Source organism: Cutibacterium equinum, assembly GCF_028021195.1.
Taxonomy (GTDB): Bacteria; Actinomycetota; Actinomycetes; order Propionibacteriales; family Propionibacteriaceae; genus Cutibacterium; species Cutibacterium equinum.
Window position 1 is genome coordinate 230,685 of the sequence record NZ_CP115668.1, and the last position, 56,658, is coordinate 287,342.

Consider the following 56,658-nt stretch of genomic DNA (forward strand, 5'->3'; position numbering starts at 1 on the left):
AAGGAGCTGGGATTCTCCGGCAAGCCTGACATCGAGAAGTACGGGGTCGAGCCGTTCAACGAGAAGTGCCGTGAGTCCGTCACCCGTCACGTCGACGCCTTCAGTGAACTCACCGAGCGGATGGGCTACTGGGTCAACATGGACGAGGCGTACTGGACGATGAATCCGTCCTACGTCGAGTCGGTGTGGTGGGGCCTCAAGCGAGTCTGGGACAAGGGTCTGCTCGGCGAGGACCACCGCGTCGCCCCGTACTGCCCGCGGTGTGGCACCACCCTGTCCGACCACGAGCTGGCCCAGGGCTACCAGGACGACCGCGACCCGTCGATCTTCGTCCGCTTCCCGGTGACCTCGGGCCCGTTGGCCGGACGGGCCAAGCTGCTGGTGTGGACGACCACCCCGTGGACCCTCGTCTCGAACACCGCCGTCGCCGTGCATCCCGAGGTGCGTTACGTCGTCGCTCACCAGGACCCGGTTCCGGAGGGTTCCGACGCCGTTGCGACCGCCTCTGGCGACGACCCGGTCTCGGAGGACCTCGTTATCGCCGAACCGCTGTTCGAGAAGGTGCTGGGGGAGGGCTGGAGCCTCACTGGCGAGTCCTTCATGGGTTCCGAGATGGAGTTCTGGACCTACCAGCGTCCCTACGACTTCCTGGAGTGGCCCGAGACCGAGCGCGTCACCGCTGATGGTCGTCCCACCCCTACTGACGCCAACTTCGTCATCCTCGCCGACTACGTCACCACTGAGGACGGCACAGGCTTGGTCCATCAGGCCCCAGCCTTCGGTGCCGACGACCTGCTGACCTGTCGGCGCTATGGTTTGCCGCTGGTCAACCCGATCCGCCCCGACGGCACCTTCGAGGAGTCGATCCCGCTGGTTGGTGGGCAGTTCTTCAAGACCGCCGACAAGCCGTTGTGTGAGGATCTCGACAAGCGTGGAATCCTGTTCCGTCTCGAGATGCACTGGCACTCCTACCCGCACTGCTGGCGCTGCGACACCCACCTCATCTATTACGCCCAGCCGTCGTGGTACATCCGCACCACCCGCGTCAAGGAGCAGCTGATCGAGCAGAACGAGGGCACCACCTGGTACCCCGAGACGATCAAGCACGGCCGCTTCGGTGACTGGCTGGAGAACAACATCGACTGGGCCGTCAGCCGCTCGCGGTACTGGGGCACCCCGCTGCCGCTGTGGCGCAATGACGATGATCCCTCCGACGTCATCTGCGTGGAGTCCCTGGCTGAACTGTCCCAGTACGCCGGACGTGACCTCACGGGAATGGATCCGCACCGTCCATTCATCGACGAGGTGACCTTCACCCGTGACGGCCACACCTACCATCGCGTCCCCGAGGTGGCCGACGCCTGGCTGGACTCGGGCTCGATGCCCTTCGCTCAGTGGGGTTACCCGCACGTGCCCGGCTCCAAGGAGAAGTTCGAGTCCCACTACCCGGGCGACTTCATCTGCGAGGCCATCGACCAGACTCGCGGCTGGTTCTACACCATGATGGCCGTGGGAACCCTCGTCTTCGACGAGTCCTCGTACCGTAACGTGTTGTGCCTGGGCCACATCCTCGCCGAGGACGGCCGCAAGATGAGCAAGCACTTGGGCAACATCCTGCTGCCCATTCCGCTCATGGACAAGCACGGTGCCGACGCGGTGCGCTGGTTCATGGCCGCTGACGGCTCCCCGTGGAGCGCTCGTCGCGTCGGTGACGAAACCATCCAGGAGGCGGTCCGCAAGGTCCTGCTGACCTACTGGAACACCGTCAGCTTCCATGCCCTCTACGCCCGCGCCAATGACTGGTCCCCGGCCACTGCCCCTGCGGCTCCGGCCGTCGCGGACCGTCACATCCTGGATCGCTGGCTCGTCAGCGCCACCAATGTTCTGGTCCGCGAGGTCACCGAGGCACTGAACAACTTCGACACCCAACGCACCGGAAATCTCATCGCCCAATTCGTCGACGAGTTGTCCAACTGGTACGTGCGTCGCTCCCGCCGTCGCTTCTGGGACGGCGACCAGAGCGCCCTGTGGTCCCTGCACGAGACCCTTGAGACGCTCACTCGTCTCATGGCCCCGATGGTGCCGTTCATCACCGAGCGTGTCTGGCAGGACCTCTTCGTGACGACGAACCCGGAGGGCCCAGAATCGGTGCACCTGTCGAGGTGGCCGGTTGCCGACGAGGCCGTCATCGACGAGCCCCTCACCGAGTCGATGGATCTGGCTCGACGCATCGTCGAGTTGGGGCGTGGCGCTCGCGCCGAGGCCAAGGCCAAGATCCGTCAGCCTCTGTCGCGTGCCCTCATCTCGGGTGCTGCACTGGCCAAGCTCGACGACGACCTGCAGGCCGAGATTCGTTCCGAGCTCAACGTCATGGCCTTGGAGTCGTTCACTGCGGCCGGGGACCTCGTTGACCACTCCGCGAAGGGTAACTTCCGTGCCCTCGGCAAGAAGTACGCCAAGGCCACCCCGAAGGTCGCCGCGGCCATCGCCGCTGCCGATCCAGGATGGCTGGCCAGCGAGTTGGCCGGGAACGGTTCGGTGACGTTGGAGGTGCCCGAGGTCGAGGGCGGCAAGGCCGTCGTGACCGCCGACGACGTCATCGTCTCCGAACGCCCGCGCGAGGGCTGGAGCGTCCTCAACGAGCAGGGAGAGACGGTGGCCCTGGATCTGGAGATCACCCCAGAGCTGGCTCGCGCCGGACAAGCCCGGGAGGTCATCCGGTTCATCCAGGACAGCCGCAAGAAGGCTGGTCTGGATGTCTCCGACCGCATCTGCTTGTCCTGGCAGGCCGATGGTGAGTTGGCACAGGCCGTGGAGGAACACCTCGACGAGATCGCTGGCGAGGTGCTGGCCACCTCGGTCACCCGTGGTCAGGCCGATGACCAGTGGTTCCGCGACGAGGAACTCGGCCTGGCTGTGAAGGTCGAGAAGGTCTGATCGACTCTCTGACGGACCCATGACGTCGGGCGGCCACCTGTCCAGGGTGACCGCCCGATGTGCGTTGTCGGGGGAGGATCGGTCTCACAGGGAGGTCAGGACGGCAGCTCCGTGTCGTCGTGATTTTTGACGCCGAGCTGGTCGAGAATGTTGGCCATCGTGCGAGCCACCGCGAGGGTGTCGTCCAGCGGCATCGTCTGGCTCTCGGTGCGTCCAGCCCGAAGGCACTCGCAGACCTCGATGAGCTCGTGGGCATAGCCGCGTCCCAGGGCAGGAGTGTTGTGGACTTCCGGGATGACCCCGCGGCGATGGATGAGGATGCGGCTGGGATGGTGGAACCTCGGCTCCACCTCGATCCAGCCGTCCGTGCCCTGGATCGTCATGCGTCCCGGCCCGTCGGATGTCAGGGAGATGGCCAGGGTGGCGACCTTGCCCTTCGGGAAGGTCAGCAGCATCGAGGCGTCGGAGTCGACACCGTTGGGGAAGCGTTTGCCGCGAGCGATGACCTCGGTGGGTTCGCCGAAGAGCCGGATGGCGAAATCGAGGACGTAGACACCCAGGTCGAGGGTCACCCCTCCTCCCAGCGCAGGGGAGAAGAGACGGTCCTCCGGGTCATAATTGCGCAGAGCGAACAAGTCGCCTTGAACACCTGTCGGCTCCCCGATCGCGCCCTTGTTGACGGCGTCGATCATCTCGCTGACGACGGGTAGGAAGCGGGTCCACATTCCTTCCATCGCGAACACCTTGTGGGTCCGTGCGGCCTCGGCCATCTCGGTTGCTGCCTGGGAGGTGGCGGCGAAGGACTTCTCGACCAGAACGGCCTTTCCCGCGTTGATGGCAGCCAAGGCGATCGGGCGGTGCTGAGCGTGTGGAGTTGCCACATAAACGACGTCAACAGCGGGGTTGGCGATCATTTCGGCATACGAGTCGTGGGCGTCGGGACGTGGTGTGCCCAGCTTCTGGGAGACCAGATCGGCGAAGGCATCGGCACGCGCGGGGGACCTCGACGCGATGGCGGAAATGCGTGCTCCAGGCACGTGCGCGAAGTCGTCGAGAACTGTGCGGGCGATGCGCCCGGTACCCGCGATCGCCCAACCAATGGTGGCCGTGGTGTCCATGACACAACTCTAGACGTCACATGGCGGCACCACCACGATGTGACCTACTGCGGGGTCGGTTCGCGGGTGCCTTGCCTTGTCAAAAAGCATCTTTACCGCGTACCGTGAGATTCGTGGGAAGCAATGAAGCTGACGATTGGACGCTCCTAGCGAATTGCCGCGGCATGGCGGATGCCCTCTTCCCGGACGGGAAGGAGCAGCGCCGCGCCAGGCGGATCTGCGCTGACTGCCGCGTGCGTCCGGAGTGCCTTGCCGAAGCCTTGGACAACCGCCTTGAGTGGGGAGTCTGGGGAGGAATGACTGAGCGCGAGAGGCGACGCCTGCTGCGCGAGCGCCCGGACGTGACGAGTTGGCGCGATGTGCTCCTTGCCGATCAGGGATCGCAACCGAAGACCGCTAGGGTGAAGTCATGACTCGATGGGAGTACTTCACGGCACCGATTCTGGTGCACGCCTCGCAGCAGATCCTCAACACCTTCGGAGCCGACGGCTGGGAACTCGTCCAGATCGTCGCTGGCCCCAATCCGGAATCATTGGTGGGCTACTTCAAGCGCCCGCTGCCTGACCAGGAACAGTCCCGATGAGTGCCACAGCGAAGTGCGCTGAACTGGGAATCACCCTGCCGCCGGTTGCGGTTCCGGTGGCTGACTATGTGCCGGCCATCCAGAGCGGGTCGCAAATCCTGACCTCTGGCCAGCTCCCTTTCGTCGACGGCGAACTGATCGCTGTCGGCAAGGTGGGTGACACCGTCTCTGCTGAGCAGGCCGCCGAAGCTGCACGCACTGCGGTCCTCAACGCGATCGCGGCTGCCGCTGACGTTGCCGGCGGGCTGGACGCCATCAAGCGTGTCGTGCGGGTTGTCGTCTTCGTCAATTCCGTCCCGGACTTCACCGGCCAGGCCGGGGTGGCCAACGGTGCCTCCCAGTTGCTCGGACAGATCTTCGGCGAGCAGGGACGCCACGCACGCAGCGCCGTCGGTGTGGCCAGCCTTCCGCTGGGATCACCCGTCGAGGTCGAGCTGACCGTCGAGGTCTGATCACACGCAGATTCGCACATGTCCGGGGCCAGGTCCACGTCCTGGCCCCGGACGTTGTGTGTTCTGGGGGGTGTCCGTACCGGACGTGGCCTCTCAGTTGGCCCGTGCTGCCAGCTTTTCGGGCTCCATGATGGTGACGGCCTTGGGGCGTGCAGCGATCCACCCACGAGAGGTGAAGTCGGTGAGAGCCTTGTTGACGGTCTCGCGGGAGGACCCGACGGCCTGGGCCAGCTCGTGCTGGGTGAGGTCATGACGGACGACGACGTGGCCTGTCGACGGGTTCGTGGTGCCGAACCGACGTGCCAGGTCGAGCAGGGTGTAGGCCAGACGGCTGGGGACGTCACCGCAGACGAAGTGGGCGGTGTTGTCGTCGGATCGACGCAACCGCTCTGACAATCGCCCCAGCATGGCCAGGGCGACGTCGTGGCGTGTTTCGACGAGTTCACGCATCTGCATGCCGGGGGCCTTGAGCAAACTGCAGCGGGTGAGCGTGGTGGCTGTCGTGGAGCGCATGCCGCCGTCAACCAGCGACAACTCCCCGAACATGTCTCCGGGGCCCATGAGCCACAGCAGGGAGTCTCGGGGAGTGAGGTCCTCGGCAGTGCTGGAACGGGTGAGCTTCACCTTGCCCTCGACAACGAGGTAAAGGTTGTCGGCTGAGTCGCCGGCCTCGAAGAGCACTGTGTTCCGTGGACAGACCAAGGCTTCACACATCGCCATGATCCGGGCGGCCGAGGCGGGGCCAAGAGCTGCGAAGAACGGTTGGGTCGCCGCTGCTGCCACCACATTTGCCATCCGAACATCTCCCCTCATGGGCACCTGCATCGTCCGACCGTCGTCGGTCGAGGCACCGCATGCAGGTGCTTATATTGTGGCAGGTGTCACATTTTGTGATGGCAGGGGGGTCGTTTTCTCCTTCTATGCTAGGAATCATGGAAGCTGCACCCACCACCTCAGTGCGTCGAGAGCAGTGCAAGAAACATGCTGACGAGGTGGCTGGGTTGTTGGCCGAGGCCTACCCGGATGCGCGCTGCGAGTTGGACCACGACGGCGCCTACCAGCTTCTCGTCGCCACCGTGCTGTCGGCTCAGACCACGGACCGACGGGTCAACACCGTCACCCCCACGCTGTTCTCCCGCTGGCCCGACCCACAGGCCTTGGCAAGCGCTGACGTCGGTGAGGTTGAGACGGTCGTGGCGCCCCTGGGGTTTGGGCCGACGCGGGCCGTGCGACTGGTGTCGATGGCCGCACAACTCGTCGACGACTTCGATGGAGTGGTCCCGCAGGATCTCGACTCCCTGGTGACTCTGCCAGGAGTGGGTCGCAAGACCGCCAATGTCGTTTTGGGAAATGCCTTCGGGGTGCCCGGGATCACCCCGGACACTCACGTCATGAGGGTGTCGCGACGACTCGGGTGGACTGACGCGACGACCCCGGCGAAGGTGGAGGCTGACCTTGCGAACCTCTTCGAGCCGGCGGACTGGGTCATGCTGTGTCATCGTCTCATCTGGCATGGGCGTCGTCGCTGCCATTCCCGACGGCCAGCATGCGGGGTCTGCCCGGTGGCTGGATGGTGCCCGTCCTATGGCCAGGGGCCGACTGACCCCGATGAGGCGGCCACCTTGGTGAGGGAGCCGCGCCGATGATGAAGATGCCGATGACGAGGATGAGGATCCTTGCCGCAGTGATGACCGTCGTCATGCTGGCCGGCTGCGGGTCAGACGCCAACATCGCCCATGAGCGCGAGGAGGCCGGCATCCCGGACTGCTCCCGTCTGTCGTCGGGGCCCGTGTCCAAGACCGAGGGGACGGCAGCCGAGGGCCAGCCGATGCCTGACGTCGGCCTGCAATGCCTCGGCGAGGGGCCGACGATCTCGATGGCCAGCACGACCTCCACAGGAGTGACCTTGGTGACGGTGTGGGCGTCATGGTGTCGGCCCTGCCACAGTGAGGCCCCCCTCATTGCCCACGCCTACCGCCGCTACCACGACCAGGTGACCTTCCTCGGGGTCGATTACGCCGAGCCCGACGCCTCTGAGGCCATCTCCTTCGCCAGCGAGGCCGGCCTGACCTTCCCGCACCTTCAAGACCCCGACAGCACCATCCGAGGCGCATGGCAGATCGTCGGGGTCCCCGTCACCTTCATCGTGAGGGACGGCACCATCATCACTCACCACAATGGCCAGTGGCGTTCGCAACAAGAACTGGACTCCGCCATCGAGAAAGCCATCGGAAGGACGTCATGAGTCATCTGAACACTCTCATCGCCAGCCTGGGGCGCGAGGACCCCAATTTCTCGGTGGGGCGTCGTCCCCGTGGCGGTCGGTCCTCAGCGGTACTCGCCCTGGTCAGCGAGACCGATCATGACATCGTCTTGACGCGGCGTCCGCTGTTCTTACGCCACCACGCCGGCCAGGTGGCCCTGCCGGGTGGACGCACGGAGGAGGCCGACAACACCATCGTCGACACCGCCCTACGGGAGGCTCAGGAGGAGGTGGGGCTGGACCGCGACCTCGTCACCGTCAGAGGAATCCTGCCTACTGCCCATGTGGCTGCCAGCCAATCCGACGTCACCACCGTCGTGGCGACATGGGAAGGAAAAGGGGCCGTTGGGGTCGTCGATCCCGGCGAGGTCGCCCTGGTACAGCGCGTCAGACTGGCAGACCTTGCCAACCCAGCCGCTCGTGCCATGACCCGGCATCCGTCGGGGTATCGCGGACCGGCTTTCGTGTTGCCCGACTTGTTCGTCTGGGGGTTTACGGCCCATGTCCTTGACTCCCTGCTCGAGCGCGGCGGATGGGCGCGCCCCTGGGACCGTGAGCGCATCGTGGAGATTCCGGAGGGATACCTGGGGGCGCGGCGCCTGCCGGAGGGCACGGCCCCGGATGACATCCCCTGATCCAGCGTAGAAAATGACGCTGGCCCTCCCCACGGTGTTGTGACGATGCAAGGCGCTGGTTCGAGTTAGTGGGGCTGGTGTTCGATGATGAACGAGTGTTGGTCATCCATGCGATGCGGTTGCGTCGATCGACGGTGGAGCAGGTGAAGAGGGCGCGATGAGTGAGTACGGGACTGTAGGTGGCGTTCCGGTCACGGATGCGGATGTTGCGGCGATGGTGGCAAATGCGGAAGCTGGGTTTCCGGGTGTGACGATGCGACGGGATCGTCCTGGGCGTCCGTTGTTGGGGACGGGGCCGTCTCGCACGGTCGCGGTGCGGTTGGACCCTGAACTGGCTGCTGCCTTGGCAACGCGGCAGCGTGAGAGTGGGCTGACGACCTCGGAGCTGATTCGTGAGGCTCTCAGTGCCTACCTTGCTGCCTAATCTTGCGGGGTCTGGAATCGGTTGCGGAGGGGCGAGATGCCGAAAGCAATGAGACGCGACACCAACTCGCGCTGAGATCGCAGGGAATACTCGCCAAGGTCGATCAGGAACGGGCCTGGGTCATCAACCAGAACCGGTAATCCATCACTCTCACAACTCCCAGCCGAACATCTCCTCGGCCACGACCCCGTGCGGGCTATCCTTGACTCCGCTACATGCGGGTAGCCCTCCCTCGATCAAGCTGAGGACGGGCCCGGACACTAGCAGCCCAATCCTTTCTTAAAACCCCTTGCGTGCTAGTATTTCACTGCCTTTAAGATCAACCAACAGGGAGGAAAATACTGGCGCGCATTTCGTGAAACGATTTCAAGTCCGGAGATTCCATCGCAGCCGATGCTGCTTTTGGCTGTCGTAGAATTGCAACAGTCAGTCCCAGGCGGAAGCCGCTACTATGCTGGTTCTGGTTAATTGCAACAAGCCTCACGACCTTTCATTACAGTTAATCGTACGCAGAACCGTTGAAGTCGCTACTGCTTCGAGGGGTTCGGCAGCACCTCGGTGAGTTCAGGGAAGCTGACGAATGTGTCTCCAGAAAGAATGGCCGCATGCAGGTATCTTGTACTTCACGCGACCGAAAGAAGCAGTCCCGCTACTAATAAGACCCGTATGATTATCGGTCCCTCGTTGGGCATCAGATCAATTTTCTCTCCATGGATAAGACTATGAGCAAACGAGAACTTCTCCGCAAGGAACAAGAACGCGAATCACTCAAGATGAAGCGTCGGAAGGTCGCTTACGTCGTCGTAGGCGTACTAGTCCTCTCTCTTATCGTTGTTGGCACGGCGCTTGGTATCAATAAGTCCCGCCAAGGTCCTGCTGTGGATACCTCCCAGGATGCGATCTCCAAGGCAATCGTCGCTATTCCTGAAGACGTCTATGACAAGGTTGGCCCTGGTTCTGCGGAGTTCCCGACCACCAAAACTGGGAACAAGCCTGACAAGGGCGGCAAGGTGCAGCTCTTCTATGTGGGGGGAGAGTTCTGTCCATTTTGCGCAATGGAGCGACTTCCTCTCGCGGCTGCGTTGTCGCGCTTTGGAACCTTCAGTGGGCTGAAAGATATCCTGTCGAGCTCGACAGAAAAGGAGCTTCCCAATATCCCGACGATTACTTTTAGGAACTACAAGTACAGCAGTAAGTATGTTGACTTGGACGCCTACGAGTTGTCCGATAGAGAAGGTCGACAGATAGCAAGCCTTCCGGAGGCTAAACAACAGATATTTGACACGTACAACCCAAAGAAAGGGATTCCTTTCACCTACTGGGGTGACATCACCACGTCGAGCCCTAGCTACACTCCTTGGCTGGCGGGGGGAGACCCGAAAAACGTGGCGAAAGCTCTTTCTGATCCACATTCAAAAGAGGCGCAGGCAATCGTAGGGGGTGCGAATCTCTTCACTGCCGAGATTTGCTCCCGGACTGGCAACGAACCTGCCAACGTCTGCACGTCTCCTGGTGTGAAGGCAGCAGCCAAAAAACTGAGGTGAAGTGCAGCCTTGGCCTGGGCGCACAGCAAAACAGAGGCCCCTCCTGGAACTGAGGCTGTTCAGGAGGGGCCTCTGTGCGCACCCGGATGACGTCCCCTGATCCACGAGGTCACGGTGGGCACAACGATGCTGGCCCTCCCCACAGTGCCGTGGGGAGGGCCAGCGTCACACGTAGGTTCAGTGGCGGGTGTCCGTAGCGCGGCGAGGAGCAGCAACGCCAGTAGCTGTCGGCGCGGGGTGCGAGGACACCTCGTTGGCGTCGATGCTGCTGCGAGCAGTGGCGTTGTACTTACCACGGGCGACAGCCGACTTGACGGCCTCGAGGGTGGACTTGGCCTCGTCAACGACGCCGGTCGGGGCCTTGATCTGGGAGATCTGGCTCTTACCGATCAGGGCAAGGATGCCGGCCAGAATGAACATGGCGACGGCCATCGTCGCGAAACCGACGACCAAGGACAACAGGATGCTCCAGTCGCCGATGTGCTGCCACATGAGGGAGAAGGCGAAGGCACCGCACAGCCACAGCAGCAGTGCGCCGACGATGCCGAAGTAACCAGCACCACCGAACATGCCGGCACCAATCCCGGCGTGTTTGGCGGCAGGCTTGATTTCCGCCGTCACCAAGGCCTTGGAGTCCTGGACGAACTTCTGGCCGTCCGTCTTGAGATTGTCGATCGTGTCGCCAACCGGGAGCTTGTCTGCCATGGGATGCCTCCGCGTCATGAATGTGGTGATCTCAGCCTAACGGGAATTGGTTCGATTTGCTGTATCCGGGTTGAGTTGTCGTCGAGGGAACAGGGTCAGTCGGTGTTGATGGAGCTGCCGGCAGCTACTGGAACCTCGTGAGGGTGCTTCTGTCGCCGCAAGGCGTGTTTCTTGCTGCGATGGTGCAGCAACCCGCCACCAAGGATGGCTGCCAGGAAGGAGGCGACGAGCACGGAGGCCTTGGCCTCGTCGGCGAAGGCGTGGCTCTTCGGGAAGGAGAGGTCAGTCATGAGCATCGAGACAGTGAACCCGATGCCGGCGAGTACCGACACCGCGATGACGTCGCGCCACGCGACACCTCGCCCCAACTCGGCCGAGGTGAATCGGGCCGTCAGCCAGGAGCCCAGCGTGATGCCGATGACCTTGCCGCCGATGAGGCCGCAGATGATGCCCAGGGAGATGGGGTGGGTCCACAGACCCAGGAAGGTGTCCTTGCTGACCTTCACCCCTGCGCTCATGAGGGCGAAGAAGGGGACGACGGCACCTGCCGACCACGGCTCGACCTTGTGCTGCCAACGGTCAGCGGGGTCGTCGAGCACGTCCTCCTCGCTGCGGGTGAGCAGACCGAAGGCGACACCAGCGATGGTGGCGTGGACGCCGGAGTGCAACATGCACCACCAACCCACGATGAACAGGGGTATGTACCACCAACCGTTGTCGACGTGGAAGTGCTGCATGACCCCCCACAGGCCGATACAGGCGATCGCGCCCACCAGCCACCAGATGTTGAGGCCGTTGGAGAAGAAGACCGCGATGACGATGATGGAACCCAGATCATCAGCGATGGCCAGGGTGAGGAGGAACGCTCGCACGGCCTGTGGCAGGTCAGATCCGACGATGGCCAGGACTGCCAGGGCAAAGGCGATGTCGGTGGCCATCGGGATGGCCCAACCTGCTGGATGCCCCTGAGAAGACAGCACGTTGAACACCGTGTAGATCCCGGCCGGGAACACCATTCCGCAGACGGCGGCGACGATGGGCACCAGTGCGTCGGCAGGTCGTGACAGTGAACCCTCGACGAATTCTCGTTTGAGTTCCAGACCTGCGATGAAGAAGAAGATCGTCAGCAGACCGTCAGCCGCCCACTGCTCGATCGTCATCGGTCCAACGGTCAACTCGCGGAAGAAGTGGTACGAATGCTGACCGAGATTGGCCCACAGGAGGGCTGCGACCGTGGCTGCCAGCATCAGCATGCCGCCGGTGGTCTCGTTTCGAAAGATGTCGGACAGGTGCAGGGCGTTGGGGCCCGACACCGGTCGCAGGATGCTCACGCGGGGTCGCTTGTTCTTGCGGGAATCGGTCATCAATACCTTTCGCGTATCCGCGGCACAGGCTCAGCGGGGATAGGGGACACGGCCACGCCGACCAGACTTCCCGGCACACCTCGTTGAAAAGCGTACCAAAGGGGTGTGACGTCGCATCGGTGTTCATGTCGTGGCCTGATGGCGCCGTGACGACATGGGTCGACGTCAGAGGGTTCTCGACGTCAGAGGATTGTTGACCTCAGAGAGTGATGGTGAGCCCGTTGTCGTCAGGGCGGATGGGGGTGGTCAGCTCGTCGTGATCGACCCAGGCTCGCCAACATTCGAGCTGGTAGGGCAGCCTCAGACCACTCGTGCCGGCAGAATCGTCAGCAAGGGCAGCGACCTTGGCCAGCAGCTCGCCGCGAGCGGTGGGGTCGAGGGCCTGAACGGCCGGACGATTGGCCGCCATCGCGATGAGAGAGTCGCGGTCCAGCGGAACCCAGATGCGTTTCGTGGTGTGTTCCGCGTCGGGGAAGTACGTGCTGGAGATGAGTTCCTGCACCGATTCAGAGCCGTAATCGCCACTCATGGCGTTCTGGTCAACAGTGCGCAGCAGGGCTGCCAACCTCTTGACCCACGGGACGGTGTCGTCGCGCACCAACCAGGAGACGCCCAGGACGCGACCGGTCCGCAGGACGCGCGCGACTTCGGGCAGCACGAGGCCGGGAGCGAGTTCGTGGAAGCCCTGGTGTACCAGGACGGCGTCAAAGCTGCAGGGGTTGAGTGGTAGCGATTCGGGCGATCCGCAGATGGCCATGACACCGGGAATGCGGTTGAGCTTGGCTGCCGTGTCCGGGTCGCGATGGACGGCCAGCACCTCGACCCCGTGGGCGGCCACAGTTCGGCAGTAAGTGACGGTCGGGCACAGCACGATGACGCGATGGCCTGGTTCCAGGCATCCGGCAGTCAGCCATTCGAGAGTGCCACTGGGGAAACGTGGGGTGGAGGAGACTGCCATGGGCTCGATTGTAGGGGGAAGTGCTGAGATCGGGGGGTTGTCCACAGGGGTCCCTGGGTGGTTCGTCACGTTTTCCACAGATTCAGGATTCGGTGACGGATTTCGCGTCCTGCGACGAGAACTGTAGGCATGAGGATTCTGGGAGAACAACGGGACGCGGCGGTGCGCCGGTCCGCCGAGGACACTGCCCCGGAGACCACCTCCGTGGCTTTGGTGAGCCGTGACATCCGACTGTCCGAAGTGGTCGGGTCGGTCGCAGCCAGTGGCGGGGTGGTCGTCGAGGTCGTGGCAGACAGGGACGCTGCAGTGCGAGCGTGGTCGCGTCACGGTCCGCTGCTCGTGGGTGCCGACATGGCCGGGACGGTGATGGCGTGGGGGCTGCCGTCGCGGACGGGAACCCATGTCGTGGGTTTCGACGCGGAGGAGGCCGCGCGATGGTCGGCAGGGCTGTCGGCCAGCGTCATCGTGGTGCCGCAGGCCAATCAGGTACTCACCGAGATCCTCCATGACGAACTGGCCGCGACCTCGAAGGCCACGGTGGTGCAGGTCGACTCAAGTGGTGGCGGTACCGGGGTGAGCACCTTGGCGGCTGGATTGGCCTGGGCGGCCGCGAGGTCCGGGATGAAGGTCGGACTGGTCGAACTTGATCCCCACGCCGGTGGGATCGATCTGTTGCTGGGCATTGAGAGGGCAGACGGGTGGCGGTGGCCTGAGTTGGCCTCGGCTCGCGGGGTGACGACCGATCTGGGGTCTCACCTGCCGTCCATCGACGGCGTCGCGGTGGTCAGCGCGGGCAGGGTGAGTGCCCAGGTGTCTCCAGCTGCGCGCCGGGCCGTGGTCGAGTCCCTGGCGGGGGACCACGATCTCGTCGTGGTGGATCCGGGAGGCATGGCGGCCCCGGAGGTGTCAGTTGACGTCAGGATCGGTGTGGTCGCCGCCGATCTCAGGTCCGTCATGACCGCGAGAGGCCGGGACCTGCCCAACCTGCTGGTGGTCAGGCGGGGTTCGGGGCGAGCGATGCCTGACGGTGACATCGAGTCGGTGCTGGGCCTGCGACCCGACGTCGTGGTGAGGGATGACCGGCGACTGGCTCGAGGAACGGGCTACGCCGAAGCGCCGTGGGTGGTGGCGTCTCGGCAATGGCGCCGCCGGTGTCGGGACCTGGCTGAGGCGGTGATGGACTCATGAGTGGCAACGAACCGGATCGTCAGTTGGTCGAGCAGGTGCGTCGTCGACTGGCAGGTCTTGGCCGCGACTGGACGCCGATGGACGTCGCGCACGCCATCCTCGACAGCGGCCAGGTGGCCTCCGACAAGACGGTGCTGGCGGTCGTCGAGGAGTTGCGTCGGACCAGTACCGGGGTGGGCCGGTTGGAGCCTCTCTTGGTGATGGAGGGAGTCACGGACATCCTCGTCAATGGCCCAGAACAGGTGTTCATCGATCGTGGCAAGGGGCTGGAACTGACTGACGTCACCTTCAGTGGGCCTCAGGAGGTGAGGGCGCTGGCGGTGCGGCTGGCAGCGGCCGTGGGGCGTCGTCTCGATGACGGCAACCCGTGGGTTGATGCCCGGCTGCCCGATGGTACTCGAGTCCATGCCGTCCTCGACGTCTTGGCTCGGCCGGGAACTTGCCTGAGCCTGCGCGTGCCGTCGCGGCGCCGTCTTTGCCTCGACGACTGGGTGTGTGGGGGATCGATGACCCCTGACTGTCGACGTATTATCGACCAGATCCTCACCCGTAAGTTGGCTTTCCTGGTAACTGGCGGCACTGGAACTGGCAAGACGACCCTGCTGTCGGCAATGCTGACGAGTCTGCCACCGGATCAACGGCTGGTCATCGTCGAGGATTCCCGCGAGATCTGGATAGATCACCCGCACTGGGTCTCGATGGAGGCCCGCGCTGCCAATTCCGAGGGCAAGGGTTCGGTGACCCTCACCGATCTGGTCCGTCAGTGCCTGCGTATGAGGCCCGATCGGATCGTCCTGGGAGAGGTCCGAGGGGCCGAATTGCGCGACCTCCTCATGGCCCTCAACACCGGGCATGAAGGAGGGTGTGGGACGGTGCACGCCAATGGTGTGGCCGAGGTGCCGGCTCGTCTGGAGGCGTTGGCGGCCCTGGGCGGTTTGTCCCGAGAGGCGGCTTCGGCCCAGATCACCGCGGCCCTGCACACCGTCATCCACCTGGAACGGGGGCCGTCAGGGCGGCGAGTGGCCGAGATCGGGGTTTTCACCGACGTCGATGGTCGAGCGGTGGTGATTCCAGCCGTGCGATGGGACGCCCACGGTGCCCGGACCCGTGGCGAGGGTGCTAGGGCGTTGTCGCAATTGCTGGGGATGGAGGTGGCCCCATGACCATCGTGACAGCCGCAGTACTTGTGGGCGTGGCGGTGTGGATCGTCATCCCGCCTCCCATGAGACGTCGAGAGGAGCGAGGCCTGCCGGTGTGGTCGGTGGTGCCGGCTGGAGTCGTGGTCGCCGGGTTGGTGTGTGGCATCAGCGGTGTGGTGTGGGCCGTCATGGCTGCCGCCGTGGGTGGGACGGTGTTCATCGTCGTGCGCCGGCAGCGGAGACGGGCCCAGGCCCTCAAGGGTGGACGGGAAGTGGCCCGAGCGACGAGGGCCCTGGCAGGCCGAGTGTCGGTCGGGGAGATCCCGTCGGTGGCCTTGGACCACGTTGCCGACGACGTTGAGGTGCTGGCTCGCGCCAGACGGGCACAAGCGGTGGGCGGAAGTGTGTCCGACGCTCTCATCGCGACCGCCCAGCAGCCGGGGATGGCGGGTTTGGTGCCACTGGCCCATGCCTGGAAGCTGGCCGCGATGACGGGCGCCCCGTTGGCCTCGGCGGCCACGTCGATAGCTGAGGGGACCGCCAGACGAGCTCGTCTGGAAGCCACCCTGGACTCCGAGCTGGCCGCAGCCAGGGCTTCTGGACGGATCATGGGTTTGTTGCCCTTCGTCGGATTGCTCATGGGCCATCTCGTCGGGGCACGTCCGACGGTCTTCCTGACGACCACCTGGTTGGGCAGAGCCTGTCTTGTGGGGGCGACCCTGCTGGCCTGCGCCGGGGTGTTGTGGAGTGAGTCCCTGGCCGATCGCGTGGCGAGGCAGGCCCTGCCGTGACCGGGATCGACGTGGGCACAATGGTGATTCCAGCGATGGTCATGGCTGCGGTGGCGGCCTGGCTGGTCGTCCCACCAGCAGGGACATGCCGAACGGAGCCTCACAAGCCTGCGCCATCCTGGCTTGCTCCTCGCAGCGGCGCCCCCACCCCTGAGGTTCGGGTCGTGGCGGGCCTGGTAGCCGGTTGCGGGGTCATGGCCGCAGTTCCCTGGCCGCTCCCGGTGGGGGTTGTCGTGGCTGTGGTCGCCGGAGCCGTGGTGTGGTGGGGATCTGGGCGGTTGGAGTCGTCAGCGCATCGCCGGGAGGAGGAGCGTCGGGCAGCCCAATTGCCCGAAACCCTCATCATGTTGTCCAGCGCGATGGAGGCGGGCCTGCCCTTGCGATCAGCCGTGACGACGGTGGCCGAATCCCTGGACGGACCCTGTGGGCGCGATTTGCGCAGGTTGGAGTCGTCCCTGACTGCTGGGGTCGCGGATTCCAAGGCTTGGGCCGGGCTCGCGACGGTGCCGGTGTGGCGAGATGCAGCTCAGGACGTCTCACGGGCTGTGGATTCGGGCGAGGGGATCAGCGAGTTGTTGTTGGCCCATGCCGCCCAGATGCAGATCGCTGCCGCCGAGCAGGCAGAGAAGAAGGCACGCAAGGCCGGTGTCGACGCCATCGGTCCGCTGGTCTGCTGCCACCTGCCAGCCTTCCTGTTGGTGGGGGTGGTGCCGATCATCGCCGGGATGGTGCTCGGGGCGTTGTGAGACCGGCGGTGGCCGCGCTTCAGGGCGTGGCCGTCGTCGCCATGTCCGTGGCAAAAACGGTTATCCACAAGGGGTTGAGCCGGTCATGCGGGGGTTGTCCACAGAAATGAAAAAGGTGACGGATTTCGAGGGTTCAGACGAGAACTGTAGGTGTGAGGCGCCGACCTCACGGCAGTCGGGACTGGCTCGGCTGCAAGGACGGACAGGAGACGACAGTGTCTGAGAAGAACCCAACGACCGAACCGGTCATTTCTGCCAGGTCCCTTGACCTGGTTGGCTCAACCGAAGCTGTGGTGGAATCACCATCTCGGCGACGATACCGAGCAGCACGCAACACCCTCATCGATCGCGGCATGGCCACCGCCGAGTACGCCGTCGGCATGCTTGCTGCCGTCGCCCTCGCCCTGGTGATGTTGAAGATCGTCACTCACCAGGAGGTCTTCACCAAACTGCTCAAGCTGGTCGTCGGCATCATCGGCAAGGCCGGAGGCATGCTGCCGTGACCGCGTTGGCTCGTCGTGGCGGGCACCGATGGGTGTCCGCCACGCCGGGTCGCTCCGCGCGGCGATCCGGTCAGCGCGCGTCGCGGGGAATGGTGACGGTCGAGATGGCCGTCAGTCTCATCACAGCGGCCCTGATCGTTGTCACGAGCTGCTGGGTTGTAGGGCTGGTGGTCGTCGAGGACTCCTGTCGCACGACGGCTGCTCAGATCGCCCGGCAGGTGGCTCGCGGAGACACCGCATCTGCCCGTCAGGCCGAGCAGCACGCCCCGACGGGGGCGCGGGTGTCAACCACGACCTCGGATGGCTGGGTTGAGGTGACAGTTCAGGTTGATCGGTCCCTGGGAAGGCTCGGGCCGGTTCATCTGCGTGGTCAGGCACGTTCCCCGATGGAACCGGGGGAGTCATGAGGAAAGGGGGTCGTCGTAGCCGCTCCGGTGTTGGTGCACGCCGGGAACGAGGTTCGGGAACCTTGCTGGTGGCCGCTGTCGGCGTGGGATTCATAGCCGCCGTCTGGTTGTCCATCCTGGTGACGGGGTGGTGGTCGGCCAGTCATCGCGGCGAGGAGGTGGCCGACATGGCTGCCTTGGCGGCTGGACGAGCCGAGGCCAGGGGAGAGTCGGCATGTCTGGTCGCCCAGCAAACCGTGCAGGCCAATGGCGCTCAGTTGGTGTCGTGTGACGTGCATGATGCGCCGACCGGTTTTGCCGTCACCGTCACAGTGGCGGTGACGATCCATCGCGGATGGGAGCTTCCCGGTATGCCCACCACGGTGGTGAAGTCTTCTCGGGCCGGCCCGGTCGAGTGAGCCAAGAACAGGGGGTTGACAAGGACGAATACAGGTGACGTCGGGGTTGTCACGGCTCAGCGAGGTGACCGCTCCCTCCGGGGTGGCGGGCAGGATCGGATGACATCAGGCCCGAGGATCCATCGCCGCTGTCAGCGCGGCCGCCGCGGCCTTGTCGAGCATCTGGTTGGCATTGCCGCACTTGGGAGAGACGACGCAGGCCGGACACCCCGACTCGCACTCACACTGGGCCAGTCGCACAGCGGTCGCATGCCACCACTGTTCGGCCTGGTCGAAACCCGCCTGAGCGAAACCAGCCCCACCGGCCTGGCCATCGTGGACGACGATCGTGCACGCCCCGGTGTCGGGCAGCATGACCGTCGACACCCCACCGACGTCCCACCGGTCGCACGGGGAGAACATCGGCAACAGCCCGATGGCGGTGTGTTCGGCGCCGTGGGCAGCCCCCGCCAGGTGGACGGCGTCCAAGCCGAGTTCAGCCACAACGGCATCGGGGATGACCCACCAGCATGCCTGGGTGATCATGGTGTGGGTGGGCATCTCCAGGGCTGCGGAGTCCCAGACGTCATTGGTGATCTCGTCGCGCCGCAGATATCCGACGACCTGTTCGGTCAGCTCCACCTGCCCGCACGCCACGTACCCCGGCCCGAACTCTCGGCGCCTCTCCTCTCGGATGATGCGCACCGTCGACGCCGACTGTGGCTGGGTCCAGTAGCCCGGCAGATCCTGATGGACCAGGGCGCGGTGCTCGGTGGGGTCGTACTCGTCGACCAGCCACTGGTCACCCTGATGCAGGTACACCGCACCGGGATGGACGGTGCGGTCCCCGGCGGCCTCATCGACGACCCCGATCACCCTGCCGGTGACCGCGTCGATGATGTCGATTCCGTGACCAGACGCCGATCGCAGGTCGATGGCGTCGACGGCCCGCTCCGGACGGGTCCAGAACAGCCGATCCCCGCGTCGTCTCAGCACCTTCTGGGCAGTCAACATCTCGCACATTGGCGCAAAGGCCGAGCCGTAGAACTCCTCGTCGGTCGGGCAGAGGTAGGCCTCCTGGGCGGCTGCCGCCAGATGCGGACCAAGGACATAGGGGTTGTCCGGGTGTAGAACCGTCGACTCCACCGCGGAGGAGAACAACAGTTCCGGGTGGCTGAACAGGTATTGGTCCAGGGGATTCTGCCTGGCCATGAGGATGACGAGGGCATCTCGTCCTGCTCGTCCAGCCCGACCGGCCTGCTGCCACAGGGCCGACAACCGTCCGGGGTAACCGGCGATGACCACAGCGTCCATCCCTGAGACGTCCACGCCCAGCTCCAGGGCATTGGTCGCCACCACGGCCCGCACGGACCCGTCCTGCAGCCCGGCCTCGATAGCCCGACGATCCTCGGGCAGGTAGCCGGCCCGGTAGGACGCGATCCGCGCGCCGCTGGTCACCCGGTCTTGCGCGCGGGCGGAGATGACCTCTGCCAGCGACCGGGATGCGACGAAACAGATCGTCTGCATCCCGGCGTCGGCCAGATCCGCCACCACCTCGGTGGCATCACTGGACAGAGACTCGGCTGGTTGCCACAGCACGACGTCACGACCCGGGTGAGGGGAGCAGTCCTCGTCGACCACCTCGATCTTGTCCACCCCGAGCAGTCGGGCCCCAGCCTCAGCCGCATTCGTCGACGTCGCACTAGACAGCAGGAAGACCGGATCGGCGCCATGCATCCGGCACAGCCGACGCAACCGGCGGATGACCTGGGCCACATGGGCCCCGAAGACCCCGCGATACCGATGCGCCTCGTCGATGACGACATACCTCAGGCTCCCCAGCAGCCCGGCCCACCGGGAGTGGGAGGGCAACACCGTGTGATGCAGCATGTCCGGGTTGGTGAGGACATATCGGGCCTGTTCACGGGCAAAGCGTCGTTCGGCGTCATCGGAGTCACCGTCAAGAGTGGACACGAACCAGTCACGCGGCCCGATCTCCCGACACACCCGAGCCTGGTCATGGGCGAGGGCCTTCGTCGGTGCCAGATACAACGCGCTGTTACGTCTCAAGGAATGACGCAGGGAGGCCGGCAGATTCGGGGTGGGTGGCTCGGGTAGAACGGGGGTCGCCGACGCCGTTGCAGCCATGATCGGTAACAGGTAGGCCAGTGTCTTGCCCGAGGCCGTCGCGGTGCAGATGGCGGCGTGGTGACCGGCTCTGGCCAACTCTGCCAACCGCGCCTGATGCTCCCACGGACGCGAAATGCCGGCCTTCTCCACGGCCTGACGGCAATCCTCGGGCAGCCATGACGGCCACGCGCAGGTGCGCCCAGCCGCAGCGTCACGATGATCGACGTGGACCACCTGGGGGCTGGCCAGCAGCCGAGACACAGCCCTCCCGTCGCGGGTCGATGGGACAGATGGAACGGCCACGCGCCAAGATTGCCACCATGGGCAGACACCTCACCGCACACGAGATCGAACAGGTGCGCAACACCTTCATCGACATCGGCTACCTCACTGACCCCGTCATGGCCGCCATCGGAGAGTCCGGTCAGCGTGGACTGGCCAGAAACGCCACCACCCCGGCATCCAGAACCCTCGCAGGTCGCACTGATCCGCTGGCTGGGGCCATCCGGCTGTGGCTGCTCCAACAGCCGGTCCCCGTCGAGCAGCTCGCTTCGCTGCCGCTGGCAACCCTTGCCGAGGCCGGACTCGTGAGCCTCGACGGGTCGACGGTCCGTGCCCTGGCCGACGTGCGTCCCTACGGTTCTCCCGACGACGGTGCCTCCGGGTGGACGGTTTCCGACCTCACCCCCGGTCTGGACAAGGTCATCACCAGGACCCGCTCTGACTACGTGCTGGGGGTGTCCCCGGCATCAATATCCTTGACCCAGATGACCATCCCCACCCATGTGGGAAGCGCCTTGGACATGGGCTGCGGCTGTGGCGTCCAGTCCCTCCACCTGTCTCGCCACGCCGACCGCGTCGTCGCCACGGACATCAACCCGAGAGCCCTCCAGATGGCCGAACTCACCTTCGGTCTCTCCCATGCCGACGTGGACATCCGGGAAGGGTCCCTCTACGAGCCCACCGGGGACGACACCTTCGACCTCATCGTCACCAATCCGCCATACGTCATGGCTCCTCCCAGCCCCAACGGTCAGCGTCTGGTCTACCGAGAGGGCGGATTCTCCGGGGACGGGCTGGTGGAGGCCGTCGTCCGTGGCGCCCCAGCCCACCTCAACGACGGCGGCACGCTCCAGGTCCTTGCCAACTGGGCCCACATGGGCGATCAGCCATGGTCCGAACGCCTGGCCACCTGGGTCGAGGGGACCGGCTGCGACCTGTGGGTCGTGGAACGGGAACACCTCGACGTCTACGAATACATCGAGACCTGGCTGACCGACGCCGGTCTGGACGGATCTGCCCAGTGGCGTCCCCGCTACGACGAATGGCTGTCCTACTTCGACACCCTGAATGTCACTGGCGTCTCCCTGGGCTGGATCACCCTGACCAAGGCTGGTCGCGACGAGCCGGACCTGTCCTTCGAGGAATGGCCCTGGCAGGTCGCCCAGCCGATTGGCGAAACGATGGCACAGCGCTCCCAGGCCGTCACCTGGGCGCGGCTGAGTGACGAGGACCTGCTGGCAGGGCGCTGGCGGATTGGCCCTGACGTCGACAACGAGACCACCGGACGGCCGGGAGCCGCCGACCCCGAGCACATCGTGTTGCGTCAACGCCGTGGACTGTGCCGGGCCGTCGAGATGACGACGGCTTCCGGTGGAGTGCTGGGAGCCTGCGACGGGGAACTCACCCTGGGCCAGATCACCAGCGCCGTCTCGGCGATCCTCGAGGTCGACCACGAGGACCTCCTCGCCGAGGTGCTCCCGTTGGTCCGTGAGTGCCTGCGCCACGGCATTCTGGAGGCTGTCTGAGTCTGCACGAATCGGTGAACGGTGACCATTGCGGGCCCCAGTGGCATCGGGTTCCCTCGTGCGATAATTTTAATGAGGAAATCATTAAAAAGGAGAACCGATGACCGATCACCACGAGATCCCACTTACCGAGACCCATCACTGCAGCGGCGGTGAGAGCGACGCCGGACTGCCCGAACTCGACGTGCGCACTATTCCGCACGCCATCCGCCACGGCGCGGTCATCGGTGCATTCGCCCAGCTGCAGCCAGGCGCCTCGATGGTCCTCATTGCTCCGCACAACCCGTTGCCCCTGCTGAGTCAGCTCGAGCAGATCAACGGAACGCTGGGCGTCGACTACCTCAGTGAGGGCCCGGGGGAATGGCATATCAAACTCACCAAGCAGGACTGAGGCGTTCTCGCATAACGTGAACGCGCCCTGCCCCCAATCGTCTGCCGGCCGGTCTGAAACAGGCTGTCCGAACGGGTTCGTCGGGGGCAGGGTGTTCTCGTCTCGAGTGATCCCAAGGTGCCGGATGCGACGCCTGTTGTTACGGTTGACCCGCGACCACCGGTGACGGTGTCGCTACATTGGGCCGCGGACCGTCCTGTTCGGGGCAGCCCGGCAGCTCACACCACGTCAACGGAGAAGGCAGGAATGTCACCGACCAAGAGCCTCGTCATCGTCGAGTCACCCCACAAGGCCACGATGATCGCTGGGTACCTGGGACCCAAGTACACCGTGCGTGCCAGTCAGGGGCATGTGCGTGACCTGCCTACCAGCGCCTCCGAAGTGCCCGCCAAGTGGAAGGGCGAGCCCTGGGCGCGCACCGGCGTCAATGTTGACGACGACTTCACCCCCATCTACGTCGTCTCCCCGGAGAAGAGATCGACGATCCGCGAGCTCAAGACCCTGCTCAAGGAGTCCGACGAACTCCTGCTCGCCACCGACGGTGACCGCGAGGGGGAGGCCATTGCCTGGCATCTGCTCGACGAGCTGAAACCCAAGGTTCCGGTGCGTCGAATGGTCTTCAACGAGATCACCGAGAAGGCCATCAATGAGGCCGTCGCCAACACCCGAGATCTCGACACCGACCTCGTCGATGCCCAGGAGACCCGACGCATTCTCGACCGTCTCTACGGCTACGAGGTCTCCCCGGTGCTGTGGAAGAAGGTGCTGCCGCGTCTGTCTGCCGGGCGTGTGCAGTCGGTGGCCACCCGTCTGGTCGTCGACCGTGAGCGCGAACGGATGGCCTTCACCAGCGCCAACTACTGGGACATGGAGGCCACCCTGGCCGCCAACTCCGACGAGTTTCAGGCCCGTCTGGTCGCCCTGGATGGCACGAAGGTTGCCGCCGGACGCGACTTCGACTCTCACGGCAACCTCACCTCGACGGTGCGTCGACTCGACGAGGCCGCCGCGACCAGTATCGCGAAAGCCCTCGAGACCGCCCCCTTCCGCGTCACCAAGGTCGAGTCCAAGCCGTACACCCGCCGCCCCTACGCCCCCTTCCGCACCACGACCCTGCAACAGGAGGCCGGCCGCAAGCTCGGCTTCACCTCCCAGCGCACCATGTCGGTGGCCCAGGAACTGTACGAGGGCGGATACATCACCTACATGCGTACCGACTCGGTGGCCCTGTCCCAGGAGGCCATTCACGCGGCCCGCAGCCAGGCTGCTGAGCTCTACGGGTCTGATCACGTCCCGGATGCACCGCGCATCTATGCCTCCAAGGTCAAGAACGCTCAGGAGGCCCACGAGGCCATTCGCCCGGCCGGTGAGCACTTCCGCACCCCGGCCGAAACCGGCCTGACCGGCGACAAGTTCAAGCTCTATGAGTTGGTCTGGACGCGCACCCTGGCCTCTCAGATGGCTGACGCCAAGGGAGAAACCCTCTCGGTGACGATCGATGCCACCCCATCCTCCCCGATCAGCGTGGCCGACGGTGACGTCACGACCGCCACCTTCACGGCCTCGGGTCGCACCATCACCTTCCACGGCTTCCTGCGTGCCTACGTGGAGTCCGTTGATGACGGAACCTCCGACGATGCCCAGAAGCGTCTTCCCCAGCTCTCACAGGGCCAGGACGTTGATCCGCGCGAGGTGACGGCCAACGGTCACGACACCCGCCCGCCGGCCCGCTACACCGAGCCCAGTCTGGTGGCGAAGCTCGAGGAGTTGGAGATCGGCCGCCCGTCGACCTACGCCTCGATCATCCGCACCATCACCAGCCGCGACTACGTCTTCAAGAAGGGATCGGCTCTTGTCCCGACCTGGTTGGCCTTCGCCGTCACCAGGCTGCTCGAGGAGCACTTCTCCAACCTCGTCGACTATCAGTTCACCGCCGACATGGAGGAGACCCTCGACCAGATTGCTCGGGGTAATGCTGATCGCGTCGCGGTGCTGTCGGCCTTCTACTTCGGCCAGGCCAAGCCCGATGACGGAGACGTCCCGACACCCACCGAGGGTCATGAGGGCCTGCATCAGCTCGTCACCGAGCTCGGTGACATCGATGCCAGGTCCATCTGCACCTTCCCGATCGGCGACTCCGACGTCGTCGTCCGGGTGGGTCGGTATGGCACTTACGTCGAGGACGCCGACGGTAACCGAGCCAACGTTGACGACGCCCTTCCCCCCGACGAGCTCACCGTGGAGGCCGCCAAGGAGCTGCTGGCCAGCCCGAACGGTCAGGATCGCGAGCTCGGACTGGACCCGCACAGCCACCGTCCGATCGTGGCCCGCAACGGCCGCTTCGGCCCCTACGTCACCGAGGTGCTGGACGACGACGAGGCCACCGAGATCGTCGAGACGACCACCAAGGACGGCAAGAAGCGTCGTACCAAACGCAAGGTGAAGCCGCGTACTGCCAGCCTGTTCAAGTCGATGAACCTGGAGACCGTCACCCTCGACGAAGCCCTCAAGCTGCTCTCCCTGCCGCGTGTGGTGGGCACCGCCGCTGACGGTACCGAGATCACTGCTCAGAACGGTCGCTACGGCCCGTACCTCAAGAAGGGCACGGACTCACGGTCTCTGGGCAGTGAGGACGAAATCTTCTCCATCACGGTGGAGCAGGCCGAGGCCATCTACGCCCAGCCCAAGCAGCGTGGGCGCGCTGCGGCCAAACCGCCGCTGCGTGAACTCGGGGAGGACCCGACCTCCGGGCGTCCGATCGTGGTCAAGGATGGCCGTTTTGGCCCTTACGTCACCGACGGCGAGACCAACGCGACCCTGCGTAAGGACGATTCGGTCGAGGAGATCACCCCGGAACGTGCCCAGGAATTGCTGGCCGAGAAGAGGGCCAAGGGCCCGGCCAAGAAGAGGACGACACGCAAGACGACCGCTCGCAAGACCTCCACGAAGAAGTCGACAACCACGTCCGCCTCGAAGTCAGCCTCGTCCAAGTCGACCACGACGAAGAAGACCGCTGCGAAGTCGTCGTCAGGAAGCTGAGATGACTGCGGCGTGGCGTTCGGAAAATACCGAAGCGTTGTACTTCGAGTTGGCGTGGACGGCTGCTCGACCGGTTCCGACCGACCTGCACACCACTGTCGCCTCCGTCGGGGCCCGTCGCACCATCGAGTGCGAGGTCACCCTGCTCGACTCCCCGGATCACCGATTGCTGAGGTCGGGAATCGTCATCGCCCACCGCGTCGTCGATGGGCTGGGGGAGTGGTACATGGACGCTCCCGAGTGGTCGCCGTGGCTTCCGGTGGACCGCTCGGTGGCCTTGGACGCTGCCGGCGAGTTACCCGAGGACTTTGCCTGTCTGGCTCGCCCCTTTCTGCGTGGGGCGACCCTGTCACCGGTTGCGGCCTTGTCGTGGGAGCGTCTTGAGACCATCCTGGAGGCCCCTGACTCCACCGCATTGGCCCTCATCCGCGATGACCGGATTGCCGTCGCCCAGTCCGGGGTGACGACATCGAGGGTCCGTGAGCTGACCATCAACCCGTATCGCGGGCTCACCGAGGGGCAGCGAGATTGGCTCACCAGCCGCGTCCTGGCCCTGGGTGGAGTGCCTGTCACCCGTCATCCCTCGGTGTTGCGACGCCTGGGTCCGGGGGCCGGAGCCCTGACCGATTATCCGCGTCCTCATCTGCATGAGGGTGCGGGGGCGCAGGCGTGGGTGTCGGCTCAGTTGGCCGGACGGCTGCGTGACGTCGTCGAGGCGGACCTGGCCTCGCGGTGTCAGGGAATGGATCTCGGGGCGACCGAGACGACGCGCACCGAACCGCGCGTCCTTCCCGAATCCCCGGACCGCACTGAACTGGTCGGCATGGGCTACGACCCGGTGACGACGCCAGCTCCCAGCATCCACGACGGGGTTCACGGATCCATCCGGCCTCTCCAGAAGGCCATAGGTGCCCTGTCAGAGACCCTCGACGCGATCTCGGGGCTGCTCGATCCGTCGTGGGTCGAGCGCGCCCAGGGGCTGTGTGGCCGGTTGATGGAGCTGGAGCCTGGCCGCATCAGCATCCACAGCCTTCCTCGTGAGTACTACCAGTTGCTCGAGGAGATGACGGTGGCGGCGCGGTCGCCTCGTGTCACTGTTGATCCCGACCAGCCTGCCCGCTCGATGATGAAGCGGATGCTCAAGGAGTCGGTTGCTGAAGCAGTGGCGGCCTGTGACGATCTCGAGGATTCTCAGGGATGGGTGGCGGCTGAGGCGTCTGCTCGTCATGGCCTCGCAGTGGCGGGCCTCCTCGACACTGGCCGAGCCGACAAGGTGGCCAAGCGCCTGCGCCCGGTCGTCACGGAATTGGCCCGTATCAAGGGTGGTGTGGACGAGGACGTCGATGTCTCCGAGATGTCTGCCGAGCAGGCTTTCGAGGCTGGGCGTCAGGTTGAACGAGCTCGGGCGGCCCTGTCTGCAGCTCGACAGTCGTTCCGAGATGACTGGCCACAGCATCGTCGCAAGATTCTCAAGGCTCTCCATGACTGATCAGCAGACTCGTACCGGACGCGACCTGGGCGGCCTCTTCATCGTCTTCGAGGGTGGTGATGGGGCCGGCAAGACGACCCAGTCCCGGCTGCTCGACCAGTGGCTGACCGGGAAGGGCATTTCACACCTCATGACCCGTGAACCTGGCGATTCCTGGCTCGGTCAGAGGATTCGAGGCCTGGTGCTGTCTCCTGAGTCGGGGGAGATCTGTCCGCGAGCCGAGGCCCTGCTGTACAACGCTGACAAGGCCCAACACGTCGAGGAGGTGGTCATACCGGCCTTGCGTGAGGGCAAGGTCGTCGTGTGTGACCGCTACATCGACTCGACGATCGCCTACCAGGGCGCCGGACGGATTCTCGACCCTGACGAGGTGGCCCAGATTGCCGGGTGGGCCACGGCTGGCCTCGTCCCCGATCTGACGGTGTTGCTCGACGTCGACCCTCGTGAGGGAGCCGGAAAGATCGCCGCCAAGGATCGCGTGGAGGCTGCCGGGGAGGAGTTCCACCATCGGGTGCGCCAACACTTCCTCGACCTGGCCGACGCCCATCCGGAGCGTTATCTCGTCCTCAACGCGCGGGCGAGTCGTGAGGAGATCAGTGGGGAGGTCGCGAGGCGGGTGCAGGAACTCCTCACTGATGAGCAATGGAACGGCGTCACTGCGGAGGTGTCGCCACGATCTGCAACGATAATCGTGTGAGCGATGTGTTGACCGGCGTGTGGGCCGATCTCGTGGGTCAGGAGAAGGCCGTCGAGGTGCTGCGTCGTGCCGCGCAGGCGCAACCAGGTCGCTCCTCCCACGCCATGAGCCACGCCTGGCTCATCACCGGACCGCCAGGGTCGGGCCGATCCAACGCTGCCAAGGCCTTCGCTGCTGCGCTGCAGTGCGCCGATCACGGTTGCGGGCGGTGCAATGCCTGCCGAACCACCTTGTCAGGGGCTCATCCGGATGTCACCCTGGTGCGCACTGAGGCGCTGTCCATCGGCGTCGACGAGGTGCGTGAGTTGGTGCGACGGGCGGCGATGAACCCGGTGCACGGTCGTCACCAGGTGGTCGTCGTCGAGGACGCGGACCGTATCACTGAACGGGGTGCGGACGCCCTGCTCAAGGCCATCGAGGAGCCTGCGCCGAAGACTGTTTGGCTGTTGTGCGCGCCGACCCCTGAGGACGTCATCGTGACGATCAGGTCCCGGTGTCGACGTCTCCACCTGGCCACCCCACGCGATGAAGCCGTGGCAGACCTGCTCACCCGACGCGACGGGATCCCCCCTGAGATGGCCGCTGAGGCGGCCCGAGCCGGCCAGGGTCACATTGGTCGAGCGCGCCGTCTGGCCCGCGACGAGGAGGCGCGATCTCGCCGCAATGCCATCGGTGAGCTTCCCACCCGGCTGCGCAGCCTCGGGGATTGTCTGCAAGCGGCTGAGGACCTGGTCAACCAGGCCAGCGAAGAAGCCGCCGCTGCCACTGCCGAGGTTGATGCCGCCGAGCGGGCCGAGTTGGAGAAGGCCCTGGGATTTGGTTCATCGGGGGCTCGTCCGCGCAATGCCCAGGCTGCCATCCGGGATCTGGAGAAGCAGCAGGCCGCGCGTGCGAAGCGTCTTCAGCGAGATGCCTTGGATCGCGTCTTGACGGAGTTGACGGCGTATCATCGCGATGTGCTGGCCATCCAGACCGAAGCAGTGCGTCCGGACGAGGAGAACGCCCTGCGGGGGGCTCGACTGGTCAATGCCGGCTGGTCGGCCTCCCTGCACCGGGTGGCGCAGTCCCAGAGTCCGGAACACACCGTCGCCACCATCGACGCCATCCTCGACGCAAGGAACTCCCTTGAGCACGGGGTCACACCGCTGCTCGTGATGGAAACTCTCCTCATCGCCATGACGGGAGCAGACCGCGCCCGGTGGTGAATCCTGCCCGCCACGACATGACGAAGTGGATGACACCGGTGTGTTGCGGGGCTGCCGAAGCCAGTTTCGTGGCACAGTGTGAATGTGCCGTGCCGTATCCTCGGTGCGGTCCCCAAGTTGTGAGGATTGAGCGTGAGCAAGGCGATCAAGAGGACTGCAGCGGACTCCACCGACGCCGAGACCACCCGTGTCATCCGGACGGGAGCCTCCCGCGTGGATGCTGATGCCAACCGCACTGAGGTCATCAACCCCGGTGATTCAGCGGACTCGGAGCGCACCAGCGTCATCGACGACGACGTCTTCCGTCCCGACACCGAGACGACCCGCGTCGTCGACGATCGTGAGTTCGAGGAGGAGCGTCGTCGCCGCGAGCTGGCTGAGCAGCGTGCCCGCGAGCGCGCTGATCGCCAGGCGATCGAGGCTGAGCGTCAGCGTCGTGCCGCCCATGCTGCCGAACCTGAGCCCGAGCCGGTTGCTGAGCCGGCCCCCAAGCGCACCACCGACAAGGTTCTGGCCTCCTTGGGCATGTTCCTGTTCCGCATCGTCGTCGGCGGCATCCTGGGCATTCACGGATTCCAGCACCTCACCCAGCGTGATCTGACCCTGCGCGCCGTGCAGACCCTTCCGCTGTCCAGTGGATACGCCCATGTCGGCGTGTGGGTGCTCGGCATCAGTGAGTGCATCGCTGCCGTGTGCATCATCCTTGGCCTGTTCACCCGTGTCGCCGGAGTCGGTGTCATCATCATGATGGTGTTGGCGCTGACCTTCATCTTCTGGGGCAATTTCGCCATCTTCAAGACCATGGGCTTCAAGGGAGAATTGGAGCTTCTGCTGGCCGGATGTGGCGTCCTGCTGCTGTCCCTGGGCAGTGGTGGTTGGTCGATTGACGCCGCCTACCGGCGCAGTCGCGCCGCTGCGAAGGCTGAGGAGGCGGGCTACTGAGCCGAGTTGTAGCGGTCGCCTTCCGCGAATACGGACAACTTTTCCACCTCGACGTCGGGACTCTCGACGTCGAGGTGGGTTCATGGTTGCTCTATCCGACCCCTGAGGGTCCACTGGTGTGCCGGTGCGTGTGGGGGCCAGAAGAGGTTGCCCTCGACGGGACCCTGCCGATGTGCGCAGGGATCGCCGACGACGAGGCCGTAGCAGCTGCGGCACGGGACCGACATCAGCGAGCCGAGATCTTGCAGACCGCTCGGCGCACCGTCGAGGACCTCGGCGTCGAGATGGAGATTCTGGCAATCGACCTGGTGGAGTCCGACGACGATCGCCTCATTGCGGTGTATTTCCGCGCTCCCCATCGCGTCGAGTTCGTCACCATCGTTGGGCCACTGGCGCGGCGCCTGCACGCACGTATTGACCTGCGTCAGTTGCGTGGCCGTGACACCGCTCGTGCCGTCGGCGGAGTGGGGGTGTGTGGCCGCCCGCTGTGTTGCCAGACCTTCCTGCCCGAGCCGTTGTCGGTACCGAATCGTCTCGTCACCCAGCAGGGGATGGCGTCCAACCCCCTGGCGGTGACCGGGGCGTGCGGCAAACTCATGTGCTGCCTGCGCTACGAGTCCCCCTATTACGCTGACTTTGAAGCTGCCTTGGGCGAAGCCAGCGGCCCGGATGGTCCAGGTTGTCCGCTGGTGTCGGCATGCTCGACGGCTGGCCGACGACGGCTGCATGAGGAACGCAAGAACGCCTGATCCAGGAGGATCCATGACCCGACGCGATCCGCGACGACGCACGATTGCCGCGGCCTTGGCCGCTTGCTCCCTGGTGACGGTGGCAGCGTGCACCACCGAGGAGCCCGCCTCGGGGCCGACGATCACTCAATCCGCGTCGACACCCCAACAGTCCGCCACCGCGAAACCCGCGCCCTCGCCGTCGGTGACGGCGTCAGTCAAGCCGGCTCAGGGTAAGGCTGACCCGAACCCTCCGGTGGCCTCATTCGACGCGAAGGCCCATGCCCTCATGGCAGGTCCGCAGAGCCCAGACCGTCAGACCGTGCCCCCGGCATTGAAGGACAACAAGCAGTTCAGCGCACCGCCGGCCGGTCAAGGGATGAACCGGTACCGGTCACGCACGATTTCGTGGCGTGCATGTGGCAAGTTCGAGTGCGCCAAGGTTCTCGTGCCGCTGGACTGGGACGATCCTGACGGTCCGGCGATCACCTTGGCTCTCAAGCGCAAACCGGCCTCCTCGTCGAAGGCGACCCTTTTCGTCAACCCCGGTGGCCCTGGCGGTTCGGGCCAGGAGATGATGGACAGCTTCAAGTCGTCGGCCTTTCCCAACCATGACGTCATCGGGTGGGACCCGCGTGGAACCGGCCAGTCGACCCACGTTGACTGTGGTCCTGCGAAGACGATGGACGCTTTGTTCAACCTTGACGCGTCCCCTGACGATGAGGTCGAGTGGCAGGCACTCGTGCGTGGCACGCAGGATTTTGCGCGCAGTTGCCGGACCCATTCCGGGGCTCTACTGGATCACATCTCGACGATCGACACCGCTCGTGACTTGGATTATCTACGGCATCTGGTCGGGGACAAGAAGCTTGATTATCTGGGTATTTCGTACGGCACCTTCTTGGGTGCCACCTATGCCGAGTTGTACCCCGGGCGGGTTGGACGGATGGTGCTGGACTCGACGGTCAACATCACCAACCATGACACGGTGAGCCAGATCGTCGGATTCGATCGGGCTTTCGGTGACTTTGCCTCGTGGTGTGCCAAGCAGGAGGGGCGTTGCGCGCTGGGCAAGACCGAGGCCGAGGTCCGCAAGGCCACCCTGGACTTCCTCGACCGTCTTGACTCCCATCCGATCAAGGTTGAGAACCGAACCTTGACGCAAAGCCTGGCGGCGACCGGTATCGCCTTTTTCCTGTATTCGGGCAAGGAGGCATATCCGCTTCTCGGGGGATCCTTGCAGAGTGCCATGAAGGATGGAAACGGAAGTTACCTGCTGGCGGCCTCCGATTTCTTGAACGGGCGTGGCAACAACGGTCAGTGGGAGAGGATCGCCTCTGCCTTCCCTGCGATTTCTTGCCTGGATCAAGCTGACTTCGGTCTGAACTATCTTCGCAAGGAATGGCCCAAAGAGGCAGCGAAGGGACCGACCCTCGGCAAGGCCTTGGGGATGACGCCGACCTGTGAGGTCTGGACCGCTCACCCGGCAGACCAGTTGTACCTGACAGCTCAGGGCGCGGCACCGATCTTGGTGCTGGGTGCCACTGGCGATCCCGCCACACCCTATGAGCAGGCCGAGTGGATGGCTGACCAGCTGGCATCGGGGGTGCTGCTGACCTGGCGGGGAGCCGGTCACTCGGCCTGGGAGTTGGGTAACCAGTGCGTCAAGAAGGCTGTTGAGGGGTACGTCAACAATGGGAAGGTCCCCAAGGACAAGACGGTTTGTTGACAACAGACCATGACGAACGGACATGGCGAGACGACGTCGAGGTGCGGCGGTATCGCTCGTCGGTGACGGCTGTTGCACAGACGTGCGTGCCTGTCTGGAGGTTTGGGAGAGGTCGTTACCCTTGTCGTCGTGAGGGGGGATCGCTCATGACCTTGGGTCAGCGTCATGTCATTGGCATCATATTGCGCGTCACGGGCTTGGCCCTGCTCGCCGCCGCACTTCTTGCCCTGGAGTGGGCATGGAGGTCCCATGCGTGGAACGACTTGGAATCCGTTGACGGACAGTGCGTCATGGTCGGGTCGCGGGTCGACGACGGACGTATCCCGAAAGTGGGGTGTGACGAGGACGGCGCCCGCTACGTCAAAGATGTCGTCAAGCCTGGTACGAGTTGCCCGCAAGGATTGACGCGGGTCTCAGTCCGCCATGAACTCAGCCACGACACCGGCTACGTCGGTGCCTTGTGCGTGCGAAATCCTTGATGTGAGAAGGCCTGCCCTGATCCCACCGATTCGTCGCCGATCGGCAGGATCAGGGGCATCAATCGTCAGGACAGCACCGCTCGACGCAGCACGTCCAACGGCAGAGCACCCATCCGCAGCACCTTGGTGTGGTAGGCCTTCATGTCGAAGTTCGGGTCCTTGGCCTTTGCGGCTTCCCGCAGCTCCAGCCAGGTACGCTCACCGAGCTTGTACGACGGGGCCTGACCGGGCCAGCCGAAGTAGCGGTTGACTTCGTAGCGTGCCGATCCCTCATCCATGGAGACGTGGTTGTTGAAGAAGGTCCAGGCCTTGTCCCAGTTCCACTCGCCGCCACCGACCTCCTCGGGGGCCTCGAACTGGCAGTGCAGGCCGATGTCAAGGACGACGCGGGCGGCGCGCATGGACTGCCCGTCGAGCAGACCCATGAAGTGACCGGGATCGTCCATGTAGCCCAGATCAGCCATCAACCACTCGGCGTAGAGGGCCCATCCCTCGCCGTAGCCAGAGGTCCAGTAGTTGCGCCGCCACGAGTTGAGCTCGTCACGAGCCGCGATGGCCGAGGAGGTTTGCAGGTGATGACCTGGGGCGCCCTCGTGGTAGACGGTGGTCAGCTCTCGCCAGGTCGTGAAGGTGTCGACGCCCTCGGGCACTGACCACCACATCCGGCCAGGACGGGAGAAGTCGTCAGAAGGAGACGTGTAGTAGACGCCGCCGTCGTGGGTCGGGGCGATCATGCCCTCGATGTGGCGAGCCTGCTCGGGGACCTCGAAGTGGGTGCCGTCCAAGGAGGAGATGGCCTCGTCGGCGCGCTCCTGCATCCATGCCTTGAGGGCTTCGGTGCCGTTGATGCGGTAGGCCGGATCGGCGTCGAGGACCGCCATGACCTCCTTGACGCTGGCACCCGGACGAATACGCTCGGCGGTCTCGCGCTGCAACTGTTCGATGCGGGCGAGCTCCTGCTTGCCCCACTCGTAGGTCTCGGCGAGGTCGACAGTGGTGCCGACGAACTGGCGGGAAGCCAGACGGTAACGGTCGATGCCGACGGCGTCGGTCTCGGTGGCCAGCGGGGCGATGTCGGTGGCAAGGGTTTCTGCGGTGCGACGGAAGTTGGCCTTGGCCGCGTCGATACCCTCGGCAAGGTCTGACTTGACCGAGCCGGGCAGGTCGTCAGAGGCGGTCCGTTTGAGGTAGTCGTCAAAGAACCCACCGTCTGAGGTCCAGGAGGTGATCTGCTCGACGAGGAGGTTCACCTGACGGATGGCGGGCGCGATACCGGCATCGATAGAGGCGCGCTGGGTCTCCAGCCAGCCGTCCAGGGCCGGGCCGGTGGCGTGCAGACGACGTGCGATCGTGGACACCTGTTCGGGAGTCTCGGTGGGCATGGCGTCGTAGACCTCGCGGATCTCATGCACGCCCGAGGCGATGCCGTTGAGGCTGAGAAGGTCGTATCCCTTGTCATGGCTTTCGGCCTCCAGCCCGAGGTTGGAGCGCATGGCGGCGACGGTGACCTTGTCGGTGTCGTCGGCAGGCATGGCCTGGTCGAGGCGGTCGAGGGTATCCATGACGCGCTGGTACTGGGCGTCGATGCCGGTGGGGGACATGTCGTCGTACTCGTCCTGGTTGAGGTCCAGGCCGAGGGCGGTGGCAAGCGTCGGGCTGGCCTGCACCAGGGCATCCCAGTGATGGTCGGCAACGTTGTCGACTTCTGATCCCATCTGGTGGGCGGTGTGTGTGTTGTCGTTGGTCACGTAGATGACGTTATCGAACCTCGCGGACAGGTGTGTGTCGTGTGGTGTTCCAGCAAGAAGGGCGTTGGTTTCGCGAAGAGGTCGTCATGCCGGTATAGTCGGGCGGGCCTGCCGTGGCAGGTGTGCCAACTTAGCTCAGTCGGTAGAGCGACGCTCTCGTAAAGCGTAGGTCACGGGTTCGATTCCCGTAGTTGGCTCCACTAAACCCCCCAGTTTCCGTGAGCCGGGCACGGAGGGCGATATGAGTATTGCCACGTATCACACGCCGCCGGGCTCAGGCTGAGGCCAGGTACTGATCGGGTGCGGCGCGGAGCACGTCGGAGCGACGGAGCCCTTGTCGGGCGGCCAGCGCGTCGACCTGACTGCTGACGTCTTCAGGCACGCGGAATGCGAGCCTCACCGACGGGCCTCCAGCGGGGTCGAGACTGGGGCGTCCGCCACGGCCTTCAAGTTCCTCGGCCCATTCGTCTACGAGCTCGTTGGTGACGCGGGTACCGCCTGGCAGGCGCACATCCTCGACGTCGAGGTCAATATCCCCGCCGTTGATGACCTCGACGGGCCCGTCTCCCAGATTGATGGTCACGGTCTTGTTCATGGTTCAGCCTTCCTTCGCAGTACTGTTGGCATAACGTGAAGGACCAGCAGAATTGGCATGCCGGTCTTGGTATCGAGGGCTTCGACGGCGACGATCTCCAGTTCAATGCCACGGTCATCGAGGCGACGCGGTTGCGCTCCGAGTCACCCAACTCATCAATGACGCCATCAGCCACCACGAGGGAGTTCGAGTGTTCGGCCTGCCTCTCATGAGACCCGTTAATTGCGCCGACTAAGTGCACCGACCTGAGTGAGTTGCGCACTGATCAACTCCCCAATTCCGTCCCCCAGGGCCTGGTCCCGAAGAGGGCCGACAAGTATCCATGATGGCCAGGCACGTCACCGGCCGGTGAGATTGGTGCAGATTGTCGTCATGAGGTCACTGTCCCCGCGCAAGCTCTCAATCGCCGCCAACGCAACGCGTCTGAGATCACGTGAGGAATCAGCGCGGGTGATCGTCACATGAGTTGAGATCAGCGGCAGAGTGCGCTGCCGGATCGTCAGCACGAGCTCGTCGAAGAATGGTGAGTCCGCGACGCCCAGTTCCCCGCCAATGACAAGAAGGTCGGGGTCGAGCAGGTTTGCCACATTTGCGAGTGCACGTCCCGCGATCATTCCCGCCTCCCTCAGTACATCGCTGATTTCGTGAGGCCAGGTGGGTGGGGCAGTAGCGAGGAGTTTTGGCAGATCTGGTGCTGGCCTACCGGATTGCCCATGCTCTGTGTCTGGCCACATACGACGAATCCTGTCCTGCAGGGCGGGGATGGAGGTGTACTGCATGAGACATCCCTGGTTACCGCACGAACACTGAGGACCAGACGCATCGACCACAGTGTGCCCCAGCTCTCCGCTGCCGCCGTGGGCTCCGGCGGCAATCTTGCCGTGGACGACGTGACTCAGCGTGACGCCCCGGCTGAACCGTGCGTAGCAGGTCACCGATGATGAGGCAGTGTTGACAGCGTTGTGTTCACACAGGCCTTCCATCCGGGCGGTGTTGTTGATGCGGATGGGGCATTGCAGCGCTGTCGAGACGGTTTCGCGGGCATTGATGCCGATCCATCGACGTGAGGCAGGTGAGGGATAAACCTCCCCGGTGACCGCGTCTGCCTGAGTGGGTACTGCGACCACACACTGCCGAATGCTGGGAGTGGGCTCAGATGGGTAGCGGTCGGCGACGAGGTCTTTCACCTGCTGGATGCCGGTTCTCACCCAGACTCGCGGCGAATCAGTGGGGTCGACAGTTGCGGCAGCGCTCGCCTGACGGGATCCATCGAGATGGGAGATCGCGACGCCGACCTCTTCGTCGGAGACGATGATCGCGGCAAGCAGGCCAGCCGTCGCACTCGTCGTGAGGGGGTAGCGAGATGCCGAAACGCCAGGTTTGGGCAGGTCCTCGATCAGGCCGGTGTCCTTGAGGGTGCGGGCCAGATTCGAGGCACTGGTTCGGGACACTCCAATATGGCGCGCAAGGTCCGCGCGCTGGGCTGGGCCGTTGATCGCCAGGGCTGACAGGAATAACGGTTCGTGTGAAGTAGGCATGTTCGATGTGGGGTTGTTGGAGGGACCGTTGCGCAGATTACGTCTCCACGTTCACCATGACACAAAACGTACCTCAAACACCGTCAATCGTTAATATACTTGACAAAGATTCCTAAGAGATGTCAGTGTGAAGCACGAGCGTTGGCTTCAGGCGGCTCCATGTCTCAACCCCGACGATGTGCAAAGGCCCACAACATGAACGACATGAAGCGTTCGGTCTCCCCAGAACTGGCGCTGGCTTCGCAGGCTGCAGTTCCCACCCTGCCCGCTGACGTCGGCGGCTCATCATCCTCTTGTGGCACCGCGGCGAAGGCTGAGGATGGAGGAGAGTCGGTACCAGTTCGGTCCATGTGCGATTCCATCTCGGACCAGGCGCAGGAGCACCCCGCGAGGGCCTTCGCTCGGAAGAATCCGGAAAAGAAGCTCACATACGACGTCATTGAGATGACAAGCCTGAGCCACAGGCTCGACGGCCTTGGGCCGTCTGTGGTGACGGGGCCGGAAGCTGCCGCGCGGCTGGGAATTGAAGATCATGCCGCCTATCCGTGGCGCGGGTATCTTCTGGATTCCTCGCGAACCTTCTGGCCGGTGGGCACCATCATCGACCTACTTGGTCTGCTCCACCGCTACCACTTCACGCGATTGCACTGGCACCTCACGGACAATTCCGGCTGGCGCGTACCGGTCAAGGGTTACCCGAGGGTCACCGAGATCTCGAGTGCGCGCCGGCGCATGGACTTTGACGACTACACGAATGTTGATCGCGCCCGGCTGGCGACCTATCAGCATGATTGGGCCGGCACGGACAATTCCGGCTACTACACCGCCGACGACATCCAGAAAGTGTTGGACGTCGCCGAGGCTTATGGAATTGAGGTCATGCCAGAGATTGACCTGCCCGGTCATGCTGAAGCCATCATCCTGGCTTACCCAGAGCTGGGAAACCCCGAAATCGCGGCTGGACCTACCCACGTCGGCGCCCTGATGGGCGGAAAACACCTCCGAAACAATTTGTTGTGGCCTTCAGGGGAGACCTTCGCCTTCGTTGAAGCTGCGGTGGACTCAATCTGTGACCTCTTCCCTTCCCGCATCGTCCACATTGGTGGAGACGAGTGCGACATGGAGTTCTGGGAGGGCTCCGAGAGCGCACGCGCCTGGATGACAGACCACGGCGTTGTCGACGGCACCGGGGTTCACAAAGCCTTCACAGACGTTGCCAGGCGACGCCTCGACGGGCACGGACGGACATGCGCGGTGTGGGACGAGGCCACTGTGACTGGGCTGCGAGACGACGACCTGGTGTGTGGCTGGCGGCCTCGTCGTGGGGTTGAAGCGGCACGTCAGAGTGGGAATCCGTGGGTGTTTTACGACGCCGACTATCTGTATCTCAACAGGGAGCCTTCTGAAGGATTTCCAGATGCTTTCGGCATGAAGCCTGCGGTGCCCGTCGACAAAATTCTTGAACTTCGCTTTCCGGAAGACTCACGCATGCTGGGGGTCAACGTCAGTTTGTGGTGTGAATTCATCCCGACCGTGGAGGACGCAATTCGTCTTCTCTTCCCCAGAATCGTGGCCGCGGCTGCCCGGGCCTACTGGGGCAATACGGTTCCTCCGGAAAAGCTGGAGCCGCTCCTCAGTGAGGAGTGGGGCCGACTGACGTCGAGACGCGACTGAACCAATGTAGGGTGATGTGCGTCCCCAGCGCGGGAAACATCGGTCTATCACCTGTCGCGGTTGCGTTGTTGTTGTCGACCAGCGCGATTTCCCCTTGCTGTGCGGAAGCGAGGAGTATTCATGCAGGTTCTGTACATGCGGTCCCGGCGGATTCTTGCGGGAATTCTGGCCGTCGCCCTTGGCGTGTGTGCGGTGATGACGCTGGCGAAGGATCCGCACGTCGTTGACGTCACAGTGGGCATCGTCGGCATCATCGTGGCGGTGCTGCTGGCAGTGGTAGCTGTCCTTCCGGGAACACGCCTTCGACTCGACATTTCCGCATTCCTCAGCGCAGCGATCTGCCTCGGTGCCTGCCAAGGAACCCTGGGAAGAAAACTCAGCGCTGCCGGGGCCATGGTGATTCCTGCCGGCGTCATCGCCGTGTGCTGCGCGACAGTCGCGGTCATGGTTCAAGCGGACATCGATTCTCAGAGAACCCGGGATCGCCTGTGACAGCACCGACCTTCCGGGCAGCCCACGACATCTGCGATGCTTCTTCCCTTGACGCCCTCGGGTGGGGATTCTCTCTCAAGGGCTATCGAGTGATGCGGATGCTCGTCGTCTTCCTGGCTTTCTCGCTGGCGTTCGCGGTGGCGATCGTCGGATTCGACTGGCTCGTCGGCCGGCTTGCCCACGGCGGTGCCATCGTTGCAGTGGCATTGCCGCTGGTCATCGGCGTGTACATCCTCATTCTTCACGCTTTTCGGGAGACGCTGACCTCTCGGCGAATCCGGCTGGCGAACCATCCATGCGCTGAGTTTTTCCGTGCCTTGGACATCTCGCGGTTCGATGTCGTTGTGGCAGAAATGCTGGAAAGGCTCATGATGACGACTGCGGTCGTCGCGGGACTCTCCTGGGGTACCGGATTGCGAGCGTCGTTGTCGGGGATACCGCCCGCCGCGGTAGGTGCTCTGGTGGTGATTCCGGTTACCACCGCCTCGGGCATGGTGGCCACTACGTCATGGGCTGCCGCAAAACTCAAAGACTCGCATCGCCCCAGTCAGATGGTGGCTGCCTGCAGCGGAGCTGCGAGCGGAATCGTCCTTGCCCTGATCGTCAGATGGGTGGCCGATGTCGGCCTTCAGCACCTTCCCGCCGTCCAACAGCCCACCTGGACATGGATCGCTGTCGGCGTCGCCGTGGTGACGATCGCAACCGGCGTCGCGGCAGCCACCGGACTCGTCTCCCTGACATCTGCTCCATTCTTGGTCGCAAACAGAGTGTCTGAGGACAAGGCCACAGTTCGCTTGCGTCGGCTGAAAGGGATCAGCCCGTGGCTGCGCGTGGCCATGAGCGATCTGACACCAGTCCCGGTCGCGGCCGCGCTCGCGCGCATGGTCTTCCTGGTGTGGGGCATCGGCGCATTCGCTGTCGCCATCTCCTCGATGGTGCCGGGCGCAACGAGTGTGAATCTGCCGACGCGGATCGTCAATCAACTCTCGGCCATCCTGCTACTGATCCTGGGGCTGGTGGTTTCGGACCTGCTGTCGGTACGCATCGGGCCTGCCGCACTGGCGCCGCGCTGGAGAGTGGCGTGGGAACTGGGCGCCAACCCGACAACTCTGGCGATCGCGCCCCTGGCCGTTGCCGTTCTCTGTGGTCTCTTCGTCGTCGCACCTGCCGCAGTGGCAACCCGTGCGCTGGGCGGAAACGCCTACATTCCGCTGCTCGTGGTCTGGGCGTCGATCGCATGCGCCTGGGTCGCTGCTGCCGTCGTGGCCAGTGACGCGGCTCTTCCAGACGGTACGGTTCCGGCCTCGACGTCCGTCGCCCTGCTCAGTGTTGTGGCGTCCACAGCGATGATGGCCGTCATCCTCATGGCGGCCTTGCACGGGGTCGGTTGGATCGGTTTCATGTCGACGCTCGTTCTCTTGGGAGGTGCAACATGGTTGACCAGACAACGCGTCCTCGCCCTGCCATCGAGGCCATTGGCCTGACCCTCGGCTATTCCCCGGATCGGCCAGTCGTCCAAGATCTGTCCTTCCGCCTCGACGGTCCGGCGACAGCGCGACTCGATGCACCAAACGGGGCCGGCAAGTCGACCCTCATTGAGGGGATTTCGGGCTATCTGCGGCCCACTCACGGCGACCTGCTCGTCTGTGGAACGAAGGCGTCAGATCCTGCACTACGGACGCGACGACGGGTCTGTCGCGCCAAACCGTCACTGCATCCCAACCTCAGCATGGTCGACCATCTGACTCTTGCCGCTCGGTTGGCAGGTTGCGACAGGGAGGAGCCGATATCGCGAGCCAAGGAATTCGGCCTCGACGAATGGTTCGACTACCGCACATCCACCTTGTCGACGGGAACCGCGAAACGGCTGTGGTATGTCATGTGCACGACGGGGGAGTTTGACGTCGTCGTCCTCGACGAACCGTTCAATGGGGTCGATGAGGAGTCCAGCCGTGTCATCGTCTCTGAGATCAACGCGTGGCGCCACAACAGCCTCGTCCTGCTGGTAGCCCACGCCTTGCCCGACGGTCTCAGGGTCGACGAGACCATGGGCCTGCCTCGGACCACAGGAACATCGCATCCCACGTCAGCCTCCTGACGCTGCCGTGACCAATGTGGCCACAGGTCGGTCCCCTACTTCTGCGGATCGTCGGGGGTGCCGTCTTGAGTCTCCTGGCGTGCTCGCATCTTCTCCGTACGTCGTGCCGCTCGTGCCCGCAACAGGCTCTGCACCTGTGAGGACGACAACTGCAGGGTCCATTCCGAATTCTGCGGCAAGACCCAACGACGTCGATGTGCCAATGCTGTGAACCCCAGACCGACGAGGGTTGCGATGACCATGCCGAAGGAGGGGAACCCACACTTTTGCGCCACGACCATGACGATGGCCGAGGCCAGCGCCGGTGTGGCATACAAGTGGTTGCCGCCGAAGACTTGCGGCACATTCCCCGCACAGACGTCCCGGATCATCCCGCCGCCGATGGCCGTCATGAGACCCAGCAACAGGGCGGGCATGATGCCGAATCCAGCCGCGAGAGTCTTGAGGGCTCCGGTGGCGGCCCAACATCCCAGCACCATGCCATCGGCGAGGATGAGGGCGATTCGCCAGGGTCGAGAATCCAGCTTCCACAACATCGCCACGCCAGCGCCGACGAGCGCGACCGTCAAGTAGCGCGGGTCAGTCAGGGCAACCGGGGGAGCGGCTCCCAGCAGGACGTCGCGGACCATACCGCCGCCCAGCGCACTCGTGATCGCCAAGACGCAGAAGCCCACGGCATCGAAGCGCTTGAGACGGGCCAACCTGCCACCCAGCACTCCGTTAAGGAGCACGCCAGTGAGGTCAATGGCGCGGAAGAGTTCAGGCAACAGGGAGTTGAACTGGGAGAGCATCGCGGACAACGTACCGCACGAGCTCGCTCAACTCAGAGTTGCGTTCACTAGCTCAGGAAGCGCGAACCACGAGACCAGACCGGGTCGACATCCAGTACCTCAGGGTGGCCCGGTACGATCGAGGCACCACGATTCATCAGTCGCGGCCTGGCTTTTTCGGTTCGGCCGTCCAGCGGAATTGCAAGGGGACGCATGTACGACAGCATCATTATCGGCGCAGGTCTTGCCGGATTGACGGCCGCCGAAGAACTCGCATCCGCAGGACACTCGGTGGCGGTTCTGGAGGCCCGCTCACGGGTTGGTGGGCGTCTCGAGAACGCCGAGTTGTCCAACGGCCAGGTCATTGATCTGGGTGGCCAATGGGTCGGTGAGGGCCATGAGGAACTTCGTTCCCTCATCGCCTCGCAGGGCCTCGAACTGGTCGACTCCACCGAGGGCGACGTCGTCGTCAAGGCTCGCGGGCGAGTCTCCCACGTCACCAATTCGTCCGAGCCTGCTGCCCACGCCCTCAGCCCCTTCGAGCTGTCTGATCTTGGCCAGGGCCTGCTGAGATTCCGTCGCCTGGCCGATCGCGTCGCCAACAACAAGGGTTGGACGACGGCGAACAGCACCTGGCTCAACCAGTCCTTGAGTCAGTGGGTGGTCTCGAATGTGCGTACCGACGCTGGCCGCGACTACATCATCGCCTTGTTCCGTCGTGCCTTCGGGGTCTCTCCCGACGACACCACTCTTTTTGACGGTCTGACGAAGGCCAACGCCGGGGTGGACCTGGAGTCCCTCGTCGCCGTCAACGGCGGGCTCAAGCAGCAGCGCGTCAAGGGTGGAATCGCCCAGGTGGCTCGCAACCTGGCGCGCCGTCTCGGCGACGACGTCAAGCTCTCCAGCCCGGTCCGCCGCGTCCACACTGACGGCCAGACCGTCACCGTTACGACGACCGACGGAACCGAGTATCAGGGGCGCAGTGTCATCGTCACCGTGCCGCCGCGTCTGCTCAAGGACATCGAGTTCGACCCAGCCCTTCCGGCAGAGCGTCTGGAGATGGCCGAGAAGGTGCCCGCAGGTAATGTCATCAAGGCCTACCTTGTCTACGACAGCCCATGGTGGCGCACCTCTGGAGCGTCCGGCCAGATGGGTGCCGACGAGGGCGCGGTTCGCGTCATCTTCGACACCTCCGACGACGAGACCGGCAAGGGGGTCCTGATGGGCTTCTTCGAGGGAACGGAGGCTTCTGGCTACGGCAAACTCTCGGTGAGCCTGCGCCAGCGCGCCTTCGAGGAGGTCGTCGAGTCCGCCTTCGGTGAGGCCCCCAGCTCCCCGATCGAATATCTGGACCGCGACTGGCTCTCCGAGGCCTACACCGGCGGCTGCCACGGAGCCCACTTCGCTCCCAGTCTCTGGACGACCACCGGTCCCATCCTCGCTCAACCACTGGGCCGGGTGCTCTTCGCCGGCGCCGAGTACGCATCCTCCTTCAACGGGTACATGGAGGGTGCGCTGCGAGCTGGCGCCCGCGCTGCCCAGGAGGCCGTCGACCTGCTCTGAGCCCCCCGACGGACAAGTACGCCGCGACGTCAGCGGCGGGGATCGTCGCGGCGTCGTCACCAGTATGGGCCGCGAACGAGGTCGCTGAGCCGTATCACTCTTTTGGGGGTCCCCCACTGTCGCTGTGGTAGTTCGGGTGGTGAGGGTGCCTGCTGCCACCTGGTTTGGCTGTTGGCCTGTTCAGCGCCCAGTTTTCCACCGCGGAGGGGATCAGGTTGTGGTGGGCGTCGTGTGGTAGTTCGGGTGGTGAGAGTGCGTGCTGCCACTTGCTCTGGTAGCGTCGGGGAACCGTTTGGTTGGCGTTACCAGCACGTGAAGACCGCGGCCTGTATGACGACGGTGCTACGCCGATGGCGGGAACCTGACGCGGAGGCCTTGAGAGCATGCCATATCCTTGACGCGCCACCCACGGACGGAGATGAGACTATGTTTTGTGCGCGCTGCGGCACCCAGGTGGGTGCGCACGACACCGCCTGTAGACAGTGCGCGCTGGACCTGCGCCTGCCTGGCGCTGTGCGCATGACAGATCCCGGCTCTTTCGATGAGACAGGTGAGCAGGACCCCGTGAGCCCCAGTCAGGCTCCGACGAGGGAGATTCCCCGGGTGCAGACTCCATCGGAGCCGCGAAATCGGCAGGACGTCTCGCCCTCCCAGCCGTGGCAGCATCAGAATCCCGCCTCGACTCAGCAATGGACCGCCAACCAGCAGTGGCCCAACCCTCAGACCTGGTCGGGTCAGCAGGATCCGCAAGGCCAGAATCAAGAAGCGCATGATTCCCGGCTCCCCAGTGAGTGGTTCCGCGACCCCGAGGCCGAGCGGACTCGTGCGATGGCGACGGTTCCGCAAAACCCAGTCTTCACCCCACCTCCGCCGCCGTCTTCCCCCGCCAAACCATCCCCGCAGCCCCTGCCGCCACAGGAATCGTCTCGACACCTCAGTGTGCTCATCGGCTTGGTGATCGGGCTGCTCGTGCTCGCCATCCTGGGAGCGGTTTTGCTGTTCGCGGGTGGAACGAAGGGACGCTCAAGCGGGCAGCCTGCTCCGGTGGTGACTCCGTCGGCCAGTTCCCAGCCCGAGCAGTCGGCATCTCAGGAGCCCCAGGAGGGCGTCACATCCATCGACTCCACCCCCAGCTTCCTCCAGTCGACACCTGCGACCGAGGCCAGTTCGGCTCCCTCGACCCCGAAGTTTACGCAGTCGAGGACTCGCCAGGTTGCCGACACTCTCCCCGCCGGCGACGAGATCTGCTCCTCGACGGTCGGTGCCGTGGGCACGACGTCATGCCTGTTCGCCCTTGAAGTCGCCGATGCGATTCCCAGCGACGCCCAGGGCGAATATGAGGTGAATGCCCATAGCCCGGTGACGGGCAAGGACTACACCATGACGTGCAAGACGGAGGAGACGTACACCACCTGCACCGGTGGTGTTGCTGCCGTGGTTCACATCCTGCGCTGAGTGTGGACGGTCCAGCCGTCACATCGGCCGCTGGACCCCGACCAGGCGCACCTTGTCGAAGTACTCATCGACCAGATCGGCCCAGCTGCCGTCGACCTCGACCTCGGTGAGGGTTGCGGGCGGATACCAGCAACCGACCTCCTCCTCGGCCCCGCTCATCGCGGCCAGCTGTGCTGCCAGGCCGGGGATCGTGGGGGCGTGGGCGATGACGAGCAGGTTGTCGACGTCGTCGTCGATCTCCCCGATGCGTTGGCGCATGGTTTCTGTGCCGCAGTAGTACAGGGTTCGCATGAACTCCACGGGGCAATCCAGTTGGAGGCAGTCCCAGGTTTGCCGGGTGCGTAGGGCGTCGGAGACCAGCGCATGGCCGACATTGCGTAGTCCGAGGCGCATTCCGACCTCGCGGGCCTGACGACGTCCCAGGTCGGTGAGCGGACGTTCCCGGTCCCCACCGGCGGCGTGGGATGCGGGCTGGGCATGTCTCATGAGGAACAGGGTGTGCATGGTTCCATCGTTGCATCCTCAGGTTGAAGTGGCCCTACGATGGGGGCATGGCGCTCACGGACATGGGTATTGACGAGGCGCGCAACTACCGTCCGGTCGTCCCTGAACCCGACGGTTTCGACTCCTTCTGGGCCGAAACCCTTGACGAGCACGCCGCTATTCCGCTGGATGTGACGGCAACCCCGTTTGACAATCGCCAGGCCCTCATCGACACCTGGGACCTGTCGTGGGCGGGATACCAAGGCTCTCGGGTGAGTGGTTGGTTGCACGCCCCAGCTGGAGCCAGAGGGCCGTTACCCCTTGTCATCGAGTATGTCGGCTATTCGGGGTCGCGTGGGGTCCCGATTGGTTCGCCCTTCGCCGCGGCCGGGTACGCGCACATCATCGTCGATCCGCGCGGCCAAGGATGGGGCCACCCCGCACTGACCGAGAACTGCCCGGATGTTCACGAGGGTTCCGGCGCTCCCGGGTTCATGACCCAGTCCCTGTCGGACCCTCACGGTCACTATTACCGGCGGTTGTTCACCGATGCCTTCCGGTGTTTGCAGGCTGCTCGGGAGATGGAGATCGTCGATCCGACCAGGATCGCCGTGCTCGGTCACTCCCAGGGTGGCGCCCAGACGATCGCGGTGTGCGGGTTGGCAGCAATGCGTGGCATAAAGCTGGCAGGCGCCTTCGTCGATGCCCCCTTCCTGTGCCATATGAGGCGCAGCTGCGAGATCGCCACGGCTGGCCCTTACCTCGAGGTCGTGACATACCTGGCGGCTCATCCGTCCCTGTGTGGCAAAGCCTTTCAGACGTTGGGCTATTTCGACGGCCTGCACTTCGCCCGTCGTGCCCGTACCGCCACGTGGTTCTCCGTGGCGATGATGGACCAGGTGGTGCCGCCGTCGTCGGTCTGGGCGGCCTACAACGCATGGGGAGACGGGATGGTCTCCGAGAAACAGATCGCCGTCTATCCTTTCGCAGGCCATTCGGCCGGGGAGAACGTGCAGCGCTGGAACCAGCTCGCCGTGTTGGCTCGGCTGTTCTCCTGAGCTTTCGGTCTGCTCAGCTCTTGACGGCGACGATGAGGTCGCGGTGGATCGACGAGTCGACGCGGTGGCTGAATTGACGCCACAGGTCGTCGTCGAGAGCAGTCAGGCCAGCCTCAGACAGGATCGCCACGAGGTCCTCGCGGGACAGGCCAAGGGTGTTCCACGACATTCCCAGCGCCCCGCCGTGGCGCAACTGTCCAGCCCAGACAGGAATGGCGTCCCCCAGCAGGTCAACGGGGGAGCGACGCCGTGACGACCCACTGTGGGACCCGTGCACGACGCCGTAGGGAGCGTCGGTGACGACGGCGTCGAAGGTCTTGCGTCCCCACAGGTTCGCTGAATCGAGCGTGTCCCCGGTGAACACACCCATCGTCAGCGGCTCAGCCCCTGGAAGTCTCACCTCGGCGTCAAACCGTTTGCCGATGGAGTGGCCGTTGCGGCGCACCGGATGGGTGCCGCAGGTGTGCTTGAGACGCTTGCGACGAAGCCAGGTGGTGACGTGGGCGGCCATCGCCTCGACGGCCTTGGTGTCCTGTTCCACCCCGAATCCGTCGTGACCGGCCATCCATGCACACTCCAGGGTGGTGCCGCGTCCGGCCAGCGGGTCGAGAATGGCCAGCCTCTGCCCCTCGTCGCGGCGGGTGGCGCAGCGGCCATCAAGGCTTGCCAGGGTCACATTGAGCAATAGCCGGGTGAACTGCTCATTGGTCTTGCCGCGATATTTGGGGATGGTGACGAGATCCTCGTCGACGACGTCAACCCTCGGCAGTTCCAGGGGAGCCAGCAGGCCGTCTCGACTCTCAAAACAGGCCAGGGCGGCCGAGGATCGCGCCACCGCAGCCAGATCCGCAGCGCTGAAGGGCTCATCGCTGCTGACGGTGAGGTACTCGACTCCCGCGATCGTCACCGGGGACACCGACGTGGCGTTCGGGCAGGTGAACGCCAATTCTGCCGCGCAGAGGCGTCCGGCTTGCCCGGCGTAGACGTGGTTGGCGGCGGGGGCGAGCAGGATGAGGGTCTGGGGCATGGCTGACATTGTGTCATGACCTGTCGGGCGTGCCGAGACACACAGCAATCGGCGACCACTGCCTTGTGGCCGCCGATTGCGGTGAGTTGACCGGAATTCGCCTCGCGATATCGGGGCGGTGTCGGGGTGCGAGGGCGGTCAGGCCAGGTTGACCTGCAGATGCTCGTAGGAGGTGCCCTTGGCACGCTCGATCGAGGCCTTGATCTCGGCCTCGGCCTCTTCACGGCCGGTCCAAGTAGCGCCTTCGACCGACTTTCCGGGCTCGAGGTCCTTGTAGACGGTGAAGAAGTGCTCGATCTCCATGAGGGTCATGCTGCTGACGTCGTCAAGGTCGAAGAGGTTGGCACGACGGGGGTCGTCAGCGGGGACGCACAGCACCTTGTCGTCGCCACCCATCTCGTCCTGCATCTGGAACATGGCCAGTGCGCGGCACCTGATGAGGCAGCCAGGGAAGGTGGGCTCGGGCAGAAGGACCAGGGCGTCCAGCGGATCGCCGTCCTCGCCGAGGGTTCTCTCGATGTATCCGTAGTCGTACGGGTACTGGGTAGAGGTGAACAACGTACGGTCAAGACGGATACGACCGGTCTCGTGGTCCATCTCGTACTTGTTCTTGTTGCCGCGCGGGATCTCGATCGTCACATCAAAGTGCAAGCTATCGGGCTGTTCTCCCTGGAACGGGTTGGTGAAATCGTCAGTCACGAGGGGCCCCTCTTGTTGTGTTGGACACGGTGATGATCGACACTGTATCCGTTTGCAGGAGGGATTATTCATGCCACACCCAGATCAACGTAAGCCGAAACGCGCTGTGCCTGAGTCGCGACGCCGTATGCCAGCATGGGTTCCAGTCGTTGCCGGTGTCGCCGTGACCATCATTGTCGTGCTTGCGGTAGTCGTCAGTTCCCTGCGGACTGGTTCACCGATGAGCCAGACCGGGCGCGGGTTGCTGCCTCATCGTCAGGAGACCACCGCACCTGCGGTACGGCCTGGACACGGGGTGGTTGCTGCGGTGGCTCCGAAAACTCCGTCAGCCAAGCCCGTGGCCGCAATCGTCACCAGTCGTGTGGAGGCTGCCGGTGCGGCTCCAGGCGTGCTCGGTGCCCACATCATGGATGCGGCAAGCGGTGAAACCCTCTACGAATCTGGTCAGAACTCCCTGTTGATTCCTGCCTCGAACCTCAAGGTGATGACCGCGATTGCGCTACTGGACAGCACGGATGCTGGGCACCGCTACACGACGAAGGTTGTTGCTGACGGGTTCGCGTTGACCTTGGTCGGCGGCGGTGATCCTTATCTGCGTTCCACATCCTCTGACAAGCATCCTGAGTATCCCTCGATGAACCAGCTGGCCCAGCGCACTGCGGCCGCACTCAAGAAGGCTGGCACGACGTCGGTGACCGTCAGGTTCGACGACACCCTGTTCACCGGCCCCACCTGGAACAGCGCGTGGCCGATCGACAATTACGAGCCCGAGGTCACCCCGATTTCCTCGCTGTGGGTCGATGAAGGAATGACGAACAACGATCCGTGGAAGCGCAGCAAGACCCCTGCACTTGCGGCGACCAACACCTTCGTCGGGCAGCTTCGCGGCGCCGGGATCAAGGTCACCGGATCGGTGGTCCGGCACAAGGTGGGCGAGTCCGACAAGCAGATTGCTGCGGTGCAGTCGATTCCGGTCGAGGACCTCGTCACCCGCACATTGGAGGAGTCCGACAACTCTGCGGCCGAGGTGCTGAGCCGTCAGATGGCCCTCGCGAGCGGGAAGCCGGGATCCTTCGCCGGTGGTGCCCAGGCCCTCGAGGAGCACCTCAGGAACATGGGAGCCTGGCAGGACGGCGCTGCCGTTCAGGACGGGTCGGGCCTGTCACGGGGCAACCGGATCACTGCGGAGATGCTGTCCCACGCATGGCAAAAGGTCATGACGACGCCGAAGTTGCAGCCGGTGGCCAATGCGGTTCCCGTGGGTCGAGTCTCGGGAACCCTGCACAGGCGTTTCTCCGATCCCAGCACGGCTCCAGCGCGAGGAGTGGTCCACGCCAAGACGGGCAGTCTGAACGGGGTTATTTCGATGTCGGGATGGTTGCGTGACGCCGACGGGCGCATCCTCATCACCTCCTTCCTGGTCAATCAGACTGACGGCTCCGCTCGAAGCTGGCTTGACGTCGTCTATGGCAATCTGGCCAGGTGCGGCTGCACCCGCTGATGGCACGGCGTGAACTCGGCCCGGCAGCCCTGACGGTTGCCCAGGCCATCGAGCGCGAGGTCCGCGGGATTGACCGGTTCGTCGTCGGATGTTCTGGCGGGCCGGACTCCCTCGCCCTGGCGTTGGGGGCGAAGTGGGCTGCGCGACGCAGTGGTGCCACGGCGTCGGTCGTCATCGTCGACCATCAGTTGCAAGACGGGTCGCACGAGGTGGCACAGCGCACCCGAGACCTGCTGGCCGATCGCGGCATGGATGCCTGCGTGCGTCGCGTCGAGGTCGATCCGAACGATCCGGACGGTCCCGAGGCGGCAGCTCGAACCGCGCGCCGGGTAGCGCTCGTTGATGTCGCCGGGGTCGCGCCGATCTTGCTCGGCCACACCCTCGACGACCAGGCTGAACAAGTCCTGCTGTCCTTGGCCCGCGGCTCCGGGGCGACGTCGCTGGCTGGAATCCGGCCGCGCGCAGGCCAGTTCTGGCACCCGCTGCTGGGGGTGCGCCGGGCCCAGACCGTGCAGGCATGCCAGGAATGGGGGGTCGAGCCGTGGCATGATCCCCACAACAGTGACCCGCGCTTCCTACGTTCCAGGGTGCGCACCGAGGTCATGCCGGTACTCGAGGACGTCTTGGGGCCGGGGGTGGCGGACTCCTTGGCTCGCAGCGCGACCCTGTTGGCCGGAGAGGACGCCATCGTCACGGCTGTGGCTGCCCAGTGGGCCCGAGATCACGAGGTCACCGACGACGTGTTGCCCGGGCTGCGGGGCGTGGAACCCGGGTTGGCTCGACGGGTCGTCAAGAATTGGCTTCCCGAGTCGGCGATGGTTCACGTCGACGCTGTCCTGGGTCTGCTGGACGGCCCTGGAGGAGCGGGCGTTGACATCCCGGGAGGCCGCGTCGAGGCCAGACGCGGGACTCTCTACCTCACCCGACGGGTGTGAGGGATTCGGAGTCGTTAGGCTAGGCCCGTGCGAGCTTCTGACATTCCTGAAGATTTTGACCACGTCCTGTACACCGAGGAGCAGGTGGCCTCTCGTATTCGCGAGGTTGCTGCCCAGATCGACGCTGATTATGCCGGGCGCGACCTCCTCATGGTTGGCGTGCTCAACGGTGCCGTCATGACCATGGCGGATCTGTGCCGGGCGATGAAGTCCCACATGTCCATGGACTGGATGGCTGTGTCGTCCTACGGGGCAGGCACGAAGTCCAGCGGCGTGGTGCGCATCCTCAAGGACCTCACCAAGGACATTGAGGGTCGCGACATCCTCATCGTTGAAGACATCGTCGACACCGGCCTGACGCTGAGCTACCTGGTGCAGAACCTGCGCAGTCGCAACCCCAAGTCCATCGAGATCATGGCGATGTTCCGCAAGCCGGAGGCCGTGACCTGTCCGCTGGACGTCAAGTACGTCGGCTTTGACATCCCCAATGAGTTTGTCGTCGGATACGGCTTGGATTACGCCGACAAGTACCGCAACCTCACGGATGTGGCGACGCTGGCGCCGCATGTCTACGCATCCTGACAGATCGACGTCGAGGAGGGAACCGCCACAGAGCTTGAGCGGTGGCGGTTCTCGTAGGATGAGTTGACATGATCGCGATGCGCCACATCGTTCGTCAACGTCGCGATGTTGTCATGCGCTGGTATGGTGACGCTTTGAGTCCGACCCACCCATGCCCCTAGGTAGTCCATGAAAAACGCGTCCCGCATCTTCAAAGGTCCTCTGATCTGGATCCTGTTGTGCATCGTTGTGATCATCGTGTTCATGCAGTTCGCCTCGTCGGGCAATGGGTACAAGGACATCCCGACCTCTGAGGCCGTCAGCATGATCAACAGCAACAAGAAGCTGGACAATGTCACGCTGACCGATGGCGATCAGGTCATCAAGATCACCGACAACGAGCAGAAGAAGTACCGCTCGTACTGGGTCGGCAATCAGTCCGATCAGCTCGTCAACAAGCTCAACGAGCGCGTCCAGGACAAGACGCTGAAGTCCTGGCAGGGCGAGAACCCCGGGCAGAGCATCTGGAAGGCCCTGCTCATCAACTTCCTGCCCTTCGTCATCATCCTGCTGTTCTTCCTGTGGGCCATGAATGCGGCTCAAGGCATGGGCGGGCGCGGCGGCGTCATGGGATTCGGCAAGTCCAAGGCCAAGGTGGGCTCCAAGGACACTCCCAAGACCACATTTGCCGACGTCGCCGGTTGTCAGGAGGCGATCGACGAGTTGCAGGAGATCCGCGAGTTCCTCGCCGAGCCGGCGAAGTTCCAGCGGGTGGGAGCGAAGATTCCCAAGGGCGTGTTGCTGTATGGCCCTCCCGGTACCGGTAAGACCCTGCTGGCCCGTGCAGTGGCTGGCGAGGCCGGGGTGCCGTTCTTCTCCATTTCCGGTTCCGACTTCGTCGAGATGTTCGTCGGCGTCGGCGCATCCCGTGTGCGTGACCTCTTCGAGCAGGCCAAGGAAGCTGCGCCTGCCATCATCTTCATTGACGAGATCGACGCCGTCGGTCGTCACCGTGGTGCTGGCATGGGCGGCGGCCATGACGAGCGCGAGCAAACCTTGAACCAGTTGCTCGTGGAGATGGACGGCTTCGACGTCCACGGTGGCGTCATCCTCATCGCCGCGACGAACCGTCCCGATGTCCTCGATCCGGCCTTGCTGCGTCCGGGCCGTTTTGACCGTCAGATCGCCGTGGAGGCCCCAGACCTCGACGGGCGTCTCAAGATCCTTAAGGTGCATGCGCACGGCAAGCCGATGGCCGACAACGTTGACCTGGCCTCGATCGCCCGTCGTACTCCTGGCATGACGGGTGCCGACCTGGCCAACGTCCTCAATGAGGCTGCCTTGCTGACGGCTCGTGCGAATCTGCCGGTGATCGGCAATGCTGAGCTCGACGAGGCCATTGACCGCGTCATTGCTGGTCCGCAGAAGAAGACCCGTCTCATGAACGAGCACGAGAGGCTCGTGACGGCCTACCACGAGGGTGGACACGCCCTCGTGGCCGCGGCCATGCCTGGTACTGATCCGGTGCAGAAGATCACGATCCTGCCGCGTGGTCGGGCGCTGGGCTACACGATGGTCATGCCCGACTCTGACAAGTACTCCCAGACGCGCAGCGAGTTGCTTGACTCGATGGCGTACATGCTGGGTGGGCGCGCGGCCGAGGAGCTCATCTTCCACGATCCGTCGACGGGTGCCTCCAACGACATCGAGAAGGCCACCAAGGTGGCCCGAGCCATCGTCACGCAATACGGTCTGTCGGCGGCCATCGGCACTGTCCAGCTGGGGTCGGGCGACACCGAGCCCTTCTTGGGCATGACTGCTGGTCAGCAGCGTGACTACTCCGACGAGACCGCCAAGATCATTGACGACGAGGTGCGTGACCTGCTTGAGAACGCTCACCAGGAGGCTTTCGATTGTCTGGAGGCCAACCGTGAGGTCCTCGACGAGCTGGTCCGTCAACTGTTCGCCAAGGAGACGCTGAGCAAGGCCGAGGTTGCCGAGATCTTCAAGCCGTTGAAGCGTTGGCCCGCCCGGGGCGCCTTCACCGGTTCGGACAAGCGTGTGCCGTCGTCCATCCCACCGGTCGAGCCCCCTCAGGTTGCTGGAGTCGACAAGGATGCTCCGCAGGTGGGGGCTCCGCGTCGTGGTGTCATTGCTCCGCCATCTCCCGAGCCGGGTGGGGATCTTCCGGACGACAATCCCGGTGAGTGGCAGCCGCCGTCGGACTGGCAGCCGCCGAGCGTTGGGGGAGACAAGTCTCCGCAGCCGCCGACCCCCGGACCTACCCAGCCCGGCGAGGGGCCCCAGCCGCCCTCGAGTGGGAATCCATGGGGGCCAAGGAGGTCCTGAGGATCGTTACGGCCTGCCGCGTGTGACGCGGCGGGCCGTCGTTCTAAGCTGTCTCGTGTGACTTCGACCAACCCGCCGTTTGACCCCGAAGGGACCCCAAGGGTTCGTAGGAGTCTGACGACGTACTGGGCGATCATTACCTACAACTTGGCCACGGCGGTCGGCGTCGTCGTGTTTGACTGGCCGGTGGGCAACATTCTTTTGCTTGGTTGGTGCGAGAATGTCATGTTCGTTATTGCCGCGACGCTGGCCAATGGTCGTGTGCAGCGGGAGTCGAGGCGCACCGGCTTACCGATCCCGGTAGATCCGTCGGCTGTACAGGCTGGCAATATGAGTCTCGATGCTACCGCTCCGCCGTTCGCCTACTTGTTATCCAATCTGTTCTTCTCCATCGGCCACCTCGTGTTTGCTGGCGTGTTGGCCGTATTCGTCGGGGTGAAAATGACTATCACTGCGGCTGGTGTTCCTTTTGTGCTGGCTGTTGTGCGTCATATCGTCGAGGCGTTCAATGATTTCTTGGGTGATCCCGCCGTGCGGCGTGCCAAGGACTTGCGGGCTGCTCGGGATGCCAACTGGCGGGTTGTGGTCCAGCATGTCTTCATTCTCGTCGCCTGGGGGCTGTTTATCGGCGCGCTCAACCTTGCAGACGACCACCTGGGGCACTCTGGTGGGTTGGGACACATGAACTTCGAGGCCAGGTTGCATGTCGTGGCGGTCGGGGTGCTCTTGCTCTACGTCACTGCCAAGATCGTCGTTGAGGTGCTGATCACTCGGGCTCGTGACCGCGTGCAGCCGCTGTCGAGCCTGGCGGATGCGCTCTGAAACGGCTCTCGGACCTGCCGAGCGCTGCCCTAGAATCGTGCGGGTGAGCGAGTCCATGCCAGAGTTACCCGTCGACGTGCCTCGGGCCGAGGCTGCGGTGCGCGAATTCCTTCTGGCCATCGGAGAGGACCCCGACCGGGAGGGGCTGCGCGAGACTCCGGGGCGGGTCGCCAAGGCCGCCGCCGAGATCTTCCGGGGGTTGGCGCAAGATCCCGCCGAGGTTCTCTCCAAAACCTTCGACATTTCCCACGGCGAGCTCGTCCTCGTGCGCGACATCGAGGTGCAGTCGTGCTGTGAGCACCATCTGCTGCCGTTCACCGGCGTCGCTCATGTCGGCTACATCCCGGCCAAGGACGGCCGGGTCACGGGCCTGAGCAAGATCGCCCGACTCGTCGACGTGTATTCCCGACGCCCGCAGGTCCAGGAGCGGTTGACGACTCAAGTTGCTGACGCCATGGTCCAATATCTGAATGCCCGTGGGGTGATTGTTGTTGTTGAGTGTGAGCACATGTGCATGACGATGCGTGGCGTGCGCAAGCCGGGGTCGAGGACGGTGACGTCGGCTGTGCGGGGGATTTTGCGTGATCCGGCGACTCGGGCTGAGGCGATGGGGCTGATCACGCGCTGAGATGCGGCGGGGCATTCGTGTTCGCTTCGGCAACTCTGAGGGTTGTCCCGAAGACTGCGGCCTATCAGTCCGTCGCCGCGCATGTTTTCACTGTGTACTACGGTGGTATGGCCCTGCTTGGGCTATAGGACCAGCGCCGTGCGAAATAGGAGAATGAGGGCGGTTGGACTGCTGTGTGGGCTCACCATGGTGGTGGCTTCGGTAGCAGTGCCGGCCCGGGCTGATAATAGTTCGCCGGCGCCGGGGCAAACGGCGGTGCCGGTGCCGATCATCGATGCAGTGGCTGTGAGCGACCATGAGGCTGAGAAGCGTCGGGCTGAGAAGCCGGGCTCGGTGGTGTTGGCGTTGCATGCCGTGCGGCGTCTCCCCCAGGCGACTGTCGTCTATTACTCGGTGACTGTTGATCGGTCGGCTCATGTGTCAGATAGCGTATCGGGGTATTTGGTTGGCGGCGATTCTGCTCAATATCATTACAGCGGAAGCCCGATCGGTGATGGCGGGATTATTGATGCCCGCAATCAGAAGTTCTATCGCACGATCTCGGTAGTTACCGGGGGATGCAAGATGTGTAGTCACGACTGGTGGACTCTCTCCCCAGATTACCAGGTGCAGCCGGGGCACTCGTTTGTCGGCTGGTTCAGTACTCCTCGGGTGCCCTCGGATGTTCAGCGGGTTGATGTTGCGGTTGACAACCGTGTTTTCCATGATGTGCCGGTTGAGGACGGTCCGCTCACCCCTACCATCGACAAGGAGACCGCGAAGGACCAGTGGCTTGACGGCCTTCCTTTGGGGGCGGCTTGGCCTGCCTTGGATCCAAGCGTTTTGTCGGATGTTGATGTGGCTTCCTATGCCGAGCCGCTCATCTTCACGACGGGGGAGGTCTCCGATGCCAAGCGTAAGCGGGTTGCGAAGGGGACCACGAACATCGATTTGGATTCGTCGGTGTTGTTTGATCATGATTCCGACGTCGTCAAGCCTGCTGGGCGTGCTGTCATCAACCGGGCGGCCAAGGACCTTGTGGCGGCCAAGGTGACGGGGAAGGTTGAGGTCACTGGGTACACCAGTAGTGAGGGTGCCGCTGAGCATAATCGTGATCTTTCGCGGCGTCGTGCGGGGTCTGTGGCCAAGGCGTTGGGGCCTTAGTTGCCCAAGGGAGTCACGTTGGTGACGGCTGGTAAGGGTGAGGCTGATCCGGTGGCTAGTAATGACTCTGAGGCTGGGCGGCGTCTCAACCGTCGGGTGACGATCACTTTGAAGGAGGGATGATGAAAGCGCGGTGTGTTGTTATCGGGCTTGCCGCTGTTTTGGCCTTGAGTGCTTGCGGAGGTTCTGACAAGCCTACTGGGTCGGATGCCCCGAGGCCGTCGGTGTCTGTCACGACTCCTTCCACGGCGGTTACGACGTCGGGTATGAGTTCTTCTGTGACACCGAGTGTCATGAGCTCGGCTGAGGTGGCATCCCGGGAGTCGGCGGCCGCCCAGCAGGTCATGGGAAAGGTCAAGGATGCCGGCGGGCCTCTTCCCAAGGAAGTGGCCACGATCCCCTTCCATCCCAATCTTTATGACACGGAAAACGTGATGCTGCACGTCGCCTCGGTCAAAGCCGGTGCCACGGGCACCGTCCTCACCTTCTGGCTCACCTCGAGCGACATGAGCTACCCCCATGTCCCCCGTCCGCCCGGAGGACTTCCCCTCCCTGGTCGATACCGCTGGGGGTGTGAAGTACTCGGTCGACTTCTTCCCTGGCAGATACAATGACAAGTTCGTTATTGGGAGTGAGGAGCCAGAGGTGGGCTCAGATGGGGTCTATGTCATGGAGGCGGTCTACCCGCCGTTGCCTGACTCAGTGAAGAAGGTCAAGGTTACGGTCGGATCGGCGAAGACGTCCCCCG

General features: G+C 64.2%; 53 protein-coding genes, 1 tRNA gene and 2 pseudogenes (2 of these 56 running past the window's edge). 43 read left to right on the forward strand and 13 right to left on the reverse strand.

The window, feature by feature from the left end; all coding sequences use genetic code 11:
• Nucleotides 1-2,937 carry the 3' portion of an isoleucine--tRNA ligase gene (gene ileS, locus O6R08_RS00930; protein WP_271418339.1) on the forward strand. It extends 330 nt beyond the left edge of the window, so only the last 2,937 of its 3,267 coding nucleotides appear in the window; its start codon lies off the left edge, out of view; the stop codon is at nt 2,935-2,937.
• Nucleotides 2,938-3,032: 95 nt separating this feature from the next.
• Here the strand turns inward: ileS and O6R08_RS00935 are convergent, their stop codons facing one another.
• Complete coding sequence (locus tag O6R08_RS00935; RefSeq protein WP_271418340.1) at nt 3,033-4,055, reverse strand: Gfo/Idh/MocA family protein; 1,023 nt, start codon at nt 4,053-4,055, stop codon at nt 3,033-3,035.
• 113 nt (nt 4,056-4,168) lie between these two features.
• Between O6R08_RS00935 and O6R08_RS00940 the strand changes: the two genes are divergently transcribed.
• From O6R08_RS00940 to O6R08_RS00950, 3 genes are read left to right on the forward strand one after another with little or no spacing between them, the layout of a single operon-like run.
• Entirely contained in the window at nt 4,169-4,468 is a 300-nt protein-coding gene (locus O6R08_RS00940) for a WhiB family transcriptional regulator (protein WP_271418341.1), read from the forward strand.
• On the forward strand, nt 4,465-4,638 hold the full coding sequence (locus O6R08_RS00945; protein ID WP_271418342.1) for a DUF4177 domain-containing protein: 174 nt from the start codon (nt 4,465-4,467) through the stop codon (nt 4,636-4,638). Before O6R08_RS00940 ends, O6R08_RS00945 begins: the two co-directional genes overlap by 4 nt.
• Nucleotides 4,635-5,090, forward strand: a complete 456-nt coding sequence (locus tag O6R08_RS00950) for a RidA family protein (protein ID WP_271418343.1) — start codon at nt 4,635-4,637, stop codon at nt 5,088-5,090. Before O6R08_RS00945 ends, O6R08_RS00950 begins: the two co-directional genes overlap by 4 nt.
• 93 nt (nt 5,091-5,183) lie before the next feature.
• On the opposite strand, the gene O6R08_RS00955 is transcribed toward O6R08_RS00950, so the two are convergent.
• Nucleotides 5,184-5,915, reverse strand: a complete 732-nt coding sequence (locus O6R08_RS00955) for a Crp/Fnr family transcriptional regulator (protein ID WP_271418344.1) — start codon at nt 5,913-5,915, stop codon at nt 5,184-5,186.
• A 95-nt stretch (nt 5,916-6,010) separates the two neighbouring features.
• Here O6R08_RS00955 and nth point away from each other — a divergent pair, with 95 nt between their 5' ends.
• From nth to O6R08_RS00980, 5 genes are all read left to right on the forward strand, one after another.
• Nucleotides 6,011-6,736, forward strand: coding sequence for an endonuclease III (gene nth, locus O6R08_RS00960; RefSeq protein ID WP_271418345.1), 726 nt, complete (start codon nt 6,011-6,013; stop codon nt 6,734-6,736).
• A gap of 20 nt (nt 6,737-6,756) precedes the next feature.
• Nucleotides 6,757-7,335, forward strand: a complete 579-nt coding sequence (locus tag O6R08_RS00965) for a TlpA family protein disulfide reductase (protein ID WP_408640141.1) — start codon at nt 6,757-6,759, stop codon at nt 7,333-7,335.
• Nucleotides 7,332-7,988 carry an NUDIX hydrolase gene (locus tag O6R08_RS00970; RefSeq protein WP_271418346.1) on the forward strand — a complete coding sequence of 219 codons (657 nt, stop codon included), beginning with the start codon at nt 7,332-7,334 and terminating at the stop codon, nt 7,986-7,988. The genes O6R08_RS00965 and O6R08_RS00970 overlap by 4 nt, the downstream gene beginning before the upstream one ends.
• Before the next feature lie 157 nt (nt 7,989-8,145).
• Nucleotides 8,146-8,412, forward strand: a complete 267-nt coding sequence (locus O6R08_RS00975; RefSeq protein ID WP_271418347.1) for a ribbon-helix-helix domain-containing protein — start codon at nt 8,146-8,148, stop codon at nt 8,410-8,412.
• A gap of 722 nt (nt 8,413-9,134) precedes the next feature.
• The gene (locus O6R08_RS00980) at nt 9,135-9,956 is read left to right on the forward strand and encodes a DUF929 family protein (protein WP_271418348.1); all 822 of its coding nucleotides are present in this window, start codon (nt 9,135-9,137) and stop codon (nt 9,954-9,956) included.
• A 177-nt stretch (nt 9,957-10,133) separates the two neighbouring features.
• Here O6R08_RS00980 and O6R08_RS00985 read toward each other — a convergent pair whose 3' ends face one another.
• From O6R08_RS00985 to O6R08_RS00995, 3 genes are all read right to left on the reverse strand, one after another.
• Nucleotides 10,134-10,661 (reverse strand): phage holin family protein, encoded by a 528-nt coding sequence (locus tag O6R08_RS00985; protein ID WP_271418349.1) that lies wholly within the window; start codon nt 10,659-10,661, stop codon nt 10,134-10,136.
• 95 nt (nt 10,662-10,756) lie between these two features.
• Nucleotides 10,757-12,025, reverse strand: coding sequence for a Na+/H+ antiporter NhaA (gene nhaA / locus O6R08_RS00990; RefSeq protein ID WP_271418350.1), 1,269 nt, complete (start codon nt 12,023-12,025; stop codon nt 10,757-10,759).
• Between the two features lie 199 nt (nt 12,026-12,224).
• Complete coding sequence (locus tag O6R08_RS00995) at nt 12,225-12,839, reverse strand: class I SAM-dependent methyltransferase (protein WP_271419141.1); 615 nt, start codon at nt 12,837-12,839, stop codon at nt 12,225-12,227.
• Nucleotides 12,840-13,112: 273 nt separating this feature from the next.
• On the opposite strand from O6R08_RS00995, the gene ssd reads away from it, so the two are divergent.
• From ssd to O6R08_RS01030, 7 genes are all read left to right on the forward strand, one after another.
• A complete protein-coding gene (ssd, locus tag O6R08_RS01000; RefSeq protein ID WP_271418351.1) occupies nt 13,113-14,171 on the forward strand; it encodes a septum site-determining protein Ssd in 1,059 nt (352 codons plus the stop codon).
• The gene (locus O6R08_RS01005) at nt 14,168-15,334 is read left to right on the forward strand and encodes a TadA family conjugal transfer-associated ATPase (RefSeq protein WP_271418352.1); all 1,167 of its coding nucleotides are present in this window, start codon (nt 14,168-14,170) and stop codon (nt 15,332-15,334) included. The genes ssd and O6R08_RS01005 overlap by 4 nt, the downstream gene beginning before the upstream one ends.
• On the forward strand, nt 15,331-16,101 hold the full coding sequence (locus O6R08_RS01010) for a type II secretion system F family protein (protein WP_271418353.1): 771 nt from the start codon (nt 15,331-15,333) through the stop codon (nt 16,099-16,101). The genes O6R08_RS01005 and O6R08_RS01010 overlap by 4 nt, the downstream gene beginning before the upstream one ends.
• On the forward strand, nt 16,098-16,847 hold the full coding sequence (locus O6R08_RS11310) for a type II secretion system F family protein (protein WP_333907903.1): 750 nt from the start codon (nt 16,098-16,100) through the stop codon (nt 16,845-16,847). The genes O6R08_RS01010 and O6R08_RS11310 overlap by 4 nt, the downstream gene beginning before the upstream one ends.
• 215 nt (nt 16,848-17,062) lie before the next feature.
• Entirely contained in the window at nt 17,063-17,350 is a 288-nt protein-coding gene (locus O6R08_RS01020; RefSeq protein ID WP_271418354.1) for a DUF4244 domain-containing protein, read from the forward strand.
• 89 nt (nt 17,351-17,439) lie between these two features.
• Entirely contained in the window at nt 17,440-17,757 is a 318-nt protein-coding gene (locus tag O6R08_RS01025) for a TadE family type IV pilus minor pilin (RefSeq protein WP_271419143.1), read from the forward strand.
• The gene (locus O6R08_RS01030) at nt 17,754-18,155 is read left to right on the forward strand and encodes an Rv3654c family TadE-like protein (RefSeq protein WP_271418355.1); all 402 of its coding nucleotides are present in this window, start codon (nt 17,754-17,756) and stop codon (nt 18,153-18,155) included. Before O6R08_RS01025 ends, O6R08_RS01030 begins: the two co-directional genes overlap by 4 nt.
• 105 nt (nt 18,156-18,260) lie before the next feature.
• On the opposite strand, the gene O6R08_RS01035 is transcribed toward O6R08_RS01030, so the two are convergent.
• Nucleotides 18,261-20,567: a DEAD/DEAH box helicase gene (locus O6R08_RS01035; RefSeq protein ID WP_271418356.1), complete on the reverse strand. Its 2,307-nt coding sequence runs from the start codon at nt 20,565-20,567 to the stop codon at nt 18,261-18,263.
• Here O6R08_RS01035 and O6R08_RS01040 point away from each other — a divergent pair.
• From O6R08_RS01040 to O6R08_RS01085, 10 genes are all read left to right on the forward strand, one after another.
• A complete protein-coding gene (locus O6R08_RS01040; RefSeq protein WP_271418357.1) occupies nt 20,555-22,072 on the forward strand; it encodes a DUF7059 domain-containing protein in 1,518 nt (505 codons plus the stop codon). The two genes, O6R08_RS01035 and O6R08_RS01040, sit on opposite strands and share 13 nt — an antisense overlap.
• Before the next feature lie 100 nt (nt 22,073-22,172).
• Complete coding sequence (locus O6R08_RS01045; protein ID WP_271418358.1) at nt 22,173-22,463, forward strand: DUF2249 domain-containing protein; 291 nt, start codon at nt 22,173-22,175, stop codon at nt 22,461-22,463.
• A gap of 246 nt (nt 22,464-22,709) precedes the next feature.
• Nucleotides 22,710-25,502 (forward strand): type I DNA topoisomerase, encoded by a 2,793-nt coding sequence (gene topA / locus O6R08_RS01050; RefSeq protein WP_271418359.1) that lies wholly within the window; start codon nt 22,710-22,712, stop codon nt 25,500-25,502.
• Between the two features lies 1 nt (nt 25,503).
• Nucleotides 25,504-26,991 carry a hypothetical protein gene (locus tag O6R08_RS01055; protein WP_271418360.1) on the forward strand — a complete coding sequence of 496 codons (1,488 nt, stop codon included), beginning with the start codon at nt 25,504-25,506 and terminating at the stop codon, nt 26,989-26,991.
• Nucleotides 26,984-27,688: a dTMP kinase gene (tmk, locus tag O6R08_RS01060; RefSeq protein ID WP_271418361.1), complete on the forward strand. Its 705-nt coding sequence runs from the start codon at nt 26,984-26,986 to the stop codon at nt 27,686-27,688. The genes O6R08_RS01055 and tmk overlap by 8 nt, the downstream gene beginning before the upstream one ends.
• A complete protein-coding gene (locus O6R08_RS01065) occupies nt 27,685-28,893 on the forward strand; it encodes a DNA polymerase III subunit delta' (RefSeq protein WP_271418362.1) in 1,209 nt (402 codons plus the stop codon). The genes tmk and O6R08_RS01065 overlap by 4 nt, the downstream gene beginning before the upstream one ends.
• A 132-nt stretch (nt 28,894-29,025) precedes the next feature.
• A complete protein-coding gene (locus O6R08_RS01070) occupies nt 29,026-29,835 on the forward strand; it encodes a DoxX family protein (protein WP_271418363.1) in 810 nt (269 codons plus the stop codon).
• Nucleotides 29,836-29,909: 74 nt separating this feature from the next.
• Complete coding sequence (gene ricT, locus O6R08_RS01075; RefSeq protein ID WP_271418364.1) at nt 29,910-30,584, forward strand: regulatory iron-sulfur-containing complex subunit RicT; 675 nt, start codon at nt 29,910-29,912, stop codon at nt 30,582-30,584.
• 268 nt (nt 30,585-30,852) lie between these two features.
• Complete coding sequence (locus O6R08_RS01080) at nt 30,853-32,292, forward strand: alpha/beta hydrolase (RefSeq protein ID WP_271419144.1); 1,440 nt, start codon at nt 30,853-30,855, stop codon at nt 32,290-32,292.
• Between the two features lie 146 nt (nt 32,293-32,438).
• On the forward strand, nt 32,439-32,771 hold the full coding sequence (locus tag O6R08_RS01085) for a hypothetical protein (RefSeq protein ID WP_271418365.1): 333 nt from the start codon (nt 32,439-32,441) through the stop codon (nt 32,769-32,771).
• Between the two features lie 65 nt (nt 32,772-32,836).
• Here O6R08_RS01085 and O6R08_RS01090 read toward each other — a convergent pair whose 3' ends face one another.
• Entirely contained in the window at nt 32,837-34,486 is a 1,650-nt protein-coding gene (locus O6R08_RS01090) for a DUF885 domain-containing protein (protein WP_271419145.1), read from the reverse strand.
• A gap of 157 nt (nt 34,487-34,643) precedes the next feature.
• On the opposite strand from O6R08_RS01090, the gene O6R08_RS01095 reads away from it, so the two are divergent.
• Nucleotides 34,644-34,719: transfer RNA gene (locus tag O6R08_RS01095), tRNA-Thr, on the forward strand.
• Between the two features lie 74 nt (nt 34,720-34,793).
• Here O6R08_RS01095 and O6R08_RS01100 read toward each other — a convergent pair.
• Nucleotides 34,794-35,114, reverse strand: a complete 321-nt coding sequence (locus O6R08_RS01100) for a ribbon-helix-helix domain-containing protein (RefSeq protein ID WP_271418366.1) — start codon at nt 35,112-35,114, stop codon at nt 34,794-34,796.
• 35 nt (nt 35,115-35,149) lie between these two features.
• Here O6R08_RS01100 and O6R08_RS01105 point away from each other — a divergent pair, with 35 nt between their 5' ends.
• Nucleotides 35,150-35,326, forward strand: coding sequence for a hypothetical protein (locus O6R08_RS01105; RefSeq protein WP_271418367.1), 177 nt, complete (start codon nt 35,150-35,152; stop codon nt 35,324-35,326).
• 126 nt (nt 35,327-35,452) lie between these two features.
• Here O6R08_RS01105 and O6R08_RS01110 read toward each other — a convergent pair whose 3' ends face one another.
• Nucleotides 35,453-36,652, reverse strand: coding sequence for an ROK family transcriptional regulator (locus O6R08_RS01110; protein ID WP_271418368.1), 1,200 nt, complete (start codon nt 36,650-36,652; stop codon nt 35,453-35,455).
• Between the two features lie 204 nt (nt 36,653-36,856).
• Here O6R08_RS01110 and O6R08_RS01115 point away from each other — a divergent pair, with 204 nt between their 5' ends.
• The 4 genes from O6R08_RS01115 to O6R08_RS01130 all read left to right on the forward strand — a co-directional run bounded on the left by O6R08_RS01115 (nt 36,857) and on the right by O6R08_RS01130 (nt 40,916).
• Nucleotides 36,857-38,326, forward strand: a complete 1,470-nt coding sequence (locus O6R08_RS01115; RefSeq protein WP_271418369.1) for a family 20 glycosylhydrolase — start codon at nt 36,857-36,859, stop codon at nt 38,324-38,326.
• A 120-nt stretch (nt 38,327-38,446) separates the two neighbouring features.
• On the forward strand, nt 38,447-38,818 hold the full coding sequence (locus O6R08_RS01120; RefSeq protein WP_271418370.1) for a hypothetical protein: 372 nt from the start codon (nt 38,447-38,449) through the stop codon (nt 38,816-38,818).
• Nucleotides 38,815-40,302: a beta-carotene 15,15'-monooxygenase gene (locus O6R08_RS01125; RefSeq protein WP_271418371.1), complete on the forward strand. Its 1,488-nt coding sequence runs from the start codon at nt 38,815-38,817 to the stop codon at nt 40,300-40,302. The genes O6R08_RS01120 and O6R08_RS01125 overlap by 4 nt, the downstream gene beginning before the upstream one ends.
• Nucleotides 40,251-40,916 carry an ATP-binding cassette domain-containing protein gene (locus tag O6R08_RS01130; protein WP_271418372.1) on the forward strand — a complete coding sequence of 222 codons (666 nt, stop codon included), beginning with the start codon at nt 40,251-40,253 and terminating at the stop codon, nt 40,914-40,916. Before O6R08_RS01125 ends, O6R08_RS01130 begins: the two co-directional genes overlap by 52 nt.
• A gap of 35 nt (nt 40,917-40,951) precedes the next feature.
• On the opposite strand, the gene O6R08_RS01135 is transcribed toward O6R08_RS01130, so the two are convergent.
• Nucleotides 40,952-41,707: a trimeric intracellular cation channel family protein gene (locus O6R08_RS01135; RefSeq protein WP_271418373.1), complete on the reverse strand. Its 756-nt coding sequence runs from the start codon at nt 41,705-41,707 to the stop codon at nt 40,952-40,954.
• Between the two features lie 192 nt (nt 41,708-41,899).
• Here O6R08_RS01135 and O6R08_RS01140 point away from each other — a divergent pair, with 192 nt between their 5' ends.
• Nucleotides 41,900-43,249, forward strand: a complete 1,350-nt coding sequence (locus O6R08_RS01140; protein ID WP_271418374.1) for a flavin monoamine oxidase family protein — start codon at nt 41,900-41,902, stop codon at nt 43,247-43,249.
• A 519-nt stretch (nt 43,250-43,768) separates the two neighbouring features.
• Complete coding sequence (locus tag O6R08_RS01145) at nt 43,769-44,704, forward strand: hypothetical protein (RefSeq protein WP_271418375.1); 936 nt, start codon at nt 43,769-43,771, stop codon at nt 44,702-44,704.
• 18 nt (nt 44,705-44,722) lie between these two features.
• Here O6R08_RS01145 and O6R08_RS01150 read toward each other — a convergent pair whose 3' ends face one another.
• Nucleotides 44,723-45,208, reverse strand: a complete 486-nt coding sequence (locus tag O6R08_RS01150) for a SixA phosphatase family protein (protein ID WP_271418376.1) — start codon at nt 45,206-45,208, stop codon at nt 44,723-44,725.
• Between the two features lie 47 nt (nt 45,209-45,255).
• Between O6R08_RS01150 and O6R08_RS01155 the strand changes: the two genes are divergently transcribed.
• A complete protein-coding gene (locus O6R08_RS01155; protein ID WP_271418377.1) occupies nt 45,256-46,245 on the forward strand; it encodes an acetylxylan esterase in 990 nt (329 codons plus the stop codon).
• A 13-nt stretch (nt 46,246-46,258) separates the two neighbouring features.
• Here O6R08_RS01155 and O6R08_RS01160 read toward each other — a convergent pair whose 3' ends face one another.
• Nucleotides 46,259-47,272 (reverse strand): TRM11 family SAM-dependent methyltransferase, encoded by a 1,014-nt coding sequence (locus O6R08_RS01160; protein WP_271418378.1) that lies wholly within the window; start codon nt 47,270-47,272, stop codon nt 46,259-46,261.
• A gap of 138 nt (nt 47,273-47,410) precedes the next feature.
• Nucleotides 47,411-47,971: an inorganic diphosphatase gene (locus tag O6R08_RS01165; RefSeq protein ID WP_271418379.1), complete on the reverse strand. Its 561-nt coding sequence runs from the start codon at nt 47,969-47,971 to the stop codon at nt 47,411-47,413.
• Between the two features lie 127 nt (nt 47,972-48,098).
• Between O6R08_RS01165 and dacB the strand changes: the two genes are divergently transcribed.
• From dacB to O6R08_RS01205, 8 genes and pseudogenes are all read left to right on the forward strand, one after another.
• A complete protein-coding gene (gene dacB / locus O6R08_RS01170) occupies nt 48,099-49,472 on the forward strand; it encodes a D-alanyl-D-alanine carboxypeptidase/D-alanyl-D-alanine endopeptidase (RefSeq protein WP_271419146.1) in 1,374 nt (457 codons plus the stop codon).
• Nucleotides 49,472-50,407: a tRNA lysidine(34) synthetase TilS gene (gene tilS / locus O6R08_RS01175; RefSeq protein ID WP_271418380.1), complete on the forward strand. Its 936-nt coding sequence runs from the start codon at nt 49,472-49,474 to the stop codon at nt 50,405-50,407. The genes dacB and tilS overlap by 1 nt, the downstream gene beginning before the upstream one ends.
• A gap of 27 nt (nt 50,408-50,434) precedes the next feature.
• Nucleotides 50,435-50,989 carry a hypoxanthine phosphoribosyltransferase gene (hpt, locus tag O6R08_RS01180; protein ID WP_271418381.1) on the forward strand — a complete coding sequence of 185 codons (555 nt, stop codon included), beginning with the start codon at nt 50,435-50,437 and terminating at the stop codon, nt 50,987-50,989.
• Between the two features lie 168 nt (nt 50,990-51,157).
• The gene (ftsH, locus tag O6R08_RS01185; RefSeq protein ID WP_271418382.1) at nt 51,158-53,317 is read left to right on the forward strand and encodes an ATP-dependent zinc metalloprotease FtsH; all 2,160 of its coding nucleotides are present in this window, start codon (nt 51,158-51,160) and stop codon (nt 53,315-53,317) included.
• A gap of 57 nt (nt 53,318-53,374) precedes the next feature.
• A complete protein-coding gene (locus O6R08_RS01190; RefSeq protein WP_271418383.1) occupies nt 53,375-54,139 on the forward strand; it encodes a DUF6498-containing protein in 765 nt (254 codons plus the stop codon).
• Nucleotides 54,140-54,194: 55 nt separating this feature from the next.
• Nucleotides 54,195-54,767 (forward strand): GTP cyclohydrolase I FolE, encoded by a 573-nt coding sequence (folE, locus tag O6R08_RS01195; protein ID WP_271419147.1) that lies wholly within the window; start codon nt 54,195-54,197, stop codon nt 54,765-54,767.
• A gap of 138 nt (nt 54,768-54,905) precedes the next feature.
• Nucleotides 54,906-56,033, forward strand: a pseudogene (locus O6R08_RS01200) (OmpA family protein).
• Between the two features lie 170 nt (nt 56,034-56,203).
• Nucleotides 56,204-56,658: pseudogene (locus O6R08_RS01205) on the forward strand (hypothetical protein); it runs 20 nt beyond the window's last position.

What these genes read in the sequence shown, in the direction of transcription:
- O6R08_RS01150 (WP_271418376.1), bottom strand. Translation starts at nt 45,208, where the DNA reads ATGCACACCCTGTTCCTCATGAGACATGCCCAGCCCGCATCCCACGCC.
- O6R08_RS01155 (WP_271418377.1), top strand. Translation starts at nt 45,256, where the DNA reads ATGGCGCTCACGGACATGGGTATTGACGAGGCGCGCAACTACCGTCCG.
- O6R08_RS00965 (WP_408640141.1), top strand. Translation starts at nt 6,757, where the DNA reads ATGAGGATCCTTGCCGCAGTGATGACCGTCGTCATGCTGGCCGGCTGC.
- O6R08_RS00955 (WP_271418344.1), bottom strand. Translation starts at nt 5,915, where the DNA reads ATGCAGGTGCCCATGAGGGGAGATGTTCGGATGGCAAATGTGGTGGCA.
- nhaA (WP_271418350.1), bottom strand. Translation starts at nt 12,025, where the DNA reads ATGACCGATTCCCGCAAGAACAAGCGACCCCGCGTGAGCATCCTGCGA.
- ssd (WP_271418351.1), top strand. Translation starts at nt 13,113, where the DNA reads ATGAGGATTCTGGGAGAACAACGGGACGCGGCGGTGCGCCGGTCCGCC.
- O6R08_RS01120 (WP_271418370.1), top strand. Translation starts at nt 38,447, where the DNA reads ATGCAGGTTCTGTACATGCGGTCCCGGCGGATTCTTGCGGGAATTCTG.
- O6R08_RS01080 (WP_271419144.1), top strand. Translation starts at nt 30,853, where the DNA reads ATGGCAGGTCCGCAGAGCCCAGACCGTCAGACCGTGCCCCCGGCATTG.
- O6R08_RS01025 (WP_271419143.1), top strand. Translation starts at nt 17,440, where the DNA reads ATGGTGACGGTCGAGATGGCCGTCAGTCTCATCACAGCGGCCCTGATC.
- O6R08_RS01110 (WP_271418368.1), bottom strand. Translation starts at nt 36,652, where the DNA reads ATGCCTACTTCACACGAACCGTTATTCCTGTCAGCCCTGGCGATCAAC.
- O6R08_RS01010 (WP_271418353.1), top strand. Translation starts at nt 15,331, where the DNA reads ATGACCATCGTGACAGCCGCAGTACTTGTGGGCGTGGCGGTGTGGATC.
- O6R08_RS01040 (WP_271418357.1), top strand. Translation starts at nt 20,555, where the DNA reads ATGGAACGGCCACGCGCCAAGATTGCCACCATGGGCAGACACCTCACC.
- O6R08_RS01135 (WP_271418373.1), bottom strand. Translation starts at nt 41,707, where the DNA reads ATGCTCTCCCAGTTCAACTCCCTGTTGCCTGAACTCTTCCGCGCCATT.
- ftsH (WP_271418382.1), top strand. Translation starts at nt 51,158, where the DNA reads ATGAAAAACGCGTCCCGCATCTTCAAAGGTCCTCTGATCTGGATCCTG.
- O6R08_RS01100 (WP_271418366.1), bottom strand. Translation starts at nt 35,114, where the DNA reads ATGAACAAGACCGTGACCATCAATCTGGGAGACGGGCCCGTCGAGGTC.
- tmk (WP_271418361.1), top strand. Translation starts at nt 26,984, where the DNA reads ATGACTGATCAGCAGACTCGTACCGGACGCGACCTGGGCGGCCTCTTC.
- O6R08_RS01130 (WP_271418372.1), top strand. Translation starts at nt 40,251, where the DNA reads ATGGTTGACCAGACAACGCGTCCTCGCCCTGCCATCGAGGCCATTGGC.
- O6R08_RS00980 (WP_271418348.1), top strand. Translation starts at nt 9,135, where the DNA reads ATGAGCAAACGAGAACTTCTCCGCAAGGAACAAGAACGCGAATCACTC.
- O6R08_RS01045 (WP_271418358.1), top strand. Translation starts at nt 22,173, where the DNA reads ATGACCGATCACCACGAGATCCCACTTACCGAGACCCATCACTGCAGC.
- O6R08_RS00970 (WP_271418346.1), top strand. Translation starts at nt 7,332, where the DNA reads ATGAGTCATCTGAACACTCTCATCGCCAGCCTGGGGCGCGAGGACCCC.
- O6R08_RS01055 (WP_271418360.1), top strand. Translation starts at nt 25,504, where the DNA reads ATGACTGCGGCGTGGCGTTCGGAAAATACCGAAGCGTTGTACTTCGAG.
- O6R08_RS00945 (WP_271418342.1), top strand. Translation starts at nt 4,465, where the DNA reads ATGACTCGATGGGAGTACTTCACGGCACCGATTCTGGTGCACGCCTCG.
- O6R08_RS01140 (WP_271418374.1), top strand. Translation starts at nt 41,900, where the DNA reads ATGTACGACAGCATCATTATCGGCGCAGGTCTTGCCGGATTGACGGCC.
- topA (WP_271418359.1), top strand. Translation starts at nt 22,710, where the DNA reads ATGTCACCGACCAAGAGCCTCGTCATCGTCGAGTCACCCCACAAGGCC.
- O6R08_RS01160 (WP_271418378.1), bottom strand. Translation starts at nt 47,272, where the DNA reads ATGCCCCAGACCCTCATCCTGCTCGCCCCCGCCGCCAACCACGTCTAC.
- O6R08_RS00985 (WP_271418349.1), bottom strand. Translation starts at nt 10,661, where the DNA reads ATGGCAGACAAGCTCCCGGTTGGCGACACGATCGACAATCTCAAGACG.
- O6R08_RS01005 (WP_271418352.1), top strand. Translation starts at nt 14,168, where the DNA reads ATGAGTGGCAACGAACCGGATCGTCAGTTGGTCGAGCAGGTGCGTCGT.
- O6R08_RS01085 (WP_271418365.1), top strand. Translation starts at nt 32,439, where the DNA reads ATGACCTTGGGTCAGCGTCATGTCATTGGCATCATATTGCGCGTCACG.
- O6R08_RS00935 (WP_271418340.1), bottom strand. Translation starts at nt 4,055, where the DNA reads ATGGACACCACGGCCACCATTGGTTGGGCGATCGCGGGTACCGGGCGC.
- O6R08_RS00975 (WP_271418347.1), top strand. Translation starts at nt 8,146, where the DNA reads ATGAGTGAGTACGGGACTGTAGGTGGCGTTCCGGTCACGGATGCGGAT.
- folE (WP_271419147.1), top strand. Translation starts at nt 54,195, where the DNA reads ATGCCAGAGTTACCCGTCGACGTGCCTCGGGCCGAGGCTGCGGTGCGC.
- O6R08_RS01145 (WP_271418375.1), top strand. Translation starts at nt 43,769, where the DNA reads ATGACAGATCCCGGCTCTTTCGATGAGACAGGTGAGCAGGACCCCGTG.
- tilS (WP_271418380.1), top strand. Translation starts at nt 49,472, where the DNA reads ATGGCACGGCGTGAACTCGGCCCGGCAGCCCTGACGGTTGCCCAGGCC.
- O6R08_RS01090 (WP_271419145.1), bottom strand. Translation starts at nt 34,486, where the DNA reads ATGGGATCAGAAGTCGACAACGTTGCCGACCATCACTGGGATGCCCTG.
- O6R08_RS01115 (WP_271418369.1), top strand. Translation starts at nt 36,857, where the DNA reads ATGAAGCGTTCGGTCTCCCCAGAACTGGCGCTGGCTTCGCAGGCTGCA.
- nth (WP_271418345.1), top strand. Translation starts at nt 6,011, where the DNA reads ATGCTAGGAATCATGGAAGCTGCACCCACCACCTCAGTGCGTCGAGAG.
- dacB (WP_271419146.1), top strand. Translation starts at nt 48,099, where the DNA reads ATGCCAGCATGGGTTCCAGTCGTTGCCGGTGTCGCCGTGACCATCATT.
- O6R08_RS01030 (WP_271418355.1), top strand. Translation starts at nt 17,754, where the DNA reads ATGAGGAAAGGGGGTCGTCGTAGCCGCTCCGGTGTTGGTGCACGCCGG.
- O6R08_RS00950 (WP_271418343.1), top strand. Translation starts at nt 4,635, where the DNA reads ATGAGTGCCACAGCGAAGTGCGCTGAACTGGGAATCACCCTGCCGCCG.